Below are 57,671 nucleotides of genomic sequence, written 5' to 3' on the forward strand. Positions count from 1 at the left end.
TTCAACCAGACGATGCACTTCTAAGGAGCCGTCAATCGATTGATCTACCAGTCGGTTTAATGTGTCACTGCTAACGAATGGAGCAAGCCCGGTAATGGCCTCCCACAGAATTTCGCTTCCTTCTACTTGTCGAACCAGTTCATCTAATGTATCTGTTCCGAGGAACGGCGCCAGACTCAAGATCACGTCTAACTTAAGGACGCTGCTGTCTAATCGTTCAGTCACCTTATGCAAAGCGCTTGCTTTTACAAACGGCGCTACTTCTACAAGCTCTTCCAGTTCCAACTCACCGGCATTAACTCTCTCTGCAACATGTTCCGGCTTGTTCTCTGCGATCTCCTCCACGATCGTTCCTAGGTGACGATGCTCCCGAACTTCTGTGTGCTCTCCTGCATTTAAAATGTCGTCTACCGTTTTGCCGAATAATCTAGCCAACTGCGGAAGCGTTCCGATATCCGGTAACGAGTCGCCCCGTTCCCATTTCGATACCGCTTGATGGCTTACATTCAGTTGATCGGCAAGTTCCAATTGTGTCAGATCCCGGTCTTTGCGAAGCTTCGAAATATAAGCTCCAATTTTACGTAAGTCGAGCATCGTATACCTACCTCCGATTAAACAAAATGTACAGTGCGCACTGTCGAAAACAGCATAACATTTCCAAAAACGTCAACCTATCAAGCGTTGGTTGAATGGGCACATCCGCTTTATTCAACTGCCGGTAGAATGCTTTATAAAGTAAATCGTTTTACTCTAAAAGGCAATATCTTTTGGCGGAAAATCATTTGATTTGGCCAACATATAATTCAGCAATTTAAGGCAGCCGACCTCCTGCCGACTAAGGAAAACGCTCCTATTACTGATCAGTTAATTCTGAACCTCCGGCTTAGTTATGTGTTTATTGGCTGCCCTGCTCAGCTTCCTCCTCTACATCCGCGAACCAGAACGTATCGCTGGTTTCATTATCGCACCCGGTTAGCTTGTAATGAGACCCGTACTCTTTATTCTTCTCGAGTTCAATACCACGGCACACCGTGCTTGGACGACCTGCATCGCTGCCAAACCCGTCCCTCGAATTGTCATACGTATACACAATTGCCTCGGCCCCATCATAGACCAGTTCATAGAAGATTGGGTCGCCTTCATCCGTGTACTGCGTAATTCGCACCTGATTCGGCACACCCATGTCGAGATTCCCCAGAAACAGCTTCCACTTGTCGAGATTGTACATCTTCCCGTGAACATTCACGATATCACCATTCGCCGCTGCTTTGTCAGCATCATAAGGGTCAGACACAGCGGGGAACGCTTTCGGCTTCGGTGGCAGTGAAATCGTCTCTCCTTGTGCAGGAGCAGTGGAAGGATTGGTCGTATTGGTAATAGATCTGCCCGACTTCTCACTGCAGCCCGATAGCAAAACCAATCCAGCTGCTAATATTAACACCCATTTGATCATGAACCATCACCTCACATTTAACAACGCTATAGCGAGTATGAATGTTTCAATCGCAAACGCGAGTACTAGACTATTCTTCTATTTGTTGAATTAAAATGTTCCGTATACTATGACCTCCATGTATTTAGTAAGGATTCCCAACGCCTTGATGTTCTTACACATACACGCTATTACATAGCTTCATGTCTGGAGCCAGTTTTACTTTGTATCCCCGTCCGCGTTGATAAAACTCAATTTCCAAGTATAGCCAATTAGGGATTTTTCTATTAAAATTGTCCTGGGGTGATATTATGGAGAAATTAAACCGTACTGAAAGCAACTTCAAAAGCCAGATCTACAAAGAACAAAAGGATATTCGTAAGAAACACGGAAAGAAATTTAACATTTACATTGAGGATACAGAACTTGTGAGGGCTGAGTATGATTAAAAGAATAAAGCTCCGTGCGCTGCTCCTAGGAGGATTTATTACCCTTCTCTTTGTTGTTCTGTTGATTCGGGTATTTACGCTACAGGTTGTCAAAGGACAAGACTGGCACGAGCGGGCGGTATTCCAGTGGACGAAAAAGGTCCCGATTCCGGCAACCCGCGGCATGATCACGGACAGGAACGGCGACGTTCTCGCATCCGATGTGCCAGCTTATACGGTCATCGTCAATCCCGCTGTCATCCACGAGAACGGGCTGGAGGACGAGATTGTCGAGGGACTGCACAAGTTGTTGGGCAAGGATGAAAGCGAGCTTAAGGCACTTGTAACAGCCAAGGACGAAGAAGGCAAATACCATAAAAACCGTGAAGTCAGGAATGAAGGGTGGAAAATTAACGAAACGAAAAAGGCTCAGATCGCTGATTTCAACAAAAAGTTAATGGACCAGCTTGAGAAAGAAAAAAAAGGAATGGAGACCGGGCTGGGTTTGCTTAAGGAGCAGAAGCGGTATTATCCGAAGGGAACACTTGCGGCTCATATTTTGGGTTATACCGATCGGGACGGTGAGGCTGTCGCCGGTCTTGAGGCATCCATAGATGATTACCTCAAAAGTACCCCCGGAGAAATGAAATACGAGAGCGACCGGCATGGAGACCAGCTTCCCCAAGCAAATATGGTGTACAAGCCGGCTGTTAATGGTAAAAATGTAAAGCTGACGATCGACGATACGATCCAGTATTATATCGAAGACGCGATGAAAGAAACGTATGAGCAGTACAAGCCGATCAGCATGACGGTCATTGCGGCCGATCCGAAGACAATGGAAATTCTCGGGATGGCAAACCTGCCGACGTTCAACCCGAATACGTATTGGGATCCCGCGACGGATCAGAAGGACTTTTTCAACTATGCCGTGAAGGCTACGTACGAGCCGGGCTCCACGTTCAAGATTGTGACACTCGCCGGTGCGGTGCAGGAGAAACTGTTTAACCCGAACGCCTTCTACCAGTCAGGACAAATCTACGTCAAAGGGACTCATACGCCCCTCCATGACATTGTCCGCTCGGGATGGGGGCAGATCACATACCTGGAAGGCGTGAAACGCTCCAGTAACGTTGCGTTTGTCAAGCTGGGCTCGGAAATGCTCGGGAAAGACCGGCTGCTGAAATATATCAACGACTTCGGTTTCGGCCAGAAGACAGGCATTGAGCTTCCCGGCGAAATTTCCAAGACGATCAACCTCCCGGGTCCGGTTGAAGTGGCAACTGCTTCTTACGGCCACGGCGTGTCTGTGACGCCGATTCAACAGCTGGCGGCGATCAGCGCGGTGGCAAACGGTGGAAAGCTTTTAAAACCTCATATTTTAAAAGAAATCACAGATGCGGATAATGGTAAAGTTATCAAATCTACCAATACCGACGTCGTCCGGCAGGTTATTTCCCCCGAAGCCGCCAAGGAAACGAGCAGCTATCTGGAGCAGGTTGTGGCAGACCGGACGATCGGTACAGGAAAAAGCGCATATATCGAAGGTTACCGTGTGGCTGGTAAAACAGGTACCGCAGTTAAATACGGCCCGGACAAAAAACCAGATTATTCGAAATCCGTCGTTTCCTTTATCGGCTTCGCGCCGGTGAACGATCCGAAAATTGCCCTTATTGTCATTGTCGACCAGCCGAATGATCCGGATGTCGGTGGGGGCAAAGTGGCTGCACCTATCTTTAAGAAAATCGTGTCTCAAGCACTCCCGTATATGGGCGTGCCGAAGTCAAACACCAAAAAAACGTCCGATGGCAAAACGACGGTGGAACGTCCTGCGGCTCCGACGCTGACGAAGCTGGCGGTGAAGGACGCCAAACAAAAGCTGCTAAACGCCGGTGTCGATTTTGAGTCCATTGGCAAGGGTGCCTCAGTCATCCGGCAGTTCCCGGCAGCGGGGACGCCGATGAGTCCGGGGCAGCGCATCTATCTGCTCACGGAGGAGACTGATAAAATGACGGTGCCGGACCTAAAAGGCGAATCGCTGCGCGATGCGCTGGATATTTTGAGCTTGCTGAAATGCTCGGTTACCGTCCAAGGGGAAGGATACGTTAGCGAGCAGCTCGTCACGGACAAGAATGGGAAGCGTTCCGTCCAGCTGACGCTGAAGCCAGTCAAGGATGAAGAGGTATCGCAGGATGCTTCATCCTCCTCCGCGGAGGGTGGTTCCATTTCGGAGGATACGTCAGCGGACGAATTGGCCGCCGGCAAGTCCGGTAAAGAAGCTGGCGATAACTGAATTGCGGCACAGATTACTCGACATTTAAGCGCGATTGTATAGTGAAGTGAAAAATAAACTAACCCCGCTTCTTTACATAGAAACGGGGTTTTTCTAGCGTATAAGTAAGCTCTTTATACCTCTTGCTAATCTCCTTTACTTCTCGACAACCGGAATCCACATTTCCCCATATACAAATCCGTCTCGCTGCCCCATCTCAACCGTTGCATTGGGTCCGCCAACATAAGCGTAATGTTCGGCTGCTGGCAGGACTTGACCAAAGGCAATCCCAGTAAGCGTATTACTCAACTCATCAGCCGACTTCCCTTCGCCTTTAACGACAAGATATTGTCCCTTTGGGAATTGGATCACTCTGTGTTCTTCCGGGATCGACGAATCTGTTATAACGCCAGCATAATACATCATCTTGTGATTTACCGCTTCGTTTACCGCAAAAATATAGTCGTTCGCAGCAATAGCCTTTAACGTTTCAAGTCTTCCATCCTCCTCCACAGACCGCCAAAAGTTCTCCTTCTCCTTGTTCATGCCGGCATAATCCGTGTAATCGCTCTTCAGCTCCGTCCCAATACCAAGAACGCTAAAGCTGTCTTTTTCCTCAAAGGTATACGTTGCCATCATTCCAGCTCCTTTTTTTTGAATGGATCAATTCATTGGTTTAATTACTTGATAGGCTTATCATAACCATAAATCATATCAAAACATGATACTGTTTAGAGGAAAACAATTGTCCCCTCCCGCATCTCCCCTACCTAATATTAGGCAGGGGAAGTCTAACGGATCACGAATGAGGTGGCGTCATGTCACGCCTTAATTAGAGTCTGCGGCTTTTCGGACGCAGCGCCCAGGAGGCCATGCCAAGCGCGGCATAGAAAAGCGGAAGAATTACATTGAATCCACCAACCCCATAATCATGAGCGAACACATGAGACAAGGCCGCACCTGTCATTAGAAAAAAGATACCGCTATAAGCCCATTCCTTAAGACGGGGGAAGCCTGGCATGACGATCGCAAGGATTCCAAGCAATTTCCAAGTCCCGAGAATGTAAGTAATATATAACGGGAAACCAATATGAGTCACTAAATCGACATTGCCACCCAATCGCATCAATTGCCCGATCCCGCTTAATGCAATAGAGAATGCGAGAATGATGGTGACAGTCCAATAAGCGGCCGTCTTTCCGATCCGACGGGATTCAACCTTCGTTATTTTTTCATTACTGGTAATCGTATTCATTTCCATTCCTCCTAAGGTTTTATTTTTGTTTTATTTACTTCTTCACAACCGGGATCCACATTTCCCCATGTACAAGGTTGTCACGGTGCCCCATCTCGACCGTTGCGTTGGGCCCGCCGACATATGCGAAGTTTTCGGCTTCGGGTAAGATTTGACCAAAGGCAATGCCGGTAAGCGTACGACTTAAATCCTCTGTCGTCTTCCCTTCGCCTTTGATGACGAGGTATGGTCCTTTAGGGAATTGGATCTCTCTGTGTTCTTCCGATACCGATAATGATGCTTCCGTCATGACGCCGACATAATACATCCTCTTGCCGTTTACCAGTTCGTTTACGGCGAAGGTGTAGTCGTTCGCAGCGACAGCCTTTAATGCGTCAAGCCTTCCATCCTGCTCCACGGTTCGCCAGAAGTTTTCCTTCTCCTTGTTCATGCCCGCATAGTCCGTGTACTCGCTCTTCAGTTCCGTTCCAATCCCTACAACGATTAAGCTGTCTTTCTCCTCAAGGGTAAATGCTGCCATCATCCCAGCTCCTTTTTTTGATTTGATCAAATCATTTGTTTTTCTTGATGGGTTAATCATAACGATGAATCATGTCATAATATGATACTGTTTAGAGAGCCCGATACGATATCCACAATTCTGACCTGCATGACCCAACAAATCTGCCTTCATACAGCGCTCTCCATTGACTTTAAGAGCTACATCATCAGGTTCTTTTCTAAGTTCCCAGGCTATTGACGGGATATAGTCCGAAATCTATAGTGTATTTATGTACGAAGTACACAAACTTAACGGGAGAATCTTGAAATGTCCACTAAAAAGAGATGGGTTATCACGGTTGTTGTCGTGGCAGCCATTGCCGTCATTGTTGGAACTGGCCTTTTTGTCAAACACTTCATAGATGCTCTAGTGAGTGACCCGGATGATCGTAAACAAGCCGAGAATCTAACTCCTGCACCTTCTCCGAAACCCGGGCAAACCCGAACCGACCTTGGGAACCTTCGCACAGATGACAATGACAAAGTTGATCTACTGCTGAAAGACGCTTTAAAGCCCGAGATCGTTGTTGCAGAGCGTGACGTCGTCAACATCATGCACCATATGACCCACCAAAAGGTAAAGGCCAAGGAAAAGTGGGTCTCAATCGAAATGACGCCGGAACGGGTGCAGCTGCTGGAACAGATCATTCAAGTCAAGGGGACGAGTTGGATCAATTACGCAAGGATGCTCGATATCGCGAAGAAATGGGAGGCCGGTGACTTTTCAACCGTCGATGAGGATCACAACTTTTTTTGGATGATCGAAAATGGGTCGATCGGGAAAGCGAAAGGCGTTCTTACGGAGAAAGAGGAACAGGAATTCATCAAGAATACGTTTCATAAACAATAAGGAGCCCTCAGCGGCTTCTTTTTTTGCCCATAAAAAAGGCTGTCTCCTGCAAGGCAGTCCCTTCTCGCTATTGGTCTATCCAGCCATTAGTGGAACGAAAAATACACCCCACGGTTCTGCCATGCTTCCGGCATGCTGCTATGCCGCGACAGGGTATTCACGTTTGGGCGCTGGGCGCGTATCCTATCGGGAAAGGATTTTGATTTACGGAGGCATGGACAGTGGGATACTATGTGACAGTTGAGCCGGGGGTACAACTCTATGTGGAGGACATCAACCCCGCAGGAAGCAAAACAATCGTGTTTCTTCATGGCTGGCCGCTTAATCATGACCAGTTCGAATATCAGTTCAACGTGCTGCCGGGCATGGGTTACCGCTGCATCGGCATCGACTGGCGTGGCTTCGGCAAGTCGGACCGACCCTACGGTGGATATCATTTAGAACGGCTTGCGGACGATATTCGCGCCGTCGTTGATGCGCTGCAATTGAAAGACTTCGTGCTCGCCGGGCATTCGACCGGTGGGGCGATCGCGATCAAATACGTCGTGCGTTACAATGGTGGCGGCGTATCCAAACTCGTACTGATCGACGCGGCGGCGCCACGCGGCTTCACCAAAGAGACGGCAGCGCAGCTGCTGAAGCAGTCGTTGAACGACCGGGCAAACATGATGCTCGGCGTGACCAACATTTTTTTCTTCCGGTACATCAGCAAGCCATTCGCAGACTGGTTTATTCAGATGGGCATGCAGGCTGCCGGGTGGTCGACGGCCGCGATCATCGTCATGCTGCGGGACTTTGATTTAACTGCTGACCTGTCACACATCCAGGTTCCAACGCTGATCGTGCATGGCATTCACGACCAGGTCATTCCATTCAGCCAGGCGGAGGAGATGCAGCGGTTAATCCCTCATTCGCAGCTCGTGCCGTTCATGTACAGCGGCCACGGCTCATTCTACGACGAACGCGACAAGTTTAATGAGGTCTTGCAGGAGTTCGTCGGGAATGCACGGCTCGCCCCGCTGCGGGTACCGCAGTAGCAACACGAAAAGCAAATTGAAAAAACGACAGCCTTTATCCGGCTGTCGTTTTTTCGCTTCCCTGATGATGCACAAGTTGGTCAAAGAAGGTATCTCATCCCTCACAAAGAACTCTATAAAATCATTTGGATTGCATGCCGTTCACCAAATCTCGCAGCGGCCCCAGTTCGGCCGTCGCGTCGTACGGATAACGATTCAGCACCTGTAGCAGCAGTTTACGCAGCGTTCCGTCGTCCGTTTTCTTCAGAAGATCTTCCATCTGCGCAATCAGCTGCTTGTAATCCTGAATATGATCGGGTCCGTACACCTCGAACTCAAAGAAGGAGTTTCCGAATACGGTGGCGCGTTTCACTCCCTGGAATTTGACGTAACGCGCCTGCTGCGGATCGAACGTAATGATATCCAGAAGATTGCCCTTAGAGGTGATCATTCCGTCACCGCCGGACACATTCGTCCAATTCGTTTTGTCCACAGATACGAGCAGCTGGTATTTTTCGGCGTAGGCTCCTTGCCACTTGATGATGACCTTGCCGACGTCTTTTGGCTTGCCCAGATCGACGATAAACCACGCGTCATCCACGTAAGCGCTCGACCATCTGGACAGTGGAGACATATCCCCGTCAACCGCCTTGTCGGAAGAGTAATACGGGAATTCGAGTTCAGACGACTCCGTAGCCTGATGGAGCGCCAAATTATCGCCGCTCAGCAGCTCGATTGGTTTGTTGTAGATCATGACGTTATCCAGCACGCCCTTAAACGCATTCGTTTCACTTCCGATCCGGAGCGTCGGCAGCACAAGGGTATTTAATTTCGGATATTGTTCCTCCAGCCTTTCCACGTATTCGTCCAGATTAACGAACAGTGTCACGCCTTTTTTGTCGCCCTTCAGCGTGATATGCGTCCACTTGCCTTCCGGAACCGAGTAGTTAAACGTACTGTCGTAATGCTCCTTCGTGAAACCAAGCTTGCCGCTGCTGCCTTGCTTCAATTTTAGCGTTCCAGCCGGTGATTCCATCAATACAGCGTTATCGGGATTATTTTTGTCGGGTTTGATCCACATCGAAACCGTCCAGCCGAAACCTAAGGCATCGATCGGCGTTTGAATATAGCTCTTCCCGCCATTCAGTCGAACACCATTGCCGTATTTTCCTTCCATCATATTGACGTTCACGCCCTTGCCGTCAAAACGGTTGCCGGATTCATCCTTGAATTTGTCTTCAAAAAGATACGAAATGACTTTGTTTTCATTGTTGCTTACTGTGATTGTATGGGACATGTCGGCGTTTGGCGCATCGGCGATTGCCTTCGCCCGCTGCTCGAATTTCTCATAGGATCGGTCATCCCTCGTCCCGGTCCACATTTTTTCCGAAACTGCTTGAATTCCCGGAAGCAAACGTTCATGCGAATCGTCCATCGACAGGCCGTTGGCTTCGGACACGTCATTCCATAAGCAGAACATACCGCCTTTGACGCGCGGGTGGCCGTAAGGAAGTGTCGTTGTTTCCCACTTCACCGGCTCCCACTCATTGTAGATGAATTGGGAATTCAAATAGTCGCCGTATAGAGTAGGGACGATGTACAGGAATACGTTTTGGGTGTTGATGACGTCATAGCCGAGATCCACTGCCTGCTGCGGAGAACCATAAGGTTCATGCCAAATGTTCATGGTAGCTTCGGTGCTGACCGGCGTCGTGCCGTTATGTTGTGTAAGTTCGCCCCACAAATGCGGATGTTTGCCTTTGCTGTTGATGTGCTTGATCAGCGTATCCATATATCCGCGGAACACTTCGGTATTTCCACCGTATTCGTCTGCGCCGATGTTGACGTCCGGACCGATGAACGTCGGATCATTTCCTTCCACATATTCATCCCATAAAGATTTAACGAACTGAACGGTTTCCGGTTTGGTAATATCGAGCCCCCGGTCATTTCCAAGCGCCGGATTGTAGGAAGTGAACGCTCGGGAATGTCCCGGCGTATCGATTTCCGGAATGATGTTTATGCCGTATTCCATGCCCAGCAGCTGCAGATCCTTAAATTCCTGCTTCGTATAATGGCCGTTCGGACTTGCCAGCCCTGGATAGGTCGTGCTTTCTAGACGGAAGGCGGCCGTTGTGCCGTCCGCAAACGGTGTGCCGACGTCATCGTTCAAATGGATTTGGAATGTGTTCATTTTGTACCAGGACAACAATTTCACATAATTTCGGAGAAAATCGATCGTATAAAACTTGCGTGCGACGTCGATCATCAATCCGCGCTGGGCGTATTTCGGATAATCTAAGGCTTCGCCTCTCGGAATCGTCCGGTCCGGATGCTGCTTGATGATTTGCAGCGCGGTTCTCGTACCGTAAAACGCTCCTTTGGCGGACACGGAAGCGATCGAAACGTAATCGCCGACCTTGAACCGGTTGCCTTCTTCGCCGAGCCTTGTCAGGGATGGATCGATGGACAAGTACAAATCACCAGCTTTCGGTTTGCCGGCCACAATCTTGAGATCTTCCCCGGTCAAATCCAGCAAATCCCGGCGGGTCAGCTCGGCCGCATTCCGCAAAGCGGATTCGTCTTGCGGATTCACGACGATACGCGAAGAGTTTTTCAACCTAAACTCGCCGGTATCCCCGTACCATTCCTGCAGGGACGGAATGACGTCCGGTTCGGCGTTCCGGTCCGGAGTTTGCTTATGCAGTCCCGGCACCACAACGGGAATATTCCCCGAAACCAGCTTCCGGTTCGGGTCTTTCTCATCTTCCGCTTGTACGATGAGATTGACTTTGGCATCCACCAGCGGCGTACGGATTTGGCCGTCCTGGTCGATAACAGGCTGGCGGTCGCTTCCATACAGGCTGATTTGATAACCCTCGGGCACGTCCACATCCGACCAATCGAGTTTCGTTTGTCCAGGCTGGATCTTCAATGACGCAGAGACATTGTCGATAATCGTTTGCAAATCATGTAATTGGTACACTTCGAACTCATAAAAAGAGTATCCGTACAGCGTGCCTTCGACAGGCGCCCGTTTGACACCCTGGAATTTTACGTACCTTGCCTCGCGCACAGAGAAGTCGATCGTTTCGACACCACCTTTGCATTGTATTATGCCGTCATTATCCCTGACGTTCTCCCAGTTCTCACCGTCGGCCGACACAAGGATTTTGTAAGTGTCGGCAGGGGTTTGCCAGCGAATGACGACGCGGTCGATATCCTGCGGTTCGCCAAGATCAACGTAAAACCACTGTTCATCTTCTATTGCGGAAGACCATCTGGTGTTTCCTTTTCCGTCCACGGCAAGCTCCGGATTCAAATAGTCTACTTCGTTGCCGGAAGCGAAAACCGGTTTATTCAGAGCCAAATTGGTCCCGCTGAACGTGGAGGATGCAGCCATCAGGCTGGCGGCTTCATCCTCCTGAGGCCCGTTTGTGGGCGTACCGGAATCCTGGCCGTAAACGGCATCGGTGATGTTTGGAGGCTTTTCCCCATTTTCCTCTCCCACCTGTTGCAGCAGGTCATTTAGCCCAACAGCTGAAGCATGCATGATGTCCTGAGTTTCGGGCTTCGCGAGCGCGGCTGTCGGTTGAACGGCAGGCGTCAGCATAACAGCAGCGGCTAGCAGTACAGAACAGGCTTTCATTTTTGTTTTCTTCATTGGTCCCTCCATGCATGGTTTGGTTTGATGGAAAAGCCTTATATTATCTCGTCAAACGAATGGATCCCCCCTTTCACAGAATTCGGCACATGTCTTGTATTGTAATCGCTTTCAAAAAAAACAAAATTCTCGTTCCCACTTCCTTCATTACTCGCGAACTTACGCAGCATCCGGGGCACACACTTTCCAAGCCCGGACGCCGCGGATATCCGCCATGATTACTTCGCAGCGAGTGATTCTATTGAATATTAGGCTTTCCCACATCGTCTCACAGATTTCAACAATCAAACGCCCGCTTCTTCCTTCTGATACATCTCTGTCAGCTTGATGCTTCTGCCCTGCTGCAGACGAGAGCGTTCGGAAGCGAAGGCCATCAAATGGCTTTGCAAGGAAGCTGTAGCCGATGTAAGGCCTTGGGTCATGTTGTGATCAAACTTATGTACATTTTGGAGGAAGGAGCTCACCATGCGCTCATCCCCTCCGCCGTGACCGTCTCCCTGAACGCTGCATTTAATTTCAATCTCTTCTCCCGTCGTATAGCGGTACAGCGTAAATGAGCCCTTATCCATATCGCCAATGATCTCACCCTGCGTGCCCATAATCTGCACACGGCGAGTAGCGCTCTGGGTTAATCCCGACATAATAAAGCTAGCGTTGGCACCGCTGGCAAATTCCATATTGACGACCTGATGGTCGACAACATTGTTATCGCAGCGATAGACGCAGCGGCCGAACGGTCCTTCCCTAAGCGCCCGGATAATGCCTTCCTGTGATAAATCGTGCGTCATATAGCGCGCCCAATGATCGGCAGGCTGCTCCAAATACATTTTAATCGCTGAAAAGGCACATTCCCTCTCTGCTTCGCAACCATTGATGCAGCGGTCGGCTGCACCCTCCGGCGCGTTCTCGGCTTTAAAATGAAGCAATGAGCCAAAGGAGCTGACCGCTGTGCACGGCTCATCAATCAGCCAGGAAATGAGGTCCAGGTCATGGCAGGATTTGGCCAAAATCATCGGGCTTGTTTCCTCGGAGTTACGCCAATTGCCGCGTACGTAGCTATGAACCATATGGTGATAGCCTACGTTCTCTGTCAGCTGAATGGTGCCGATTGCCCCCAGCTCCCCATCCTCGATGCATTTCTTGATGCCCGACCAGAACGGGGAATAACGAAGCACATGCGTGACCGCCAGCAAACGCTTATTCGTAAGAGAAGCTTGCTCCAGTTCGATGCATTCCTGCACATTAGGTGACATCGGTTTCTCCAGCATGACATGGTAGCCAAGCTCCAGCGCTTTCAATGCGGGTATATAATGCATCCGATCAAGCGTGCAGATAATCATCACGTCGGCTATTTTTCCCTGCTCGAATGCTTGTTCCCATGAATGATAAACATGCTCTTCAGCGATTTGATGAATCTCGGCAAAATGTTGTCTGCGTTCATCATCCGGCTCGGCAACTGCAACAAACTTCAGCTCATTCGGAAATTTCTCCGCATACGGTCCATAAATGTATCTTCCTCTACTGCCTGCGCCTAATAGTACAGCCGTTAATGCTTCCAATGTTCTTCCCCCTTGCATATACAATGGCATCGATCATGATTTCATTGTAAGGGGTGACCCCGCGCACCAAAAGAGATCAATGATTACATTCCATATACATTTATTGACCTTGCTGCATCGTTTCGGCGCGGGCCGTACGAAAATCCTGAGGTGTCATATCATTTTGCTTCTTAAAGAAGCGGATAAAGGCAAGCGCTGAATTGTAGCCGAGCTTGGCGGCAATTTCATTGACCTTCATGGATGTATTGAGCAGCATGTCCTTGGCAATAACATTGCGGTAATCATTTACGTATTTAGACAGTCCAATGCCCGTGATCTGCTTGTAAAGCCTTGATAAATAGGATGGATTCAAACTGACATAATCTCCAAGCGCGGTTAGGGATATATCATCCGCAATATGCTCCTCTATATAGCGATGCACCTTATGGACGACCTCTGCGGGCAGCTCTGTTCCTCTAATCGCATTCCATTCAAAAAAGCAGTCTGTAATTTGCCAATAGTATGGAATGAGCTCCGTCCATGAAGAGGTTTTCTCCTGGCGGAACAGCAGATCCAAATTCATCTGGGTATTTATGTAATCTCGCATCTCTTTATTTTTGTGCAAATGCGCCAGAAAAACCGCAGATAGGGAATGGTACAGCTCAACCTTTCGCCCATCCGGAGTATCCGGATCTTTCCAGCTGTCTGTCAATTCAACAAACAGTTTATTGAACTGCTCCCGGTGATTATTTTCAAGACAGCTCATCAGCAGCTGTACACGAGCGTGGAACATGCCGTCATGATAGCTTTTTGCCCTCTCTTTTTCTTCGGACTTCTGAATATCCTGATCGGTCATGATGATTTCATGGAACAAGCCACGGCCTTGCATAAGACCGTATTTCATCGCATGAAAACGATCCGACAGCCGATTCCATGGAACGGCCTCGCTGCCAATTAAAAAAGATACGGAGAGACTCAGCAACTTTTTGCTGGTAGCCTGTATCGTCTCCAAATTGCCGCTCACATAGCGGTATGCCCGGGTCCATTCCATCGTACCGGTATCCGCCGTTAGCTCCGGGCTGGCTTTGGGCTGAAAGATCCATACCATTTTGTTCATGTCAAATACGACGGAGAAGCAGCGCAAATGGGCGGATACATATTCATCGGCGATATTTTGAAGAGCGTAAGCGAGCAAAGCCTTGTCCGGCGCCGTGAACATTTCTTTCCAGGCATCGATCCTGCCAAGCAGTAAATAGACCGGCAGCGATGCGTCGAGCGGAATGTCCATTTCCGCAAAAGCGTCCCGAAGCTGCTGCTCCGTCAACATCTTGCCTTGAACTAAACCCCAAATATATTCCTTCTGCAAGGAGGGCAGCGCTATTCTCATTTTGGACTGGGCCCGCAAGATCATTTGCGCCTGATCCTGTTCCTCTTCAATTTCCTCTATCGCCCGCTCAACGGTATGAATGATCTTCTCGTCGCTCTCCACTTTCAGCAAATAATCAAAAGCCCCAAACGTCAGGGCACTCTTCGCATAGTGAAAATCATTGTACCCTGTCAATAAAATTACTTTGCACTTCGGCCACTGAGATTTTATTTCCTGCAGCAGCTCAATTCCCTCTATGCCAGACATTTTAATATCCGAAATCACAATATCCACTCGGTGATGAGATAGTACCTCCAATGCCTCATCGCCGGAATAGGCCTTCATGACTTCAAGCTCCAAATGATTCGTCTTCTCGAACAACTCCAGAAGACCATCTACGATAATCGGCAGATCATCTACGATTAGAAGCCTGTACATGGCGATTCCTCCTTAGCTCATGCTCAGTTTAATAATAGCTTGAAGCCCGCCAAGCTCAGAGCGTGATACGGTAATCCCAAACTCTTCTCCATAACGAAGCTGAATTCTGCGATGAACATTAAACAGGCCGGTTGTCTCCTCAATCTGGTTCGTTGAATAACGCAGCCTCTTGTCAAGCGCTTCGATCTCCTCGTCCGTAATGAACTCGCCGTTATCTTCTACATAAATGTAAAAGGCATCATTTCGCAGTTTGCTGTGCACCCATAGCTCGCCTGTGCCCAGCATATTGCCGAGAGCGTATTTATAAGCATTCTCAATAATAGGCTGTAGAATCAATCGGGGCACTTCAATCGGCTGGGCTTCGACGTCAAACAGCACTTGTATTCGATCCCCGTAACAAATCGACTGCATCTCCACATAAGTTCGGGAATGCTCAAGCTCCATCTCCAGCGGAATGTTGTCATCATGATGGCGAGTAATGAACTGAAAATATTGCCCGATGTATAAACAAAACTGGTAGGCTTTTTCCTTCTGGCTATCGGATTTAATCAAACGGCAAAGCACGAAAAAACAATTATATAAAAAATGAGGATTAATTTGCGATTGCAATCTTTTCAGCTCCGAACGCTGCGTGCGAATTTGCTGCTCATAATTTTCCTCAATCAGTGTTTTCAAAGATTTCACCGTATCGTTAAAAGCCTGGTATAAATAGCCGAACTCATCCTTCCTGCGGTCGATCAGGATCGGCTCCAGCTCGTTTTGCTGCATGCGCCGGAAAGAACGCACCAGCTTGATCAATGGACGGTATATTAACCGGATTAAAAAGTAGGTAAAGAAAAATACAATAAAAACGGCAAGCAAGCAGGCCCACCAAAATAAAGCTTGATATACCTGCAATGAACCGAGAATCATCTCTTCCGGTATGCTCGTTACCATGTAACAATTCCAGAGGCTGGAATACTTGAATACGGTTAGAAATCGCTTGTTTTTATAATGGATCGTATCATAACCTTCATTCACGTTCGCTGCCTGCTTTTCAAAAGCCAGCCGCTTCATCAGATCATGCAATTCAATGTCGGAGCCGCTATTGATATCCCAGTCGCGCTCCAGATTAAACAATACGGTCTGTCCTCCCCTGCTATTGCCGATTTGCGCTAAGGTCTCTTTAATTTTGCCGGTTGAGAGCTCTACGCCTACCACATAGAGCGGGTCTTTTTTGCCTGCAGGGTACTGCATCGTAATAAACAGCCGGTCCTGCCAATAAATAAAAGGCCCCGTATAAAGCTTCTTGTCTGGCTGCATCGCTTCATATTCTTCCGCATTCAGCTTGGTTTCATAGCTGTTGCTCAGCACCGTGCGCTCGATCTGCGGAATGTACGCCTTCGACTCGCGAATAAACGGACTGGAATTTTTCATTAAATCCAAGCGGTGCTGAATATCCAATATTTTATAAGACCGCTCATAGAAGTTCATCTGCTCACCTGTCGCCGCTACTTCCATTAAATCCCTGTCCATGACGTAGTTAGGTAAATATCGGCTGATCCGGTCTGCTTCCTGATCCAAAGAGTCTAGATAAAACCGTGTCGTATTCAGAATCGAATCGGATATTTCACTGCGGATATGATTGGCCCCTTGCTCATTCATCATCCAGGTAATAGCCATAAGCGGCAGCAAGGCCGCCAAAAAGGCGGCCATTATTTTTTTGAATATAGAGGAATCCTGTAAAAAGAATATACTTTTCATCGTTTGTTCTCCTGTGCCCGAGATCTACGACCTTCCTGCCTATTCTTTTACACTTCCCATTACAATGCCTTTGATGAAAAACCGCTGCAAGAATGGATAGACAATAAGAATCGGGAAAGCCGCAACGAAGATTTGTGCCGCCCTGCTTGTACGGTCAGACAGCTGGAGCATGAGTTCCACATTTTCTGATTTAATAAATCGAAAATCCATCTTAATAATAACGGTTTGCAAAAAGGTTTGCAGCGGGTAATTTTCCGGATGATTCATATAGAGCATGCCATCAAACCAGCTATTCCAATGCCCTACCATCGTAAAAAGCCCAGTAGTCGCCAGTGCGGGCAACGATAGCGGAACATAGATTTTCCAAAGTGTTGCAAAATGCCCGGCTCCGTCAATCCGTGAAGCATCCTCAAGCTCCTTGGGCAAGTTACGGTAAAAGTTCAATAGCAGGATGACGTTGAACACATTGATCGCCGTAGGTAATACCAGCGCCCCGAGAGAATCAATAAGTCCCAAGCTTTTAATGGTCAAATAGGTAGGAATAAGCCCGCCGTTGAACAAAATCGTAAAAACGAAGATCCAGGCATAAACGGTTCTTAGACGAAACGCATTGCGGTCCTTGGATAAAGGATACGCTGTAACAATCGTTAACAGCATGCTTAATGCCGTCCCTGCTACAACCCGCTCTATAGAAACGCCAAAGGCTCTTAAATATTCAGGCTTACCGAACACATTATCATAAGCCGCCGTTGTAAATTCTACAGGCCACAGCGCAACCTTGCCGGCTGCTGCCGCCGAACCTGAGCTAAAGGAAATCGCCAAAATATGAATAATCGGCATTAAGCATAAAAGAGATATAAACACAAGAAAGAGTAGATTGCTAACTAGAAAAGCCCTTCTTCCGAATGACGGTTTCATGACCACGGTCTGTCTCCTTTCTGAATCACCGACTTTTCCACTCTCTTAGAAAATGCGGTAATTCGCTAGTCGGTATGCGAGTACGTAGGATACGGAAATGAAAATAAAAGATACGACTGATTTCAATAAGCCGACAGCTGTGGCAAATCCGAACTGGGCTTGCTGGATCCCCATGCGGTAGACAAAAGTATCAATGATATCGGCACTTTCATAAACCGGCGCGCTGTACAGGTTAAATATTTGATCAAATCCGGCGTTCAGCACATTCCCGATATTAAGCGTAAGCATTAGAACGATGATCGGCATCATGCCCGGCAGCGTCACGTGAAGGGTTTGTTTCCAGCGTCCTGCGCCATCCATTTCAGCGGCTTCATACAGCGTAGGGTTAATTCCGGTCAGCGCTGCCAAATATACAATGGTGCCAAATCCAAATTCCTTCCATACATCGGAGACGACCATGACATATGGAAACCAGTTATTGTCGCCAAGAAAGAAGATCGGCTTCATTCCGAACCATCCAAGCAATTGGTTCAATATGCCGGAGGAAGGAGACAAAATATCGACCAAAATCCCGCTCAGCAGCACCCAGGATAAAAAATGGGGCAGATAGACCAGGGTTTGGAACGTTCTTTTCATCCATTCTCTGCGCAATTCATTAAGCAAAATAGCAATGGTGATCGGCACGAACAAACCGGCAACGATTTTCATGACAGCAATATATACCGTGTTAAAGAAAATACGGCCGATATCCGGATAATCCATTAACAATTGGAAGTTCCTCCATCCGATAAACGGGGAGCCGAACAGCCCTTTATTCGGCACATATTTTTGAAAAGCCATCATGATTCCTGTCATCGGAATGTAACTAAAAATAATAATCAAAGCCAAACCCGGCAGCAGCATCAAATGAAGCGGCCATTCCTTCTTCCACATTCGCGTCAGACTATTCATATCTTCACCTCGCTGATTCACTTTTCGTGCTGTTCATGCTTTGCTAAAGAACCTGGTTGTTCTTGAAAAAGGGAGGGATTGCATCGATTCAATCCCTCCCTGCGTTGCAGATTCTATTTAAGCGATTTATACCACTCGTTAACTTCTTTCGTGATTTCATCGCCGCCAAGCTTCTTCCACTCTGCAACGAATTTATCGAATTCGTCTACGGATACTTGGTTCATCATAATTTTGATGAAAATTTCATCACGTTTCTTCGTTAAAATTTCTTGACGGTCTGCCATCGTCGGAGTAGGCGCCCCGTAGAATTTGTTTTGCAAGTATTGCTTGTTCTTTTGGATTTCTGGAACATAAGAAAAGGCTCCATGAGGACCGGATATTAAATATTCCCACCACATGTTTGTATCGCCTTTAACGTATTGCATGGCGCGTGCATAACGCGTTTTTTGGTCTGCTGTCTCAAGGATGCTTTCATCTTTATTCTCAATGGCTTTGGGTAGGATCTCGCCGTTGTTGTCAAACTGTTTGCCTACACGAAGCGGGTTAAGCAGCCAGTAGTTGTTGCCTTTTTCAACTCGGTCTTTACCATACCCATATACTTTCTGCTCTTCTGTCGGATGATTGTCAGCAACGATCCATTGGTTTAACAAACGGATCACGCCTTCCGGATGCTTGGCTTGTTTAGAGATCACATAGTATTCATCAACGCCAAGACCAATTTGATTTAATGTAGGTTTGTTATCAATTGAAGGGATCGGGAACACTCCCCATTCTTGAACAACCTTGCCGTCTTTCACAGCCCCTTTCGCAAGCTGCGCCGGTGTCCAGGAAGCGCCAAATACCATGCCGATGCTGCCGTCGTAGATGAGCTCAGCAGCTTTTTCCGTATCTTTAACCGAAAACTCGGGATCGATCAACCCTTTTTTGAACATGTCTTGCAGCGCTGCAAGAGCCTGCTTCATCTCGGGCTGAATATCACTGTTCATCAAACCGCCGTTTCCGTCTTCCATCCAAATGTTTTCATAAGCATGATAGCCGTTCAAGAACGCTCTCAGACCGGTAACGCCTGTCTCTATACTAAATGGGCTCTTGCTGACCGCAATACCGAAAGCTTCCTTGGTGCCCCCAGGATTCTTCGCTTTGAACGCTTCGGCAATTTTTAAGAAATCATCCATTGTTTTAGGCTCAGGCAAACCCAGCTCCTTCAGCCAGTCCGTACGAACGAACAAAAATTGATAGTTGAATGGGTTGTATGAGCTCGGAATACCCATCATTTTCCCGTCAATCATCGCTGTTTTCATTTGCATGCCGCCGTCCATGGTCAGAAATTTTTTCGTCTCTTCCGTAGCATGCTGATCATAAATTTCTGTCAAATCCATAATCATATCCGCTTCCGTAAGCTCTTTAAGCTGTGTAGCGTTTACAGGCAAGAAATCCGGAAGATCGTTGGATGCGATGGCTATTTTTACCCTCTCTTTAAATTGGCTTATATCTGTAACCCATTTGTTTGTAATTTTGACACCGACATCTTTTTCATAAGCATCATAAACTGAGTTTTTGTCGAAGCTTTCACCTTCGTCAAATTTCAAGTAAGGATCGCTTGGCGAAACCGTTGAAACCTCTATAATATCATTGCCGTTTCCTGTGCCTGTTGCTTCGATCGGTTCCTTGGCACTTCCAGATGAATGGTTTGGCTCAGGCGACGTTTTGCTGCTGCAGCCTGTCATCGCCAATGCAAGCGTCAAGGAGACTATGGCAAGTGCCTTTTTGCTCTTCACATTTTACCCCTCCGGTATATTTCGTTTTAGTTTTCGCTGCAAGCTGTGCTGCGGTCTTTCATAATTTTAGTATAGAAAGAAGCTCTCCGCTGTTCTATACACTAGTCTTTACATTCGTATACACCTCTTGACACCAGGCAAAAATCAATTAAAGAAGTGTATCAACAAAAAATCACCGGCATATGTGCCGGTGATTTATTTAAATGATTATGGAATTGGTTATCCTCCGCCAATTGATGAAGCCCCTTTTAGCTTTTAATGAGGCTGAATTCCTTTTCCGTGTACTGGGTCTAAGGAGATCCCGACGGCTACGGTGAACAAATGGTTAGATGTTTAGTCGAGATTTTTTAGTGTCTGTTTACTTAAGACGTCCAGCTTGGTCGCTTCCTCTTCGGTCAATTCTATGTCAATGGAATGCAGGTTCTCAAAGAAATGCTTCTCGTTCTGTGTGCCCACGATGGCCGAGGTCAAGCCCTTCCGGCCTAGCAGCCAGCTAATTGCGATTTGCGAGAGAGTGGCACCTTTGGCTGCGGCGATTTCCTCTAAGAGACGGATGAGGCCCTCCGTCTTCCGCAGGTTTTCTGATTGGAATAAAGGTCTCTCCTTTCGAAAATCGGTAACTTCTTTGCCTTTGTGGAAAATTCCGGTCAAAATCCCCTTAGCGAGGGAGTTGTAGCTCATGATGCTGATGTCGTTTTGTAAACAATAGTCGAGCAATTCGTCTTCAATGCTTCGCTGGAGCATATGATACTCCGGCTGTATCGCGTCAACCCGCCCATATTGCATGGCTTCTTTCAGTTGAGCCAGAGAGAAATTGGAGACACCGATTGCACGAATTACGCCTTCTTCTTTCAACTTGTTCAGCTCTCCCATAGATTCCTCGATCGGGATGTCGTTACTGGGCGTATGGATGTAATACAAGTCGATATAGTCCGTGTTCAGCCGGAACATGCTTTGCCACAGGGCCGTACGGATGTCTTTGGGCCGAAGATGATGAGCGCTTACCTTCGTTGCGACTACGCACTGTTTTCTTACATGGGCCAAGGCTTTTCCTACAATAAACTCTGAACGTCCGGCCCCATAGAGCTCAGCGGTATCGAATGAATTGACCCCGTGCTCAAAAGCTTGACGGAGAAGCCGGATGTTGTCCTCTTCGGGCTTCAGCTCCCAGCGAGTCAATCCGCCTGAGAAGGCATTGCCCCCTCCCAGTTCCATTGCGCCGTACGTAATGCGGGACACTTCCATGTCTGTTCTGCCGAGTTTTGCGTACTTCATTAGACATCTACTCCTCTCTCGAATCGATATGTACAGGAAAAAAGGGTATGTCATGAATCGAAAATAACTGCTTGATTTTCTTGCTTTCTCATCAGATCATAGGAGCTTTGAGTACAACTCTATATTTTCATATTCGTGAATCGATTAAGTTATCCTGCCCGTTAGCTTAATTAACCTGATAATGCAGCTATGTTTTAAGATATTGTTGACTCTGGAAACAAAATGCATTATGATTTTATTGTTTCCTAAGTCAACAATATTGAGGTGGAAGATGTCTACTGATGAAGAATTAAGCCGTATTTTTAATCGTGTTTCGGAAAGGCATAACCTGCTCAAAAAGATGGAAGAGAAAAACTACAAGTTCATGCACGAAAACACGTTCATGGAAGTTCACTGCATTGATTACATTGAGAAGATGCAGGATTCAAATGTTTCCAAATTGGCGAAGGCCTTTCAAGTCACCCGAGGCGCCATTAGTAAAGTGACCAAACGATTAATCGAGCTCGGGGCGATCGAGAGCTACCAAAAACCTGGAAATAAAAAGGAGATCTATTTCAAGCTTACGGATATCGGAAGGGAGATTTATCGGGAACATGAGAAGATGCATGAGACGAGAATCGAAAAAGACAGCGAGTTTTTCAGTCCGTTAAGCGAAGCTGAGAAGGATGATATGATCCGAATGCTGCACAAAATCTACGATCAAATCGCCGATGAGCTAAAAAGAATGGGCTTGGACAATTACATTTAATGAAAGGAGCTTGATCTGGGTGGCAGAAGGCAATCAAACAGAGCCTAAGCGGCTAATGGTCTGCAGAGTGGCTTTCTCCCTGCTCTCCTTGATATTGGTCATTTGTATCGTGGTACAAGTGTATCTGGCTGGGATGGCGGTGTTCGGCCATTCGGCAGCATGGGAGTGGCACCGAACATTCGTTCATATGTTTGAATACATTTCGGTAATCCTCTTTATCCTTGGTATTGTAGGAAAGCTTTCCTGGAGAATGACCTGGGGGAGTCTCGGTTTATTCCTCCTTTTCAATATTCAATACTATACGGCGCATGGATTCGGCGGCGCGCTTCATCCTGTCCTGGCACTTGTATTGTTTTGGGGAGCAATAGCATTGGCGAGAAGTTCATATCCATTTTTGAAACATAGATAACTCAAATACTGGAGGGGTTCTTTCATGGTAAAGTCGGGATACGTAAAAACCGAGGGTGACGAGCTCTATTACGAAATACGGGGAGATGGCGAACCGCTTCTCATGATTCCGGGAGGGAACGGGGATGCCGGATTTTACACCTATGTTGCTGATATTCTTTCCGACGAGTACCAGGTAATCACATATGATCGTCGCGGCAATTCACGTAGCACCCGGAACGAGCCGCAAAATTTTGAGGTCAGCCAACAGGCGCGAGATGCGGTTGCAGTGTTGGAAGCAGTCGGGCAACCATCGGCTTATGTTTTCGGAAATAGCGGTGGTGCCGTTTTCGCGCTGGACATGGCGGCAAGATATCCGCAGGTGGTCAAAGCAATGGTGGTTCACGAACCGCCTTCCGTAAAACTGCTACCAGATTCCGAGAAGTGGCAAAGGTTTTTTGCGAACGTCTATCGAACCTCATTCCGATTCGGTGTTAAAGCAGCCAGCTTCAGATTTAATTTATCCCTGTCCATTCCGTTCAGCGCTTTCAAGACCGTACCCAAAGATTATCAGCAACGGGTAACTGAAGCGAACAATGAACATTTCTTGATTCGGCAAGAGATGCTCCCTAGCATTAACTACACGCCCGATATCGAAAAGATTAGGCAAAACAGGGTGAAAATAGCTGTGGCCGCAGGCAAGATGACGTTGGATAAAAGGAAATATTACGGAAGATCCGTTCCCATCTTAGCCGAGAGGCTCGGCTGCGAAATGGTAACCTTTCCGGGGCATCACATTTCCTTTTTCGATATGCCTCAGGAATGGGCGACAGCTTTGCGGAATTCCCTTCGTAAGTTATAAGAGTAACCGTAAAACAAACGTCAATTCATCCGCTAACCGCGGATGATAATAAACATAACCTGATAAAGTCAGACCAGGGTTGGGCCAATTAATAATCTCTATAACTATCACGCAAAAACGTCCCGGCACCGAAGGGTCTCCGGTACAGGGACGTTCAATTTAGTTAGTTGCTGCTGCGGTATATTAATCGGTTACTTACTCAGATTTGCCCTCCACACCTCGATAAGTGCGTTAACGCTCCGATTGAGCGTTGTTTTTGCTTGATCAGAAACGTCATCCTGCTTCTGCTCTTTATTCAGCTGCTTCAGCAAATTCTCCAGATGCTTGATCCCCTGCTTCCAGTCCGGTTTCTTCTTGCTTACTGCATCGGCGGCATGCTCAAGCTCCTTATCCAGCTGCTTCCGGATCTTCTCGTCTAACTGTCCGGCTGAGCCAAACTCCTCCAGCAGCTTGCCGATGGCAGGAGCGTTAATGGGAGCGGGGAGAACCGTGAAATTGTCGTAACTCGTTTCATTCATGTACGTCCGCATGCCGACCTTGCCGTGTGTAAATGGTCTGCCGCTGCGGTCCGTATAATCGATAACCGGCTTGTTCATATCATCGACAAACACTTGAATGCGGGCACCCTGCGCAACGATTTTTACATGTTTCCATTCGCCTGATTTCACCTCGAGCGGCTCCCCTGTCAAATAGGTCCAGCCGTAATTCAGCTTGCCGAGATGAACGCCCTGTTTGTTCAGGTACGCGACATATCCTTGTACGAAATCCGCATTGTTCTGATTCAGCTCCTTGCCGTGAGCCGGGTTGCTCGCCCGGAACAGAATGCCTGCGTCGCCTGTATCGCTAATCAGCTTGATATCAGATTCCACGCTGTAATCCGACCAATTGGCGTCTCCGATCAAGGTTTTTCCGAAGCTGCCAACCGCTGCTTGATATTCACCAGTATGAGCAGTTTTCGTTTCGATCGGATTCTGATGAATTCGTATTCCCTGGAAGTCAAATTCACCTACCACAGTTTCGACCTTCAAGGTATGTGCGCCCGCCGGGAGATAAATGCCTTGCTTCGTTGTTGTCGCCCAGTTCTCCCAGGTGACGGAATTCGGGATATCGACTTCACCGGTCAGATCGGTTGTATCGTCGAGCCACAGCCGGACTTTCGCCCCATCCATCGATGTAGCGGTCACGAAATCGACGTTATACACGCCGGCCTTGGCAACGTCTACGTTGTAGGCCAGCCATTCGCCGGTAGCGTTCCACCCCACATTGTAGCTGCCGCCCGCATTTCGGCGGATGTCGACCGCATCATTCCGGTATTCCGTACCGATGTTAGCGGGAGTCAGATCATGGTAGCCCGTACCTTCGCCGCCTGCCTTATAATCAACAGCCTGGATAAATCCGGGCAGCACGTGCGGCTTATCGAACTGGGTGAGCGATAGTCTCGTCATGTCAAACTCGCCTTTGACGATTTCGACCTTCAGTTCATGATCACCGGCCGGCAGCTGGATACCGGATTTCGTCACCGACTTCCACTTATTCCAGTCGCCGGATGCAGGAACGTTCAGTATACCAGTCAAATCAGTCGTGTCATCCAGCCACAGCCGGACTTGTGCATCCTTAAACGTCGTAGCTGCCCACAAGTCGAGATCGTACAGTCCCTCTTCAGCTACGCGAATGTTGTACTTCAGCCATTCGCCGGTTTGATTCCAGCCTACGATCTGATCGCCGGTCGCAGCGGATCGAATGTCGACGCTATCGCTGCGGTATTTGCCCCCAATGTTCTCAGGCGTCAAGTCATGATAGCCTACGCCTTCACCGCCGGGCTTGTAATGCTCAGCCTCGACGACGCCGGGCGCGGGTATCGGCTGATCACTCCTCGTCAACGCTATGCTTGCAAAATCGAATTCTCCACGGACCGTCTCGGCTTTCAACGTATGCTTGCCTGCCGGCAGGGTAACACCGGATTTGCGCACCACATTCCAGATATTCCAGTCACCAGTCTTCGGAATGTCTACGATGCCTGTAAGATCCGTCGTGTCGTCCAGCCAGAGCCGGATTTGACCTCCATCCATCGTAGTTGCTACTTTGAACTCTGCGTTATAGGCTCCGGCTTCCGCTACGTCAATGTTAAACTTCAACCATTCACCCGTCTGGTTCCAGCCGACGTTGTAACCGCCGCTGGCCGAATTGGAGCGAATATCGACCGAATCTCCCCGGTACTCGCCGCCGATGTTTTGGAGTGTATTCTCATGATAACCTACACCCTCTCCACCAGAAATATAGTGGACTGTGCCAATCGTACCCGGGATCGGATGATAGGCGTCATAAGCCTGCTCCTCTTCGGCTATGTCGGACTTCACGCTCCAGAAGCCTTCATACCGCTGCCAGCCGTTGTCTTGTCCATCATCGAAATTATCATAGAGAACCGGAACGTCCGCGTGCCGGTGGAACGACAGCTTGTCCAGCGAGGTCGTGCCCGATACGGCAGTGACCTTCAAAATATGCTCACCTGCCGGCAAATCTACCTCATTCAGCTGTGCGGTTTGCCATCCTGCATCAGCAGTGTTGTTGTCAGCTGCCAGCTCAAACTCACCCAGCGGCCGTCCACTATCCAGAGTGAGCTGTACTTTGCTGCCCAGAGCTGCATCTGCATAAGAGAGATCAATATCGTATTTGCCTGCCTCCGCAATGTTCAGCCGGTATTGCAGCCATTCGCCTTTCTCGAAAGCAGTGACATGTGAGGTGCTGTCATCTGCTGTGGCCGTATCCACGCCATCTCCACGGTAATCGCCGATAGTATCCGGCGTCTGGTCGTGATAGCCGACTCCTTCGCCGCCTGGCAGGTAATGAACGGCTTCAACTTGACCCGGAACCGGTTTCGCGGCATCAAAATCGCTGCTTCCGTTCACGTCGTTGCTGAAAGCAACATAACCGAAATTAGCCTTCGCGTTCTCCGTGACGTAACCGATACTGCCGCCGCCAAGCTTTGCGCTGCGCGTCTGCTTCAGCATGCCGTCGACGTAGATCTTGAACGTGTCCCCTGCTTTCTCAACCCGGATATTATGCAGTTTTGTATAATCGTACCCTTCCGGAAGCGTGCTCTCCTCCCATCCCAGATCGGCGCCGTTCACCCGGAACTGTGTCTTTAGCGAATTACTCGTCGGATCTAACAGCGCTGTGCCGAAATCGTTATCCCCCTTGTAGGAGAACACGGCCCCGAGCCGCTGGCCTTCAGCTTTGCTGGACTCTGCCAGCTGCAGGTTAAATTCTGCCGTATAGCTGCTTCCGGCCTCAGCAGTGGTCAACAGCCTGCTTGTACCGGCAGCTTGCTGATGCAGAAGTCCCGAATCCATGCTCCAGTTAACACCGTCTGCATTCGTCCAAGCTGTGCTGAGTTCCGTACCTTTGAACCGATCCTCAAAATCCGGCATCTCCGGATCCGGCTGTTCGGTTGCCGTCGGTCCGAGCACGGACATTTTGTCACCGTTGAACACGATCCGATCCATCCCCATATGGCGAAGAGGTCCGACAATGCCTTTTCCTTCGAGATTGTGGTAAATAATATAGCGGGCATCCAGGTTCGGGCCAACGACGACCGTATTATGGCCGAGACCGACGGTCGGACCTTCCGTACTGATCAGAAGCGGGTTGTCCGTATCACGCACGAATCCCTTGAGCGGGTTTGTGCTAACTGCGTAGTCGACTCGATAGCCTTTGCTGAATACATGGTTGCCGGTATACGTCATATAGTATTTGCCGTTGCGTTTGAACAGCGTAGAACCTTCCGTCCAACCGTTCATGTTTGCACCCGTATTGACGCTGTTACCGATCGTCGTCGGCGTAGGCATTTCAGCTGCGAGAATTCCTTCTCCGTTCGCATGATAGAAATACCACTTGCCATCATCGTCAATGAAGACGTTGCCATCAATCGAATGGCCCAAATTGCCCGTCTGCACCGTGAACGGACCCGTCGGGCTTTCACTGCGCAGCACGTAATGACCATTGCCGGCAGGAGAGGTATACATATAAAAATATCCGTTCCAATAAACGACTTCAGGAGCGTAGGCTGCCTTCGTAACCGGATCGGTTGCGGCCAATCCTCCATAGCTCCAGTTGACAAGGTCAGGAGAGCTCCACACTTTGACCCCGACATCGGTATCTCTTGTGCTCACATACAAATAATATGTACCGTTAAACTTCAGCACGTAAGGGTCGCCAAGTCCATATTGCCCCCATTCGTCCGGCAGCGATGCCGGGTTCTTATAGGCGAATGCCGCCTGAGGGGCAAACAAGAGCAGCACACACATCACGACCGCAATACTTCGTTTTAATATCAAACTTATCACCTCACTGATTTTATTAAAACGCTTTCATAGTAAAATGATCGTATCGATCTTCACCTGCACCGATATCCCACCACCTCAATTCATCCAATATATTTGTAATACATCGTGAGTATATCGGCATTATCCAGGCAAAGTCAACGGTTTATTTCAATTATCTTGTAATATTCAAAGAAATATCTGTTTTTTTAGCTTATCATACAACATTAATGTAATAAATGAGATCACTATAGAGTAGCTAATTGGTAGATGAACTCCCGTGTAAATGTCAAAAGGAGCTGTCCACGACAGCTCCTTCAAAATCGTTAGTCAGTCAACATCATCAACAAAACTCCTGTACAGCAGACATTCATGACTCATAGCCCGCTGTCCCCATGAGCAGTAACTTTGTACTCGTAGTTTGATAAACCTCCGTCAGATATATTTGGTGTAGGAAACCAGATCCAGCATTGAAGCATCAATTCGTTGCTGGATTTCGTCAGCCAATTGGAAACGGGTGTTTTGTTCGCTATCCTCCATCCTTTCGATTTGACTGTCAATGGCAAATACATTTTCCGCAAAAGACTTCGTTCCCATCGAAGCTAAAAGGGGTTTTAACGCATAGTCGATTGAAAGTAAGTTCGAAATGGTGCCTCCTACGAAAAAAGCAGCTACGATTTTATCTTTAAAGCCGTTTTGCGGTAATAAATCAACGTAAGCTTTTAGGACGCCTGTATAAGTCGTTTTATAAACCGGACTTGCAATAATGATACCGGACGCTTCTTCCACTTTAGCGTGTGCACTTAATATCAGTCTGCTATTGAAATTGGCATGCATCAAATCAGCGGGAGGCAAGGAAGAAACATCAATGATCGCCACTTCGCAGCCTTGTTGCTCCAATTTCAGCTTGGCATAGTTGATCATGCCGTTTACTCGGGATTTATGGTTGAGACTTCCGGAAATGATCGCTATTTTACTCATGAGTTTGCTTCAGCTCCAGTAGTTGTTCTTAGAGAAGATACGTAAGCTAACGTCATACCATGCTGTGGCGGTAAGCCCAACAGTACTCTTCCGTATAACTCAAGTCCCGTGGATGCAGTAGTCAGCGCATGATTGGAGCCGCCTCGAATGTCGCGGAAGATTTGGGACAAGCGATTGGAATCGGCAATAACACTCCCTCCGCTCTCAGCCATTAGCATGTCTACAGCTTCCCAGCATAACATCGCTGCATAGGTCATATCCGTTTGAAGCTGAGCAAGCTCCTTTAGACTGAATATTTCCGCATTTTGTACATGCCGCTCCATATGATCAATCGCCCGACTGATATGAAGATGCGCGGATTCAACCTTCATGGCCGCGAGTCCTACTTTATACTGAATATGACCTACTGCCGCTTGAGAGGTATGGACAGTCATCGTAATACCTTTATGAGGCGCCTTTTCAACAAAATATTCAACGGCCCCCCTGGCAAGCCCGAGGATCGCGCTGATCCCCGTTGTAATGCTTGTGATAAGCTGAACATAAGGTCTATATCGGTCACGTCCTTTTAATTCGGCAGACAAAAAACTTATCTGTTCTGTGTCCTGGGTGACGACATATTGATCTGGAATAAAGACATTTTTTAATTCCAAACTGTTACTTGCAGATCCTTTTAAGCTCATCGTATACCAATCATCTACAATGGTAACTTCACTCATCGGTACTATGGCCAACGTCATCCCCAAATTTCCGCTTTCCTGCATGGACTTCGCGTCATTCAAATTTAACAAAGCATGGGTTGCATGCTTAGAACCTGAACCGAATCCCCACAAGCCCTCCTCTACCCAATAACCCCCGTCTACTTTTTTTACAACAGCTTTGCGTGCTGCTAAGACAGAACAAAAACGCACCTCCTCTTCCTGGCTGAAGAGCGAGTCTAATACTTGGGAAGGGAAAGATAATGAGGCGGTAAAATTGTTTCCGTTGATGATTTGAACGACCCAGCCAACAGAACCGTTCCCCTTGGCCACCTCGGAAATAATTTCAACCATGGCACGGATACTAACCTCATGACCTCCGTACTCTTTGGGTGTGCCAAGTTTAAACAAACCTGCATCCGAAACTTTTTGAATCACCTCTTCGGGAATATGTCTTTCCTCATCTATAAGCCTTCCGAATTTTTGAAGATAGGGAACTAACGCTGTTGCGTTGTTTAGTAATTGCTGTTCAAGTGCAGTGAGTTGATGATCTGTGCTTAAGTTGGCCATATTTATCACTCCTACAAAATTAAATTAGACAGATGTATATTTAAACTGCCTTTGTAGATTAAATGATATGATGTATAATGTACCTCATCAACCGATAAAATCGCGAATATGTCGAAAAACGATACACGGAAAGGAATCTGTCATGGTTAACAAAACAACGGACGACCTCAGAGTCCGAAGAACCCATAAACTTCTGTATAATGCTCTGTTTGATCTAATGGAAAAACACTCCTTCGAACAAATCACAGTGAAGCAAATTTGTGATTTAGCGATGGTGCACCGAACTACGTTCTATACGCATTTTCAGGATAAATTTGATTTACTTTCACATGCCGTGATGCAAATTGCTGAGGAGGAATTTCGGAACTTTGCCGAAGTATCCCTTTCTCCATCGGATAATTTCCGGGAACTGTTTTCTATAGCCGCGAAACATAAAACATTATTTTCACAGTTTCTATTTGAAGAAAGGGACTCCCTAAGGAATTTGTTGCGGAGGGATATGGGGAAAGGCATGAAGAAATACTTGGCCGAGCAGCACGCCATTGAAGTAAATTCCATCGAAATACAAATTAAAATAGAGGCCTATATCGGAGCCGTTTTAGGTGTCCTAAATTGGTGGATTGAGAACAACATGTCTATTGATGAAGAAGAAATATATACCAAAATGAATATCTTTACAGGATGGAATTTCGCCGAATGATCTCGAATGGTTCTATTTTCGTTCGGTCAATCTGACAAAAAAAGGACCCATCCACATGGGATCGGTCCTTACTTCATTCCTATTACGGATTGGCATTTTTGTTTATCTTCTCGAAGTATGGTGCCAGCTTAGAGGCTAGCTGCTCAAACCGCTGCTGTTCTTCTTGGGTCAGCTTCTCCTCATGTTTGACCCCTTTTTCATCGGTGATCTTCAGCTTTAATTGGATCAGCTGCTTTATCAGCACCTGATACTCCTTAAATTCATCTTCGTTGAGCTTGCCTTTTGCTGCTTGCAGCATTCCCTCAATCTCTTGATAATCTTCCTGTGTGCCGCCGTGCTGTTCAATAGTTGAAACAGAACCGAATAGATCATCGGCTAGATAGGAAGAAGCAAATACCGCGGACGGAATCAGGATGGCTATTGCGGCAATACCTGCGAGCACTCGTTTTTTCATGGGAGATCTACCTCTCTTATCGTTTGCATACTGATGATAGGACTGTCGGACACGACCATACAATTCGGGTGGGCACTGCATCGAATCCGCCACCTGGCGAAGCTCTTCACGCAATTCCTTCTCAATGGACATACGCGTCTCCTCCCGTCATTTCGATCCGTTTACGGAGTTCTTTCATTGCCAGGTGATGCCTGGATTTCACTGTGCCAACGGGGATCTGTAGAATGTCTGCAATTTCTTCCAGAGCGTAGTCGTGAAAATAGCGAAGGATAACGACCACACGTAATTTGTACAATAATTGGCGGACAAGGCTGAAAAGTTCATGCTGCATCTCGAACTGCTGCACAGCTTTGTCCGTCCAGTCGAAATGTTCACATGTCATCCGGCGGTTTCGTTCAAAGAGGCGAATTCGCCGCCATGTCTTTCTTTTCCAGTCTTGGACTAGACGGACAGTAATCCCATGCAACCAAAACCGGAAAGGCCGGTTCGGGTCGTAGGTATGAAACGTACGCCACATGCTCATGTAAACTTCATTCACGATATCTTCAATGTCTTGTTTGTTGTAGACGAGAAAAGCAACCGTCCGATAGACGTCTTGGTGAGTCGCCTGATAGACTAGCTGAAAGGCGGACTCGTCGCCCAACTTCGCTTTTTCAAGCCACGATAGTAACTCATTATCATTCATAGGGGCCCTCCTGAACGTGTTACAACCCTTAATTCGCTCTCATGGGAAAAAAGGTTCAGTACGAGAATAATTTTTTTTGGAGATACTCGCTATTTTAGGAATTTCTTCAGGGTGACCCTAAGTTTAGCGCCAACTTGTAATTGATAATCCATGTTCTTGTCGTAGGATTTTGACATATGTATTGTGAAAACAAAAATAACCGCTGCTACGCGGCTTTAAGCATGTATGTTATTTATTTATCGGAAGTTTTTGAATAATATCGGAATATGTCTTTATGGAATTTGAACTGGAAAAGCGTTTAGGATTACCTTCATCATCTGTATAGTACGTTGAAGTAGTACCGTTTAAATTCTTGCTGTAGTTCACATTATCTTCAAACAATGGTCTCAACACAGGGTCTGCAAGATCCGTAATGTTGCCTGCTGTATATGCAAAGTCTGATCTCGCCCCATATACAAATTGACCACGTACTACTGCCTTTCCATCCTTTATTTCCACAATAGAAGATGTGTAACTGTCATTAAAAAGGTACATATCCGCCCTACCGGCTGGGAATGTGTAATTGTGCAGGGCTTTCGTGCTAAAACCAAGCATTTTAAAGCTTGCCTCTAAAGGCAATGAGATAGCAGCTTTGCGTGCAGCTTGCAAATCCTTCTGGCTTAACACGCTGACATCAAATTTATAAGCATTCGCAGTTAAAAAAACGATATTACGGATGGTTTCATAGTTCACGTGATAGCCTAAGTTCTCGGATACAAATCGGATAGGAACTAGTACACGACCATTCTTGATTTGTGCAGGCGCGTCCATTTGTTTATCTATACCATTAATAAAAGCCACTTTACTGCCTACTTCAACTTCCATTTTCACCCGTTCCTTCTCCATACTTTGGATAGTTGTAGTTTGAGATGAAGGGTTCCAGCTATAAGTTAGTCCTAAAGATTCAAGCGTTCGAATGGGAATGAAAAGATGATTCTTGTCCCGAACCGGATGAACATCCATCTGAATGAAATGACCATTCACGTTTACTTCGGCCTCAGCTTCATACGCATCGTAGTCCATTGCAGCAATAGTTACTACAGGATGACTAAAAAAGCCCAATCCTATAGTCAAGATTAATGCTGTCAAAATTCTCCTCATAACTCTCTTCTCCTTCACTGTTAGTTTGCTTGAAGACCTTTATTATAAGATTCAGAGAAGGGAGATCCGCTAGATGGATTCTCCCTTCTTTGTAATTATTTAAGAAGTTTTTGGCTTTTGTAGTTAACTCTAACTTTTCCATTACTCTCCTCCAACATGAAACACACCAATTACGGATTCACCATTAACGTCATACAGCGGAATATCACGACCATCTGGTGATCTACTGTTCTGTATTGCAATGGCTTCCTCGGGTGATTTAGGTAGCTCACCGTCTAAGTCTTTTTTCAGCACATATCCTGCAGTGCCATCCACACCAATAGCCCTGATTAATTCAGGTTCCATACCAGGAGAAGCAGCATCTGCGCTAGAACCGTACGTCTGTCCGTGTTTATTTTTAGGAAAGTTCATATTCTTGGCGCCAACATGAAAAGTACCAATTACCGTTTTCCCATCAACATCATACAGTGGAACATCGCCAGGTTCACCGAGGTAATCTTTTTTCAGCAAATACCCTTGAATACCATTCACACTTCCTGCATGGATTAAATCAGGCAGCATATCAGCGGAATTGTCCTCTTGAGCAGAACCGTACGTTTGCCCATGTTCATTTTCAAAATAGTTCAGAGAATTTGTGTGGCTTTGATTCATTGTACTTTTAGCAGCCGTGCTTTGGAATGCCATGACACTACCCACTACAAAAACGATAAAACCAACAACAATCAATATTCTAATGCTTGTAAAATACATCCTCACATTTGTTCACTCCTAAACATTTCCTCGCTCTTCACTTTATAGCAGTTATAATTATCAAACGCATCCAAATAATAGAAAGTTACACTTATCTACCTTTTAGCTTATTGATCAAATTGATTCTTTCGTAGCTTACAAACTCAAAAACCTCCAACCTTATTGAAAGAGGTGGAGGTCAATTACATTTTCTAGATAAGTCATTAATACTTTACATTAATTCATAATGTAATGATCCAGGAACGAATTCCGAAACTTCCCGGTTGGATCGTATCGAAGCAGCAACTGACGGAAATCCGCCAACCGCTCATACCGGGCTTGTAATCTTTCCGGCTCCATCGTAAACAGCTTCGCCCAATGCGGGCGTACTCCAAACGGTTCCAGTTCATGTTCGATAAGCGGAAGTAACTCGCGCACCCGCTCCCATTCCGGCTTCCATGTAAAATGCAAACCAACGCTGTCTTGATGGTAGCACGGGCTCATCCAGAATGTGTCCGAAGCAATTGTTCGTATCTCGGAAATGAAGAGCAGAGGCGCAATTCGATCACCCAATTTGCCTAGCGCATGTATCGCTTCAAGTGCATGCCGCCTTGGAATGAAATATTCACTTTGCAGTTCGTTGCCCGCGCTGGGGGTAAAATCCATGCGGAAATGAGGCAACCGTTCGTACCATGGTCCCGGAGCGCCTAACTGCTCGCTACAGTTTACGACAGATTGACCAGAAACCATATGCCTTTTTTCCGGAGCTGGTAAAGCCCCGAAAAAATGGGATGGTGCCTCATCCTCCCCGTTTGTTCCCAGCTTTTGTTTTACCCACACTTGATTGAATATGGGCTCTGCCCAATTCGTAAACAAGCTGACACTGTATGCGGCAGATAAAATTTCTTCGATGTCACTATCCAGTGCAGAAAAAGGAAGACGTTCATATACGGTCTGACTTACCTGAAACGAAGGTACTAAATCCAGTGTAAGCTTAGTGACGACTCCCAGTCCGCCAAGTCCGACGACCGCCCCATCAAACTCGGGGTCAACCCCGCGCGTAAGTACCGCAACTTCTCCATCCGATTTCATTAGCTCAATAGCACGTACAGAAGACGCCAGGCTTGCATTATGGACGCCCGAGCCGTGGGTAGCTGTCGCCACGGCGCCAGCCACGCTAATGTGCGGAAGCGATGCTAAATTATACAACGCGCAGCCATGATCATTTAAATAGCGGCACAGATCGCCATACCGAATGCCACCCTCGACAGTTACGATGTTCTGTTCTCGGTCGAGATCGATGACCCGATTCATCTTTCGAAGCGAGAGGTGGCTGCCACCGGTGTCGGCAATTCCGTTAAAAGAGTGACGCGAGCCAAGCACGCGTATGCTTCTGCGGTTAACTACCAGATCCTTAACCTCTTCAATATTTTTAGGCTCAAGCAGCTCCAACGAGCTGTAGCGATAGTTCCCGGCCCAGTTCAACTGATCTCCCATAAGACTCTCCTATTTAACATGCTAATTTTTGTCTGAATCAACTTGATTATTGAGGTATTCGGCATAGCGATCCACAATCCTGCCCATTGGCTTAATTAACCTTTGAAAGTAGTAGTCATGCTTAAACTCGAACCTTGTACTTGGTTAGTGGCGCGATTTATACGATAGGCAATTCCAGCGTCCTGCTTCTTGGTTTGAATCCTTTGGCTTCATAAAATCCGATCGCATCTTCATTGAATTCCGCTACATGCAATTCGATACTGCTAAACTGATAGCGTAGCTTACGCTCTGGCCAAACTCGGAATATGCCGCATGGATCCTATCATCTAAACACGTTAAAACCCTCACCTACCATAACCTGATAAGTGAGGGTTTTATCTTGGCAGACCTTGATACTTCTGTGAATGACTAAACACCAAATTGATTTAAGTGATGGTCTAGGTGCTTGTATAATCCTTTTCCCCATTGCTCAGGAGTCAGTTTTCCAAAAAAGGGATGTGGGTGAGACGTACATTTTTCCGGACCATTTCTTTGGAATGTTACAATTTTTTGTTTTAATTTTACTTTTTCTGTTTCAAATTCTTTTTCTTCTACAATCATAATTGTAGGAATCGTGGACATGTTGCGGGCAGGTGGCTTGTCATTATAAAACATTGGCTTCACAAACGTTCCAATGAATATGCCTAACCAACCTCTTGGGGGAAAGGTATTGCCCATTGCAATGTCATGGAACGATGAGCAATGAGCTAGCATTTGGGCAACATCCATCTTACCCCATTGAGCGCGTGAATTTGGACTCAATTTGTCTATCCGGCTCAAGATCTCCGCAGTGTCCGTTTGATTAAAGATGTTTTTCATCACAGACTCCTTCAATTTATTGACTGACAAATGAACAGCTAGACAGTTACAAAGCTTATTATACCTTTATTCGCATACTCGATTTCTTCGGGATTGCTGTTCCTGTTCAAAAATGCTTTCTTAACTTTTGCCCATATGTTACCAATCGATTCGTTTTCCATCTCTGAAGAATTCCCCATTAGGTCCGTCTGGACCCATCGTCGCTAACCATAGGATAGATTGAGCAGCTTGCTTAGGAGTTCTTGGTGCAGATGGTCCACCCATATCTGTGCTTACCCATCCCGGAATCAACGGCATTGATTTTGATATTACCATTGATTTCTGCAGCTATTAATCGCGTCAATCCATTAAGGGCAAGTTTAGACAGCTTATAAGCGCCTACTCCTTGATGTGACATTTCACTCATCGCTCCATATTCTGAGGAAATATTAATAATCCGTCCATATCCTTGTTTCTCCATGAGGGGAATAAAGGAACGAATCACATGGTAGGCACCGAAGAAATTAGTTGCCATCGTTAGATTTGACATGTAAATCCTTCCTCCTACTCTCGCAACTAAGTTTGGACTGGGCCCCATTCCTCTCCACGTCAAGAGGCACACCAGTCACTCATGTAGATTTTCACGCTTACGGTATTCACGATAGGGTCGATTGGAGCTAATTGCTTATCTAGAAAGTTGTTTTGTCGGACTAAACATATCATTTCTTAGAAAAATCGTTACCAAACTTAGTATCAGTGATAAGATCCCCACCCAAATCACATACTGAATCCCCATTCCTGAAATAATGATCCCCCCTACAGCAGAACCCAATGTTGTTCCTACGTTGCATGCTGATATAAATAATCCATTGGCAAAATCAGGTGCTTCAGGAGCTGAGGAAGCGATCAAATATTGGTTAATGTTCGCCATGATGCCTCCAGCAAGCACTCCCCAAATGATAGTTATTATTGCTGTAGGTACGGTGAAATTACCTATAAAGAATAAAATGATATAGACAGCACCCAATAATACAGGAAAAGATACGACAGATTTGATGGGATTATGAGTGAGTAACTTCCCAGTAATTATGTTTCCAACCATATTTGCTCCTCCGAAGATAAACAACGTTAAACTTATGGTATTCGGAGACATATTCGTTACGGATTTCAGGTATTCGGTAAGATAACTGTAAACCCCAAATACCGATGCATTTAATAGTATGACAGTCACTATAGAAATCCACATTATGGGCTTCTTTAATACCGAAAACTGTGAGCCATAAGAAAGTCTTTGTTCCACAGGAATCGAAGGCACAAATAGTATAGTAGCTATCAAAACAATGGCATTTACAATAGCAAAGAACGCCATCGCCATTTCATACGAAATGACACTGTCGATAAAGCTGGCGATCGGCACACCGGCTACCATACCGGCAGATACCCCTATAAACACTTTAGAAACAGCTTTTGGAGCTTCTTCTTTTCTTACCGAAGACCCCGCGACGGTAAATGCCAACGAACAATAAATGGGATGAAAAAAGGCTGGAATGATACGAGCAATTAATAGAATGGTAAAGTTCGTTGTAAACAGGGACACCACATTACCCAGAACGAAAACTCCTAAAACAAGGAGCATGACCCTTTTACGGTCGATTCCCGAAAATAATAAGGGCAAGATTGGACCAGATATGGCAATGCCAAGGGCAAAAAGGCTCACCAGTAACCCTGCTTTAGATATACTGACATGATAGTGGTCAGCAAGGGATGGTAAAATCCCAATAACTCCCATTTCAGTATTTAAGATGCCGAACACTCCTATGGTTAATATAAAGATCAATAAATGATTTCGTTTGGACAAAAAAAACAACTCCTATCTCAATAAACTGCTCCCGGGGGTAGGACTGTCGCGCCAGTGGTTAACATCCTTTCATACTGTTGTTTTCACTCTTCGTTATTTATTCTAGCTACACCTTATACATATAACAAATACTTATATCTTATATCTAGATATGCTTGTTAAGCATTTTTGAAATGTGTATACTACAACATAAGAATGGAGGAGTGTGAGATGGAACTTAGAGTTTTGCGATATTTTCTTGCTGTTGCAAGAGAAGGAAGCATTACGGGGGCTGCCGATTTTTTGCACCTTACACAGCCGACCTTGTCAAGACAAATCAAAGACCTCGAACAAGAGTTAGGGAAAAAGCTATTTATTCGCAGTAGTCACAGTATCATCCTTACAGAAGAAGGAATGCTCCTGCGAAAGAGAGCAGAAGAAATCGTCGATATGGTCAACAAATTAGAGGAAGAATTCAATTGCATGGAAGAAACCATAAGTGGTGATGTTTACATAGGCTGTGGAGAAACAGATGCCATGAAACAGATTGCACACATAGCAAAAAATTTACAGTTAAGATATCCAAATATACGGTATCATCTCTACAGCGGAAACGAAGACGATGTGACGGAAAGGCTTGACAAAGGATTGCTTGATTTTGGCATATTAATTCAACCCGCTGACTTATCAAAATACAATTATATCAATATGCCCGCCAAAGATGTTTGGGGCGTTGTTATGAGGAAAGACAGTCCGCTGGCTGTCAAAGATACCATTCAAGCCGTGGATTTATTGAACGTTCCACTAATTTGTTCACGACAGGCCATGAAGCAGACGTTTTCTAAAAATGAATTTTCAGATTGGTTTGGTGAATATTTTGATAAACTAAACATCGTAACTACATTCAATCTTGCCTATAATGCCGCTATGATGGTTGAAGAAGGCCTTGGTTATGCCGTAACTATTGATAAAATAGTGAATACATCTGGCGATAGTAACCTTTGTTTTAGACCGTTAGAGCCGAGACTTGAATCTGGCCTAAATATCGTTTGGAAAAAATATCAGGTATTTTCCGCCGCTGCTGATCAGTTTTTAAATGAAATTCAGGCAAAGTATTTAAATTCTTAACCAGATATATAGGACATCTCGGAGACGACGGTCTGCAAAAACGGAGCGATGATCATCGAATCAACATCATGGTAAAACAAAAAAAGCCGTTCGTCAGGGATATCAAACCATTCAGGCGAGCCCGCGAATACAGCATATAGATAATCCTGTTGAGGTGAATTTTTCATATTCAGGGACATGGATTCCGGTAACTCTTCGATATGAACTCAGAACAGCGGGCGTCAGTCAACACATATATCGTTAAAACACAAAGAAGCCGCGGCTGCGCGGCTATTAAGCTTGTATGTTCTGGTTGTCGGACAATCCCCTTGATGGCTTGGGGCATCATACATCTGCGCCGCCACGTCGGCGATTGTCATGGTCCAATCCACCTTGGGAAGAGTTGGTGCATCCACCGACCTTCATATACCTTAGTACTTCCCCTTATCGATGGTCATGTTCTTCGTCTGCTCTATTTACTGCGGCTATCATATGCTTTCTGATAAATTTCGAGATACCGCTTCAGATTCATGGCATCCAATTGGCTGACATAGCTGTCCCAGTCCTGATCCAAACTTGCATCGCCAATCACGAAGCGGGCGATCATTTCATCAACATAATCGTTGATCGTCTTGGCCAAATCCGCAGCCTCGGTTGCCTGTTCATTGGTCAGGAAAAGCGGAGGGAGCGTACTCACATCCGTCGGCTTATAGGGTTCATATTTATTTTTCGTTTCCTGATATAAAATAACCTCTAGATCGTCGTCCCCTTTTGCAACCGCAGACAATCGGAAGTCATTGGTACGGAGTGCCGGGCCCGTCTGTGCCCAGTTCACATTTTGCACGGTGCCGAACGATTTAAGCTCAGACCATACCGCCGGCTTGCCGTTAATGCCTACCTCCCCTTTCTCCGCATCACGCCACTCCTGCCCTGGACGGCCGTAAACGCTGCGGAGGGTCTGCTCTTTTTCATACAACCCGTCCGCCCAGCGCATCGCCAGCTCGGGATTCTTCGCTTTTTTCGTAATCACAAACGCGCCTGGAGTCAATGCCGTTGTATCCACGGCTGCAAACCGCTTGCCTTCCGGCCCTTTTAAAGGTGGGACGGCTTTATATTCAAGCCATCGGCCGCTGTCGCCAAGCAGTTGAGTAAACACCCCTTGGTGTCCGCCCGTGGATGCTCCCATGATGACGGCATCCTGATTTTCGCCCAGCTGAATCAGCTGGTTTTCGTCCTGGGTAAAAGATTCTTGAGCAATCAGCCCCTCTTGGTACAGCTTTTGAATATACCGAAGACCTTCACGCCACTCCGGCTTGTTATAGGCGACGTCGACCTTGCCCTCCTTGACGAACATATGCTTATAGCCTGATCCATAGATCGGGTTATAGATAAACGAGTTCATGAGGAAAGCGTCGATCGAGGATCTCCACGACTTTTGGGTGATAGCCAATGGAATTTCATCTTTTTTGCCGTTCCCGTTCGGGTCCTGTTCTTTGAACGCCTTCAGCACTTGGTAAAGGTCCTCCGTCGTTTCAGGCATCTTCAGATTCAATTTTTTGAGCCAAGGCTCGTAGATCCACATCTTTTGGCTCATGGAACAATGATAGCAGTCATTGACTTCCGGCAGTGCATAGATGTTTCCGTCTATAGCCGTGATCATGGATTTAATTTCGGGATTATCTTGAAACATTTTTTTCGTCTGCAGCCCCTGCTTCTCAATCAGATCATTTAATGGTAGAAAAGCGCCCTGCGAGCCATAAATCATTTGCTGTGACGGAGAAATGTTCAGGCCCATAATCACGTCGGGATAATCTTCACTCGCCAGTACAAGGTTCAGTTTTTCCTGCATGCTTTGCTCCGGGACGACTTCCCATTCTATATGCACATTCGTTTTTTCCTCATACCATTTCGTGAATTCGTTCGTTTCGAAATTTTCGACCAGCGGGTTGCCGCGCACCATGACCTTAAGTGTTGTCTTCTCTTGGACCAGCGGGTAGGTGCCTGGCGATGTCAGTTGAATGTCCGTTCCGGATGCATTGCGATCCGGTTCAGCTGGCTTGGATCCAGATTCCGTAGAGCATCCTGCCAGCAGCAAGCTCAGAACTGCAGCCAAACCAATCGTTTTTTTCACGAAGTTCCTCATAACAGCCCTCCATCATATTGGGGTATTAGCCTTTCAACGATCCGATCATGACCCCTTTGACAAAAAATTTCTGCACAAACGGGTATACGACAAGCAGCGGAAAGGATGTGACCACAATGAGCGAATATTTTAGCAGCTCCCGCAATCCCTGCCGTGCAGCAGCGGTTTTGGCATCTCCGAGCATGTCAATATTGACCTCGTTTTGAACCAGGATGTCGCGAAGAACCAATTGAAGCGGATACAATTCCGCCCGTTTCAAATAAATCATCGCGTTAAAATATTGATTCCAGTGGCCTACTGCATAAAACAAGGCAATAACCGCTAATATGGGTCCGGACAAAGGGAGAACGATGCGGAGCAGGAATCGTAAATCGCTGCACCCGTCAAGTTGAGATGCTTCGAGGAGTTCATCCGGAATCGTCGTCTGAAAGTAAGTTCGCATAATGATCACATTCCAAACCGAAAGAGCAGCTGGAAGCAGCATCGCCCATACAGTGTCGATCATGCCTAGATCTTTGACAAGCAAATACGAAGGAATGAGTCCCCCGCTAAACATCATCGTGAATACGAAGAGCAGCATAAAACCATTTCTTCCTCGAAAATCCTTGCGGGACAGCGGATAGGCTGCCATCACACTGAATACCAAATTGATCCCGGTCCCCGCAACGGTATAAAACATCGTGTTCAAAAAGCCTTTAACGACCATGGCATTTTTGAAGACAGCCCGATAGCCTTCTAAAGTAGGCTCAACCGGCCATAGCCACACCCTGCCGGATAAAACAGCCGTGCTGGAACTAAATGACGCACTGACGACAAATATGAGCGGGTACAGGACAACGATCAAAATAATGGATAACACGGCATAATTCAGTAGGGTGAACCATCGGTCGGCCCCAGCTTCCTTCATTATAGATGGTTTCATAACTTGCATCCCCTTCTACCATAAGCTTTCTTGCTTCAGTTTCTTCGCGGTCTGATTCACGACTAGCAGCAGAATAAAGCCGATGACAGACTTGAAAAGTCCGATCGCCGTTGCATAGGAGAAGTTCATGGCCTGCGAGACCAGGCCGACTTTATACACATAAGTGTCAATGACTTCCGAGGAACGGAGGTTCAGTGAATTTTGCATAAGCAAAATTTTCTCAAAGCCTGTCTCCATCATCTGACCTGTATTCAGAATCAACAGGATGACCGCAATGGGCATAATCCCCGGGAGATCGATATGCCGCATGCGCTGCACCTTGGTAGCCCCGTCCATCACGGCTGCTTCATGCAGCGCTGGATCAATCCCCGATAGCGCAGCCAGGTAAATAATGCAGGAAAAACCCGTATTTTGCCATACGTTAGACCATACGTAGATCGATTGAAACCAGGAAGCCTTGGCCATAAAATGGTAGGGTCCAAGCCCTGTCCATCCAAGCACCGTGTTAATCATTCCTGTCCGCGGATCGAGGAACTGCAGCAGCAGTCCTACCAGTACAACAAGTGAAATGAAATAAGGAGCATAGGTCACCATCTGAACCGTATTTTTGAAACGGCGGTTCCTGACGTAATTCAGACCGAGTGCAAGCGCAATCGGAAACGGGAAGCTCGCCAGTAAGGTGTAGAAACTGATGGAAAGCGTATTTTTCAGCAGCCTCCAGAACTCATGGGACCGGAAGAATCGTTCAAACTGGCCAAACCCGACCCAAGGGCTCCCCGTAATCCCTTTGGTCACATTAAATTCCTTGAATGCGATTTGGGCACCATACATCGGCACGTATTTAAAAATGATGATATACAGCAGCGGCAGCAAAAAAAGTGCGTACAACTGCCAGCCTTTCCTCAACTCCTTCAACGTCTTCAGCTTCATCCCCCCCTTACTTTGCCATGTGGTACCGGCCGGTTATCGAAGTATAGAACGGGGAGGAATTCCGGGTAAATCTGCACGTTTTTTGCACTATGCGAAATTTTAGAAAAGGCATTATTCCCATTTCATGGACTATACAAATCTCAAGTTATGAAAGGATTAGGCTTGATTTAAACGCCTGTATTCGGTCGCGCTTACTCCATTGGCCCGTTTAAACGCACGGCTGAAAGAATTAAGAGAAAGGTAGCCGACGGAGAGGGCGATTTCACTAATAGGCCTGTTTTCTACCGCAAGTAAGGCTTTGGCCCTGTTCATACGGATATCTTCCAAGTAGTCGGAAAAGTTAAGCCCTATGTGCTCTTTAAAAAAGTAGGATACGTATGCCTCGGAAGTACGTGCCTCCCTCGCCAGCATAGCCAGACTGAGGTCCGGATCATGAAAATGTTCGTGGATAAAGGAGGCGAGTTGGACGGCGAGCTTATCGTTATGGCTTTTTTTACGCTGCTCGTTCTGTCTGCACAGCTCAAGCAGCGCCCGTTGAACCATTTCTATCAAAGAAGCCGGATCCATGCGGGGGTCGGCTGCCTTCAGAATGGTGTCCATCTCCGGCATCATACCGTCCGGTCCCTGCTGTCCCCGTTCGCGGCATTTCAAAAGCGTTCCACAGAGTTCCTGTGACAGAATGCGTTCTACGGCAAGGGATGGCTGCAACTCTACACTGTTTTTATCCCGAATCAACTGGATTAGCTGTTGAGTTTCCTGGTAATTCCCGGATTTCACCATCTGAATCAGCCTCTGCTCCACGTCGGAAGGGAAGTAGTATGCAGGAACCGTCAACTTCATGTCATCATGAAATATAATCTGTTCTCTTCCGCCCCAATAGGCATGATTTTGGACGAATATGGCCTCCCCAAAAGAACGGTAAATTTCCGTCAACCGGCTCTGCTGTCCGCCGACCGCAATGGTGATTCCGGCTTGGTGCAAGCCAAGGATTTGATCAAAAATACGGGTCACCCGGCGTTTGACTTCTTCGCGGCAACGCTCTTCCGTGTCTGTATGGCTGCTTAGCAACAAGGCAAGCTGGTTTTCCCCAAGATCATGAATTTTCAACGAGTCAGGTTCCATCCCAGAAATCCGGTCAGAGACCGCCATCTTTACAATATCGAGCTCAGTGAGCATCGCCTCGTTATACGGCGCCTGATATCCCCCCAGCCGGATGACTGCCAACGTATGGCGGCTGCCGCTTATGTAAATCTTGGCATGGTCCATAGCATTCTCCACGTCCTCCATAGAGGTAAAGCCGCCCTTTAGAAGCCTGTCAAAAAACACGTTTTGCATGAGCGGGAGCTGCTCATCCAGCCTGCGTCTTAACTCTTCACGGCTGTCAATCAGCTCGGATACCGAATGGTGGATATCCTCCATCGCGTTTAGCCGAAGCAAGCGGTTCCGATTCGTCCCCCTTCTATCGGCCGAAGGAAGCATCCGCTGGAGCTTGATGACGGGAGTGCTGCTGCGGTAAGCCAGAACAAAGGCCGCGACAAGCCCCAAAGCCAGCGATGCCGTGAACACACTTAGCGTCAGCTCTTTGATGTAATGTGCCTTCCTGAGTACGACTGCCTCGGGCTGTGCCGCCACATAGGTCCATCCATTGTATCCGGAGGTTGTTTGAGTGATCAGCATATCTTCGCCCTTCCACTGGCCTCTGGAAAACCCTTCTCTGCCTGCAAGCGCTTTCAAATTTGAATCCGGATACACATCTCCAATTTGACTGATCACCCTCCCGTTCTGATCCGCAATGTAAGCAAAGCCCCCTTGCTCTATATCGATGTGGCCCAGCATCTCCTGAATCTGCTTATTATCGATTAACACCGTAATCATTCCCTGGCTGTCCCTGCTCCCGAAAGACTGCATGTAACTCACTACCGAATAGGCTTTGCCTTCATACTTTACCTCAGTTCCAGGCATGTAGGTCTTATAATGAAATTCATTGAACAATTGCTTATACCATTCCTCATAAGATAAGCCTTCATAATGAAGCTGCAGATCATAAAGCTGCCTGCTCGTGTATACCTTTCCCGGCGAAACGACCATACCGCTGTTTTTGTAAGCGATATAATAGTCAACGATAAAATGATTGAAGACCTGGTAATCGAACAGGCTTTTTTCGAGTTCCCAGAGCCTGTAGGGATGCGTATCGGAAAACGGTGATTTGACAAACTGAAACGAGAGTACTTTGGACTCGCTGGACATTTGCCGAGCGATCGTCTCAATTTCGGCAAACCGTCGATCAAGCGATTCCCTGACCTGGCCCAGTACCGCTGAATTTCTTTCCCGCGATTCACTCTCAACCAGCTCGGATGTCTTGTGATAAGCAAACCAACCAACCAGTAGCGAGGCCAATAAAATGACGGCGTACGGCACAAATAAGCGGAATAACAGCACTGCATGGCTACCTGATGCTTCTTTCAAATGGGTTCCATCCTTTCTAGAGTTATCGGTAACTCCAATATAGCAAGAACCTGGTAAGCCGTCACCAAAAATGAAAATTATAAATATTTCTAACCATATCGGTCAATTGGTGATCACTGCGCATGGACATAGCCGGTGCGGACCGGATATCCCACGCGCTTCACCGTACGCCGGAAAACACCTCACCCACCAGCTTCCGCCATTGGGACGAAACGGTTCTAAAGCCGGCTTTTTGCACTACTTGAAAGGAACTTGAGTACTCCAATTCGTAACAGCTGCGGACGATAATATCTGCCCGCGCTTGCTGCTGGTTCTTCTAAGATCCTTAGGAATGGAAATTTCGGTAAATATGTACTTCATGTTAAACTTAGATTCTATAATCAAAAGAACCACCCGCAACTGCAATGGTCCCAGTACGTACCCATTTCATTGCCTGCAATACCAAAGGCGATGAATTGTTACCATTGACTTCATCAAAGTCCAGCCAAATAGCTCCTTCTGAATCTTGTCCTTCAAACGATTCAATGGCATTAGTGATCTCTTCTGAATCAACATCAACTTCATATAGAATGGCAATATGATGTAAATTTTCTATTGTATGATCTTGTATGGTCCACAACACAGAAAAATCACAAACCCCAATATTTTTAAGCTTTCGAACTGTGTATCCTGTTTCTTCTCGGAGTTCTCTTATGATCCCTTGCTCTAAAGACTCCATCTTCTCTAATCGACCACCAGGTAAATCATATTTCCCTGTGTAAGGACCTAAAACTTTTCGAATAACTAATATACAGTTATCAGCTGTACAAATTCCATATACCCCCATATGCCGATGAAAATTGTCATTGATATCAGTCATCCTACCATTCCCCCAAGCTAACTGTATTTATGCTTACCATTTTATTTTCGTCCTAACATTGTTCATTGTCGAGGATTAATGTTTGTCTGAACCGCAGGATACAAGTTAGGATAGATTATCCGAACGGCACGATCCTGTTCAATCAAAAAGAAGAGCGCCGTCCATAACAATGGGACTGCGCTCTTGTTGATATAAGCCCGCTGAGGATGTCCTCAGCGGGTACTTGCATTAGGTCACTTAAGGGTTGCTCAGCAATTTTTTGCCTGCCGCAATGGTGTTTGCTGTATTGGCCACACGTTTTCCTAGGGCTTCTCCCAGCCCGAGACCCTTCGTAAATAACGATTGGATCAGGTCATCGCGGGTATCTTCCACAGGGGATGTCACTCCGACCCCATAATAACTGCCGTACAGTGCATTCTCCGGAATATTAGCCGGCAAGCCGACAACCATCATGCCTTGATGCAGCATCGGTGTAACCAAGTTTAGCAAGGTCGCCTCGATCCCGCCATGAATGGTTGCTGTCGTACAAAATACTGCGCCGATTTTATCAACTAACGTCCCGTTTGCCCACAAATACCCGAGCTTATCGATCCACTCCTTTAAGCCGGAGCTAATCGTGCCGAAGTGTCCGGGGCATCCCCAAATAATCGCATCCATATCGGCAAGATCTTTGACGTTTGCCTTACTCACGTGATTGATGAACACCTCCGTGCCTTCCACACTTTGAGCGCCTTTGGCAATGGAACGGGCCAGCTGTTCTGTATGCCCCGCTTCACTATCATACACAATATAGATTTTCATCGATTGATCTCCTCTCTTGATCGCTGTTCAAACGCGCTTCTTTATTTGTTTTCCTTTAGGAGCCCGTTCAATTTCTTGAGCGTTTCCCGGTAAGCTTGGTCGGGGGACATTTCTTCATCCGGTTCTGCTTCCTGGTTAGTGGTATCCTTCAGTTTCAGTAGCGCTTTCCGGTATTCTTTATCGGTGAATTGCCCTTCGTCTTTCTCAGGCTGAGACGGGGTTAAAAACCCTCGAATGGCATTTCGGAATTCGCTATCCTTATTTTGCATGTCCGCGTGAGCCGCTACCTCCGCGAGTGCCGGTTGGTCTACCGGTTGGGCTACAGCTGCAGCTGGCGCTGGTTGAGCCGCCGACTCACTCGCCTCGGGCGCTTTAACCGGTACCTGCAACGTATCCTCTTGCGGCTTCACCTTGCGGATGAAGAACGCCAGAACAAGCGCAGCGACAGTCAGCCAGGTGGCCACGACGAAGGACTGGTTGATGCCGTAAATGGTCGCCTGCTGCGTAACCTCGGCCATCTTGGCCGCGTCTTTCGGGTTGATATGGCCTGCGATGACGAGGTCTTTCCCGTGCGAGGCCGCTCTGTTCGTCATGACCGTGACGAGCAAGGCGGTTCCGAGCGCGCCTGATACGTTCCGGAGCGTCTGGGACATCGCCGAGCCGTGCGCGTTAAGGCGACGCGGCAGCTGGTTGAGGCCTGCTGTCTGGATCGGCATCATCAGCATGGACATCCCGAACATCCGCGCCGTATAAATGAGCATCATATGGTTGTATGATGAATCGGCTTCCAGATGGCTGAACTCGTACGTCGTGATGGTTGTGATGATAAGACCGGCGACAGCCAGCCAGCGCGCGCCGATTTTGTCGAACACCATGCCCGTGATCGGGGACATGATACCCATCAGAATGGCCCCCGGCAGCAGCAGGAGACCGGAATCAAGCGGCGAAAAGTGGCGGATGTTCTGTAAGAAGATTGGCAGCAGGATCATGCCGGAAAACATCGCCATGGTAATGATGGCGTTAATCAGGGACGTGAGCGAGAACATGGAATATTTGAACACGCGCATTTCGAGCAGCGGATTCTTCACCATGATCGAGCGCACAATGAACAGGATGAGCGCGACCGCGCCGACGGCCAGGCAGATGATGACTTCCTCCGAGTCCCAGCCTTTCGTACCGGCTTCACTGAAGCCGTACAGCAGTCCGCCGAAGCCGAGTGTCGACAGGATCACACTCAGGACATCGAGCTTCGGACGGGACGTTTTGATGACGTCCTTCATCGAGAAGGCGCCGAAAATCACGGCGATGATCGCAAGCGGCAGTACGATGTAGAACAGCACGTGCCAGTCATAATTCTCGACGATCCAGCCGGAGAGCGTTGGTCCGATGGCCGGCGCGAAAATCATTGCGACCCCCATCAGGCCCATTGCTTTACCGCGTTCCTCGACCGGGAAGATGGTCAGCGTAACGACCGTCATAAGCGGCATTAGAATGCCGGCACCGCAAGCCTGCACGAGACGGCCGGCCAGCAGCCAGCTGAAATCGCCGGATAACGCACAGACAACCGTGCCCAGTGCAAACATGGATGAGGCCACCAGAAACAATTTCCGGGTTGTAAACCGGTTAATCAGGAAGGCACTGACGGGCACGAGTACGCCGTTCACCAGCATATAACCGTTAGACAGCCACTGGATCGTGCTTTCCGTTACATTGAGATCCGCCATCATTTTCGGTAGCGCGACGTTAAGCACCGTTTGGCTTAACAGCGCCACAAACGCGGCGATGAGCAAGGAGGCCATGATCGGCCCCTTGCGCAAGTGATTGGATACCATAGTGGTCATGGCTTAAGCTTCTTCCTCTCTATAATTTCTTAAAAGATGCAGTACTTTTTGCTGGATGCGGTCAAGCTCCCGCTGGTCTTCCTCAGGCAGCTCGAGCAGGGACCGCATCATGTGCAAGCGGGTGGCTTCCGTCTCGCGCCAGAGCGCCATCCCTTTCTCGGAAAGGGTCAGCGTCATCGCTCGCCTGTCGGTTTCAGTCCTCTCCCGGTCCACGAGACCGGCCTTGACCATCCGATCGACGATGCCGCTGGTCGTGCTGTTGCCGAGTTTCACCTTTTCGGCAAGGTCCGAAAGGCGGATCTCGGGGTGCTCCCGCAGCACCCTCAGCACGATCAGCTGCAGCGCAGTGAGTTTATGCTTGCTCGCCGCTTTGGTCATCAGCTGGAAGAACGCCTGATGGACCTCACGGTAGCTTTGGAATATTTCCAGGATCCGTTGTTCTTGCAACGTTAAGCTCCCTTCGCAAATATTTCGCATGCGAACTATTATCTAACCATTCAATCGATATGTCAATAAGTTCATAGTAGTAAAAGTAGTCACGAACGTTCTGTTCAACAAGGAGCGCCATTGTACAGGTTACACCTTCGGGATAGGACAAATCAGACTTTAATGTGGTATCAATCGATACGATAAGGGCTTAATCACCGGAGCAATGAACCCTTAGGATGACACGTTCAAGTAAGGCTCTACATGGTTTTATGGTTATAAAAAAAACCGCTGCTACGCGGCTACCCAGCGTGTATGTTCTTGTCATCTAACATTATTATACAGGCACTTCCACCTCTCCATTCATCCTAATATTTCCCTTAACGGAATTAATATCTCTAATCTGCCAAAAAATAAAACACCAATGATCATTGTAATGTGAACATTTTCAGCAGGAAAATCCATGCAAAAAGGTTACTGCAGACTCTTGAGAAATTTCAAAATGATCCCATGTAACCTGACACTGTAATGTGCCTGGGGATCGCTCCATCGCCATGGATAAAAAGGACTATATCAGCATTCTTGGGCAGCACCAAATCACCCGTTAGTTTGACTGCTGTTCAATCAGCATGTCAACTCCCATTCACCAGCAATCAGAACCATCCTGCCCTTTTATTAACAAAAAAAGCAGCCTAAGATTTGCCGGCTGCAGTTGTGCTGTATGGTCTATTGTCCTCCGTTAGCTTATAGCTTATTTATTAATTTCGGAATGGCCAAGTGCTGCGTTAATTAAAGAAGTATCAAAATAATAAGGAAATGCTTCTACGACTAAATCGTCCTTAATTTTTAAGATTTGAGCGAAAGGTAATTGAACTTCTTTCTCAGATTGTCTAGCCTTTGCCACTAAAGTCCCCCCCATAAAAAGGGTGTCACCATCTAATGTAGCAACCATGTTCTCAACGTTCATGGAACTCCATTTATTATGCATCGTATTAAAGAGTTTTCCAAGTTCTTCATAACCACACCAATCGCCCGGATAAGGCAGGGATGCAGGCTCATGTACAACGATATCGGGGTGAAAGGCAGATCTTATACCGCTAAAGTCATTTCCATCCGAGCGCATAAATTCCATTTCGGCTGAAAACATTCGATCCAATATTTCCATTGCCTTCGTGCTGTTATCACTCCATGTACTATTCATTCATATTATCCTCCGTTCATATTAACCTCCGCTTCATCTCGATTATAGAACAAAGGATCTTTCGATTTGTTGCTGTGATATCCCCGCCTAATTGAAAAAGGTGCAGCAAATAGAAGCTAACCTTTCACAACAATGACAAATGTTACGATCGCCGCCATATCCGTCTTCGGCAGTGAATTTGGCGGGTTATAGAGCGTTATGTCCACTTTATGTATCATATAGACGGTCATTCTCCCGCTTTGTTGCGAGACTATTGATCATTTTTGATCTCAAAGATTTTTTGCAGGGTACGGATGTGCAGGGCTCTTTCATTATCCGTTTCCTGGAGTTGGTCTCCCGATCCTGCATCCATATAACCTTCTACAAGCCTGTACCCGAACTTTAGTAGAATCATCTCATAAACGCAGTTATCCGTTATGTGCGAAATATCCGCTTGTTCCGAAAAGCCCTTGTAATACGCCGGGATACATCTATGGTAGTATTCAACCATCTGTTCAATATCGGCTTCATCCGCGATAAGGCTTGCCATATCTTCACCTAAATAGCCCCACCCCGTGGTATCCCAGTCGATGAGTATAATGTTACCGTCTGAATCAATGATGTTTGTCACCCAAAAATCCCTATGGCACAGCACGATGGGCAGCTTTTCAATACGGTTGAATATTTCGTCCGCGCTTTCATCTATGTCGATGAGCATTTTACAAAGATGTTTCGGGATACCGCAATCCTCGGAACGGATATAATCATACACTCGATTCCATGACCGGTAATAAAGATAGATATCCTTCATATAATCCGCTCTGTTCAGATTGGACATATTTTGTAAAAAAGCTGGCTGTTCGGCATATAACTTGCCCTGGAACCGTCCTAATTCCTCGGCTGCGCGTTCATACATATCGCCGGTGAGGTCCAAACCCGATATGCCGTCGGTATATTCCATCCATATCTGTGTTTCGTCCTCTTCTTCGTTCATTTCAACGTGATAACATTCGGGCCAACGGAATGATTCAGAAAACAAGGCGCCAAAATTGGACTTATAAAAATCATATTCTCTGCGCCATGAATCGGGATCCCTGTAGCGTTCCCATTTCCTCTGCGTTTTTACAACGATGTCATAGGTGATTTCCCTGCCATCTTTGGTTTTGGCCATGCCCGTTACAAGTTGTACATTACCTACTGTACCACCATGTAATGGTTTGGTCTGGATATCGGCACAGATGATTTCAGTACCGAGCATTTGGCTTAGAACCTGTGTCAGCGTTTCGGCTTTGATCCCGCTCATCATGAAGTCCTCCAATCGTTTTAACAAAGTAACCCTTTGTCGTACTTCAAGTTTAGGCTGCCATCCTGTTCAAATGAAGGGAAAAAGTAATTTTAAAAAAACTTCCCCTTATATTTGATCCGATGTACTTGACTATGACGTAAGGTCATAGTGCATAATTCTCACTATAAATTAATTGGGGTGAGAGAAATGAATATAAAAACGCTGCGCTCAGATCGTATTTATCAAAAAGTTGCCCAAGCATTGCCCGAGGACAAACTTGAATTATTCAGAAACGAAATGATGGCTCCCTTTATGAAACAATGGCAAATTCAACAGATCCCTTTTAGAGCGGAAGAGGCGAATGGTTTTGACGTTATTGCGTTTAACAGCATGATGCATCGATCCCCGGATCAGATTACCCCTCAGATATCGGCAGAGATCGAGCAGATTTCGTCCGAATCTTTTTGGTTAGAATGTGAGCATGCTGTGAAGAAAAGCCTGGATCTATTTGCAGAGCATGGAATTGACCTCCCCGTATCCGAATATTTGTTTACCGTGCAGCTAGGGAATCCGGAAAGCCGTGCTCTAACCATAAACGAAGGATATAGCGGCTTTGGGGGCATTCCCGGGTTTATCTGGGGTACGCTCTTGCCAAATGATTACACCATACCTCGCATGAAGGTTGCGCTGGCGCACGAATGCAACCATAATGTGCGATATCAATTTATTCAGTGGGATCACACCGTTCATTTAGGCGAGCTCATTGTCAGTGAAGGATTAGCTGAAAACTATGCTGCGTTCATGTTTGGCGAAGAATGGCTCGGCCCTTGGGTAACGAAAACAAACGCAGACACCCTTAACAGGCACATTAAGCCTGTGATTAGAGAAAAATTGCACGTAACCGGGTTTGATCAAATCGCTCCGTATCTTTACGGCGACGAGATCGCCAAACTCCAAAACTTTAAACCGGTCAATATGCCTTATAGCGCCGGTTACGCTTGCGGATATTATTTAATCCAATATTATTTAAGGAAAACAGGAAAAACGATCTTTGAGGCAACGATAACGCCCGCTGCTCAAATACTAGATGAAGTCGAAGGATTTTGGGATGAAGAAACCATTATTAACGGTTAATGATATTGTTCAGATTACAGGCATTACAGCACGGACCCTGCATTATTACGATAGAATTCATATATTTAAACCGACACATCTTACGGAAAAAGGGTATCGACTATACGATCGAAGCAGTTTGGAAAAACTACAAACGATTTTGTTCTTAAAGGAATTGGATTTTTCCTTGAAAGAAATTGCCGATATTTTAAAGTTGACTAAGGAAGAACAGAAACAAATATTAAAGAAGCAAGGACAAACCTTATTATCTAAGAAGCAAAGACTGGAAACCATCATGGCGGCTCTCGAAGAATATGTGTCGGGAAATGATATTAGCCATTTGGAAATCTTCAACAGTACTTCCGCTCTGCCATTGAGAGAACAATATGCAAATGAGGCAAGATTCATGTATGGTGAGACAGAGGCGTATCAAGCGTATAATGAAACGTTGGAAGCATGTTCACCCGAAGAAAAAGAGGAACGTTTTTCAGCCATGGAGGAAATATTCAAACAAATGGCGACTTGTATCCATCAGGATCCTTCCTCCGAAGAAGTGCAGCGATTAATCGAAGAGTGGAAAAAAATTTTAATGCAATTCATGCCTTGTGATGCAGAGTTACTGGCTTGCATTGCCAATACTTATAAATTCGATACACGATTCACAACCTACTTTAATCAATATAGTACTGAAGATTTAGCAGATTTTCTTTACCGTGCAATCATGTACCATATCAATCGGTTGAGCGATGCTGAAACAGACAAGTAAATAAGTCCACTACGGAAACCGCAGGATGCATGACATCAATGTCATATCTTGCGGTTTCTTTTATAAAATTCGCCTCTGCTGCTGATATAGAGTTAGCCATCAGGGCTCTGGAGCGGATTTCTACTACTTATAATAAAGCAAGCGGGTAGCGTAAGCATTGCGGTATTCCGATGGGGTCAGACCTGTTTTTTTCTTGAATGCTTTCATGAACGAATGGCTGTTTGAAAATCCCAATTGGTTGGCGATTTCGGCAATCTTCCGATTCGTATCCGTTAGCAGAAACTTGGCCGCCTCCATCTTTTCCTGCATGATGTACTGCTTCAAGGAAATGCCCGCTATGGAAGAAAACAAGCCCGTCAAGTATTTGGCGTTATACCCGAAATGCTTGGCGAGATGTTCAACCTTCAAATTTTCTTCCTTGTACCATCTGATGTAATCCACAATGTCATTGTACAGCTGCTGCTTCTCCGGTTTGGCGGGTTGATTCTGAGCGAAAAACATCTGATTGTAAATCTCACACAAGACACCTGTTGTCAAATAATTGTTCAAATTGGGTTCTCGGTAGCTCCTGACGGAATCCTGCAATTGCTTGAGCATGACGGTCAGTTTGTTGGGGCTGCGCAAGGTGCCGTACTCTGGAATCGCGATGACCTCAGGATCACTGGCTTGCTCAAGTTCATCGGCAGGGATGCATTCCGTTTCCCCGCGCGCCGAGAAATGCAGCCAGTAAAAACTGCAGTCCGACGCCTGATAGCCGTATTGATGCGATCGAGGCGGCATCAGCAGGAATTCCCCTTCTCTCAAGGCAAATTTCTTCGTATTGCATGAAATGTACAACGTTCCGCGAGTCTGGATAAACAACTCATACTCCATTAAGATCCGGTTCATATGCTGCCACTCCGGAGACGGAGACATAAATTTCCCGGTCATCACCATTTTCACCGGGCCATCCACCCGGAAGCGAAAACAATTCATCGTCGGTCTCTCCCTTGCGATCAAACCTTTATACACTAAACGTATGAATAAGATACCAAACTTGGTGAGGTTTATCCATGATATTTTCAAGTAAATCTAAAATCATGCTGAAGCAGATGTGTGCTTAAACTGCTGACCTTTTGACACAAAAACCGACCTTCAATTATTTAATGAAAAGTAAGGAAAAGGTACACTTGATGTACTCTCCACTGAAGGAGAAACTTGGTACAGAAAGGACCGATCGGGGAAATGAGATTACACGATTTTGGTTTGAATCAGGTCGAGCTGACTGGTGATTATCTTGTGAATGCCTTTACAAAAGAGGTCGCTTATTTAATAAGCTACGATCCAAATCGCCTGCTGGCCGGATTCCGGGAAGTTGCGGGACTGCCGTCCACAGCCGAGACTTACCCTGGCTGGGAAAAAACAGAGATTCGCGGCCATACCATGGGCCACTATCTGTCAGCATGCGCGCAAGCCTATGCCCAGAGCCGGAACGACAGGATCCTCGCTAATTTAGAGTATCTTGTATCCGAATTGGCCAGTTGCCAGTTGAATAACGGGTATTTGTCGGCATTTCCCGAAACGCTGTTCGATAACGCGGAAAATCGGATACCGGCTTGGGTGCCGTGGTATACCATGCACAAGATCATCGCCGGACTCATCGACGTTTATCAATCAACCCGAATACAAGCCGCTTATGACCTCGTCAATAAACTGGGTGATTGGGTAGCGGATCGGACTTCCCGGTGGTCTAAAGAATTGCAATCAACCGTGCTGGCTGTGGAATACGGTGGGATGAACGATTGCCTGTACAACTTGTATCAATTGACCGGAAATCCCCGCCATGCGGAAGCCGCCCATCAATTTGACGAAATCAGCCTGTTCGAGGCCATTTGGGAAGGCAAAGATATATTGAAGGGCAAGCATGCCAATACAATGATCCCCAAATTTATAGGAGCGCTGAACCGATATTTAACACTGGGAGAAAGCGAAGTTTTTTATCGAGAGGCTGCCGAGAGATTCTGGGACATGGTCGTATACCACCACAGCTACATAACCGGAGGCAACAGCGAATCCGAGCATTTCGGAGAGCCTGATCTGCTCGATGCTAGACGGTCCGATATCACTTGCGAAACCTGCAATAGCTACAATATGTTGAAGCTGACGCGGGAATTATTCAAGCTCACCCAGGATGTGAAATACGCTGATTTTTACGAGACAACATATATCAACGCTATCCTTTCCTCCCAAAACCCGGACACAGGCATGACGATGTACTTTCAGCCGATGGCGACTGGTTATTTCAAGGTGTACAGCTCCCCGTTCGAGCATTTCTGGTGCTGCACCGGCACCGGCATGGAGAGCTTCACCAAATTGAACGACAGCCTTTATTTTCACTCGGGTGAGCGGTTGTATGTCAATCAATTTATAAGTAGTACACTGGATTGGGCCGAGCAGCAGGTGAAGATAACTCAAAACTCTGACCTTCCATTTAGCGATACGGTTCAGCTATCTTTTGAACTGACCGATACCTGCAAGAAGGAGCGACGCTTGTCCGTTCGTATTCGCATCCCTTATTGGACCGCAGGCGAACAAACCATATCCCTGAACGGAGCAAACATTCAACCGGAAGTCAGGGATGGTTATGCAATCCTTGATCGGTTATGGAAAGATGGCGACTCATTACATATCCGCATCCCGATGAAAACCGATTACTCCAGTTTGCCTGATGCACCAAATGTGGTGGGATTTCGTTACGGTCCGGTCGTTCTCAGTGCCGGATTGGGCCAAGATGATTGGGTTGAATCGAAAACAGGGGTTAACGTCAGTATCCCTACCCGGCGAATGCTCATGAAAGATTTCGTCATCCCGCAAGGCATGAGCGTTCAGGAATGGTTTGCAGGCTTCGACCGGCATTTCATCCAAAAAGACGGCGAGCTTTCCTTTGTGCTCCGAAATACGGATGAAGACAATCGATTAGTCTTTACCCCACACTTCAAGCAGCATAGCGAGAGATACGGCATCTATTGGAGGTTCGTTGAAGCCGATTCGAACAGCTTGCACGAACACTTGGAGAAATCTCAGCAAGAACAGCTGATCAGGGAAGCCACGATCGACAGTATCCAGATTGGAAACGACCAATATGAGCTGCAGCATCAAGTCAAGGGTGAACGGACCCATGCCGGAACTTGGGAAGGCCTGAATGGGAGAAGAGCGGAACCAGGCGGTTGGTTCAGCTATGAATTAAAGGTAGACCCGGAAGTAAAAAACGGTCTCTCTGTTACTTTCAGCCACGGGTCCAGAGCCGGGGGCGTCGAGATTTGGGTGGACGGAAAACAGCTTACTACAGAATCGGTTCCGTTGGAAAGAAAACGGGCTTTTTATGACAAAATGATTGAAATCCCTGCCGAAATGACCGCAGGCAAAGCAGCGGTTGAAGTAAAGTTCGCGCCGATCCAGAATTTAAACGGCATCTATGGCATGTTACGGTCTGTGAAGCTGTGACATGCTAAATTTACCTGCTAACGCTTAACATCGAATGACCTGAAAAGCCTTCCTGTCGGGAGGCTTTTCATTCATATCAGCAGCATAATGAAGTAGATAATCTCATTTAACAACTTCCTCCAGCGAATAAAAAAAACCATGAAATTCAAGGCGCTTGAATTTCATGGCAGCTTAGAAATCATTTTATCTTCTAGCGTTGAATCCGATAAAAGCTTTTGTGTTGAAATCGAACACGGCGGTCAGCGGCCCAAGCAGCTCGTCTTGGTCCGTGTTGTAAGTCACCGTCACCACGCTTCCGTTCGCAGCCTGGACGTCTTCAAGCAATTTCTTCTGCTCGGCCGTAGTAGCTAATACGCCAACCTCTTTAGAGGAGACAATTTGAACAGGTGCCTCGTCTTGCTTTGTCGTAATATGGGAAACTTGCGCACTCACCTGCGCCCATGC

Annotated in this window: 46 protein-coding genes and 1 pseudogene (2 of these 47 cut by a window edge); 11 read left to right on the forward strand and 36 right to left on the reverse strand. The window is 46.8% G+C overall.

Annotated features, from left to right (window positions below; genetic code table 11):
* Positions 1-594: the 5' portion of a helix-turn-helix transcriptional regulator gene (locus GCU45_RS01445; protein ID WP_152397785.1), read on the reverse strand. 504 nt of this gene lie to the left of the window's left edge; the window shows 594 of its 1,098 coding nt (coding positions 1-594); its start codon is at positions 592-594; its stop codon lies off the left edge, out of view.
* Positions 595-895: 301 nt separating this feature from the next.
* The gene (locus GCU45_RS01450; protein ID WP_105442742.1) at positions 896-1,453 is read right to left on the reverse strand and encodes a DUF4362 domain-containing protein; all 558 of its coding nucleotides are present in this window, start codon (positions 1,451-1,453) and stop codon (positions 896-898) included.
* 420 nt (positions 1,454-1,873) lie between these two features.
* Between GCU45_RS01450 and GCU45_RS01455 the strand changes: the two genes are divergently transcribed.
* Positions 1,874-4,153 carry a penicillin-binding transpeptidase domain-containing protein gene (locus GCU45_RS01455; RefSeq protein ID WP_152397786.1) on the forward strand — a complete coding sequence of 760 codons (2,280 nt, stop codon included), beginning with the start codon at positions 1,874-1,876 and terminating at the stop codon, positions 4,151-4,153.
* A 135-nt stretch (positions 4,154-4,288) separates the two neighbouring features.
* Here GCU45_RS01455 and GCU45_RS01460 read toward each other — a convergent pair whose 3' ends face one another.
* The 3 genes from GCU45_RS01460 to GCU45_RS01470 all read right to left on the reverse strand — a co-directional run bounded on the left by GCU45_RS01460 (position 4,289) and on the right by GCU45_RS01470 (position 5,907).
* Positions 4,289-4,768, reverse strand: coding sequence for a GyrI-like domain-containing protein (locus GCU45_RS01460; protein ID WP_152402691.1), 480 nt, complete (start codon positions 4,766-4,768; stop codon positions 4,289-4,291).
* Between the two features lie 196 nt (positions 4,769-4,964).
* Positions 4,965-5,387 (reverse strand): DoxX family protein, encoded by a 423-nt coding sequence (locus GCU45_RS01465; protein ID WP_145133027.1) that lies wholly within the window; start codon positions 5,385-5,387, stop codon positions 4,965-4,967.
* Positions 5,388-5,421: 34 nt separating this feature from the next.
* Positions 5,422-5,907, reverse strand: coding sequence for a GyrI-like domain-containing protein (locus tag GCU45_RS01470; RefSeq protein WP_152402693.1), 486 nt, complete (start codon positions 5,905-5,907; stop codon positions 5,422-5,424).
* A gap of 288 nt (positions 5,908-6,195) precedes the next feature.
* On the opposite strand from GCU45_RS01470, the gene GCU45_RS01475 reads away from it, so the two are divergent.
* Entirely contained in the window at positions 6,196-6,777 is a 582-nt protein-coding gene (locus GCU45_RS01475) for a DUF6241 domain-containing protein (RefSeq protein ID WP_152397787.1), read from the forward strand.
* A 221-nt stretch (positions 6,778-6,998) separates the two neighbouring features.
* Entirely contained in the window at positions 6,999-7,814 is an 816-nt protein-coding gene (locus tag GCU45_RS01480) for an alpha/beta fold hydrolase (RefSeq protein ID WP_152397788.1), read from the forward strand.
* A gap of 121 nt (positions 7,815-7,935) precedes the next feature.
* Here the strand turns inward: GCU45_RS01480 and GCU45_RS01485 are convergent, their stop codons facing one another.
* The 8 genes from GCU45_RS01485 to GCU45_RS01520 all read right to left on the reverse strand — a co-directional run bounded on the left by GCU45_RS01485 (position 7,936) and on the right by GCU45_RS01520 (position 21,464).
* On the reverse strand, positions 7,936-11,457 hold the full coding sequence (locus GCU45_RS01485; protein ID WP_152397789.1) for a discoidin domain-containing protein: 3,522 nt from the start codon (positions 11,455-11,457) through the stop codon (positions 7,936-7,938).
* Positions 11,458-11,741: 284 nt separating this feature from the next.
* A complete protein-coding gene (locus tag GCU45_RS01490; RefSeq protein WP_152397790.1) occupies positions 11,742-13,016 on the reverse strand; it encodes a Gfo/Idh/MocA family protein in 1,275 nt (424 codons plus the stop codon).
* Between the two features lie 100 nt (positions 13,017-13,116).
* Positions 13,117-14,799 carry a response regulator gene (locus GCU45_RS01495; protein WP_152397791.1) on the reverse strand — a complete coding sequence of 561 codons (1,683 nt, stop codon included), beginning with the start codon at positions 14,797-14,799 and terminating at the stop codon, positions 13,117-13,119.
* Positions 14,800-14,811: 12 nt separating this feature from the next.
* Complete coding sequence (locus GCU45_RS01500; protein ID WP_152397792.1) at positions 14,812-16,542, reverse strand: sensor histidine kinase; 1,731 nt, start codon at positions 16,540-16,542, stop codon at positions 14,812-14,814.
* A gap of 39 nt (positions 16,543-16,581) precedes the next feature.
* Positions 16,582-17,460 (reverse strand): carbohydrate ABC transporter permease, encoded by an 879-nt coding sequence (locus GCU45_RS01505; RefSeq protein ID WP_152397793.1) that lies wholly within the window; start codon positions 17,458-17,460, stop codon positions 16,582-16,584.
* Between the two features lie 45 nt (positions 17,461-17,505).
* Complete coding sequence (locus GCU45_RS01510) at positions 17,506-18,411, reverse strand: ABC transporter permease (RefSeq protein WP_167527059.1); 906 nt, start codon at positions 18,409-18,411, stop codon at positions 17,506-17,508.
* Positions 18,412-18,524: 113 nt separating this feature from the next.
* A complete protein-coding gene (locus tag GCU45_RS01515) occupies positions 18,525-20,189 on the reverse strand; it encodes an extracellular solute-binding protein (RefSeq protein ID WP_244364381.1) in 1,665 nt (554 codons plus the stop codon).
* Positions 20,190-20,522: 333 nt separating this feature from the next.
* On the reverse strand, positions 20,523-21,464 hold the full coding sequence (locus tag GCU45_RS01520; protein ID WP_152397794.1) for an aldo/keto reductase: 942 nt from the start codon (positions 21,462-21,464) through the stop codon (positions 20,523-20,525).
* A 271-nt stretch (positions 21,465-21,735) separates the two neighbouring features.
* On the opposite strand from GCU45_RS01520, the gene GCU45_RS01525 reads away from it, so the two are divergent.
* From GCU45_RS01525 to GCU45_RS01535, 3 genes are read left to right on the forward strand one after another with little or no spacing between them, the layout of a single operon-like run.
* Positions 21,736-22,212: a MarR family winged helix-turn-helix transcriptional regulator gene (locus GCU45_RS01525; protein WP_152397795.1), complete on the forward strand. Its 477-nt coding sequence runs from the start codon at positions 21,736-21,738 to the stop codon at positions 22,210-22,212.
* A gap of 19 nt (positions 22,213-22,231) precedes the next feature.
* Complete coding sequence (locus GCU45_RS01530; protein ID WP_152397796.1) at positions 22,232-22,621, forward strand: DUF6220 domain-containing protein; 390 nt, start codon at positions 22,232-22,234, stop codon at positions 22,619-22,621.
* 24 nt (positions 22,622-22,645) lie between these two features.
* Positions 22,646-23,461 carry an alpha/beta fold hydrolase gene (locus GCU45_RS01535; RefSeq protein WP_152397797.1) on the forward strand — a complete coding sequence of 272 codons (816 nt, stop codon included), beginning with the start codon at positions 22,646-22,648 and terminating at the stop codon, positions 23,459-23,461.
* A 191-nt stretch (positions 23,462-23,652) separates the two neighbouring features.
* On the opposite strand, the gene GCU45_RS01540 is transcribed toward GCU45_RS01535, so the two are convergent.
* The 3 genes from GCU45_RS01540 to GCU45_RS01550 all read right to left on the reverse strand — a co-directional run bounded on the left by GCU45_RS01540 (position 23,653) and on the right by GCU45_RS01550 (position 30,026).
* Positions 23,653-27,804 carry a carbohydrate-binding protein gene (locus GCU45_RS01540; protein WP_244364383.1) on the reverse strand — a complete coding sequence of 1,384 codons (4,152 nt, stop codon included), beginning with the start codon at positions 27,802-27,804 and terminating at the stop codon, positions 23,653-23,655.
* Between the two features lie 411 nt (positions 27,805-28,215).
* Positions 28,216-28,761: an NADPH-dependent FMN reductase gene (ssuE, locus tag GCU45_RS01545; protein ID WP_152397798.1), complete on the reverse strand. Its 546-nt coding sequence runs from the start codon at positions 28,759-28,761 to the stop codon at positions 28,216-28,218.
* The gene (locus tag GCU45_RS01550) at positions 28,758-30,026 is read right to left on the reverse strand and encodes an acyl-CoA dehydrogenase family protein (RefSeq protein WP_152397799.1); all 1,269 of its coding nucleotides are present in this window, start codon (positions 30,024-30,026) and stop codon (positions 28,758-28,760) included. The genes ssuE and GCU45_RS01550 overlap by 4 nt, the downstream gene beginning before the upstream one ends.
* 142 nt (positions 30,027-30,168) lie before the next feature.
* Between GCU45_RS01550 and GCU45_RS01555 the strand changes: the two genes are divergently transcribed.
* Positions 30,169-30,726 carry a TetR/AcrR family transcriptional regulator gene (locus GCU45_RS01555; protein WP_152397800.1) on the forward strand — a complete coding sequence of 186 codons (558 nt, stop codon included), beginning with the start codon at positions 30,169-30,171 and terminating at the stop codon, positions 30,724-30,726.
* 82 nt (positions 30,727-30,808) lie between these two features.
* Here GCU45_RS01555 and GCU45_RS01560 read toward each other — a convergent pair whose 3' ends face one another.
* The 8 genes and pseudogenes from GCU45_RS01560 to GCU45_RS01595 all read right to left on the reverse strand — a co-directional run bounded on the left by GCU45_RS01560 (position 30,809) and on the right by GCU45_RS01595 (position 37,926).
* The gene (locus GCU45_RS01560; protein WP_152397801.1) at positions 30,809-31,312 is read right to left on the reverse strand and encodes a DUF3600 domain-containing protein; all 504 of its coding nucleotides are present in this window, start codon (positions 31,310-31,312) and stop codon (positions 30,809-30,811) included.
* A complete protein-coding gene (locus tag GCU45_RS01565) occupies positions 31,302-31,865 on the reverse strand; it encodes a sigma-70 family RNA polymerase sigma factor (RefSeq protein ID WP_152397802.1) in 564 nt (187 codons plus the stop codon). Before GCU45_RS01565 ends, GCU45_RS01560 begins: the two co-directional genes overlap by 11 nt.
* A 228-nt stretch (positions 31,866-32,093) precedes the next feature.
* The gene (locus GCU45_RS01570; RefSeq protein WP_152397803.1) at positions 32,094-33,005 is read right to left on the reverse strand and encodes a copper amine oxidase N-terminal domain-containing protein; all 912 of its coding nucleotides are present in this window, start codon (positions 33,003-33,005) and stop codon (positions 32,094-32,096) included.
* Positions 33,006-33,146: 141 nt separating this feature from the next.
* Positions 33,147-33,755: a hypothetical protein gene (locus GCU45_RS01575; RefSeq protein ID WP_152397804.1), complete on the reverse strand. Its 609-nt coding sequence runs from the start codon at positions 33,753-33,755 to the stop codon at positions 33,147-33,149.
* A 216-nt stretch (positions 33,756-33,971) separates the two neighbouring features.
* The gene (locus GCU45_RS01580; protein ID WP_152397805.1) at positions 33,972-35,231 is read right to left on the reverse strand and encodes an FAD-binding protein; all 1,260 of its coding nucleotides are present in this window, start codon (positions 35,229-35,231) and stop codon (positions 33,972-33,974) included.
* A gap of 408 nt (positions 35,232-35,639) precedes the next feature.
* Positions 35,640-36,089 carry a DUF1569 domain-containing protein gene (locus tag GCU45_RS01585; protein ID WP_152397806.1) on the reverse strand — a complete coding sequence of 150 codons (450 nt, stop codon included), beginning with the start codon at positions 36,087-36,089 and terminating at the stop codon, positions 35,640-35,642.
* A 138-nt stretch (positions 36,090-36,227) separates the two neighbouring features.
* Positions 36,228-36,606 (reverse strand): annotated as a pseudogene (locus tag GCU45_RS01590) (SDR family NAD(P)-dependent oxidoreductase); the annotation flags it as partial.
* A 147-nt stretch (positions 36,607-36,753) separates the two neighbouring features.
* Positions 36,754-37,926 carry an MFS transporter gene (locus GCU45_RS01595; RefSeq protein ID WP_152397807.1) on the reverse strand — a complete coding sequence of 391 codons (1,173 nt, stop codon included), beginning with the start codon at positions 37,924-37,926 and terminating at the stop codon, positions 36,754-36,756.
* A gap of 210 nt (positions 37,927-38,136) precedes the next feature.
* Between GCU45_RS01595 and GCU45_RS01600 the strand changes: the two genes are divergently transcribed.
* Entirely contained in the window at positions 38,137-39,033 is an 897-nt protein-coding gene (locus tag GCU45_RS01600; protein ID WP_152397808.1) for a LysR family transcriptional regulator, read from the forward strand.
* Between the two features lie 451 nt (positions 39,034-39,484).
* Here the strand turns inward: GCU45_RS01600 and GCU45_RS01610 are convergent, their stop codons facing one another.
* From GCU45_RS01610 to GCU45_RS01655, 10 genes are all read right to left on the reverse strand, one after another.
* Positions 39,485-41,155 carry an ABC transporter substrate-binding protein gene (locus tag GCU45_RS01610; RefSeq protein WP_152397809.1) on the reverse strand — a complete coding sequence of 557 codons (1,671 nt, stop codon included), beginning with the start codon at positions 41,153-41,155 and terminating at the stop codon, positions 39,485-39,487.
* A 25-nt stretch (positions 41,156-41,180) separates the two neighbouring features.
* Positions 41,181-42,077 carry a carbohydrate ABC transporter permease gene (locus GCU45_RS01615; RefSeq protein WP_076164886.1) on the reverse strand — a complete coding sequence of 299 codons (897 nt, stop codon included), beginning with the start codon at positions 42,075-42,077 and terminating at the stop codon, positions 41,181-41,183.
* 15 nt (positions 42,078-42,092) lie between these two features.
* Positions 42,093-43,007, reverse strand: coding sequence for an ABC transporter permease (locus tag GCU45_RS01620; protein WP_167527060.1), 915 nt, complete (start codon positions 43,005-43,007; stop codon positions 42,093-42,095).
* A gap of 156 nt (positions 43,008-43,163) precedes the next feature.
* The gene (locus GCU45_RS01625; RefSeq protein WP_152397810.1) at positions 43,164-45,473 is read right to left on the reverse strand and encodes a helix-turn-helix domain-containing protein; all 2,310 of its coding nucleotides are present in this window, start codon (positions 45,471-45,473) and stop codon (positions 43,164-43,166) included.
* Between the two features lie 367 nt (positions 45,474-45,840).
* Complete coding sequence (locus GCU45_RS01630; protein ID WP_244364385.1) at positions 45,841-46,332, reverse strand: NUDIX hydrolase; 492 nt, start codon at positions 46,330-46,332, stop codon at positions 45,841-45,843.
* 237 nt (positions 46,333-46,569) lie between these two features.
* On the reverse strand, positions 46,570-47,133 hold the full coding sequence (locus tag GCU45_RS01635; RefSeq protein WP_105442686.1) for an NAD(P)H-dependent oxidoreductase: 564 nt from the start codon (positions 47,131-47,133) through the stop codon (positions 46,570-46,572).
* A 41-nt stretch (positions 47,134-47,174) separates the two neighbouring features.
* Positions 47,175-48,974 (reverse strand): DHA2 family efflux MFS transporter permease subunit, encoded by a 1,800-nt coding sequence (locus tag GCU45_RS01640; RefSeq protein WP_152397811.1) that lies wholly within the window; start codon positions 48,972-48,974, stop codon positions 47,175-47,177.
* A gap of 3 nt (positions 48,975-48,977) precedes the next feature.
* Positions 48,978-49,421 carry a MarR family winged helix-turn-helix transcriptional regulator gene (locus GCU45_RS01645; protein WP_116230231.1) on the reverse strand — a complete coding sequence of 148 codons (444 nt, stop codon included), beginning with the start codon at positions 49,419-49,421 and terminating at the stop codon, positions 48,978-48,980.
* 730 nt (positions 49,422-50,151) lie between these two features.
* On the reverse strand, positions 50,152-50,601 hold the full coding sequence (locus tag GCU45_RS01650) for a nuclear transport factor 2 family protein (RefSeq protein ID WP_152397812.1): 450 nt from the start codon (positions 50,599-50,601) through the stop codon (positions 50,152-50,154).
* 250 nt (positions 50,602-50,851) lie between these two features.
* Entirely contained in the window at positions 50,852-51,886 is a 1,035-nt protein-coding gene (locus GCU45_RS01655) for an aminoglycoside phosphotransferase family protein (RefSeq protein ID WP_244364386.1), read from the reverse strand.
* A gap of 186 nt (positions 51,887-52,072) precedes the next feature.
* Between GCU45_RS01655 and GCU45_RS01660 the strand changes: the two genes are divergently transcribed.
* Together GCU45_RS01660 and GCU45_RS01665 are read left to right on the forward strand one after the other, a co-directional pair.
* Entirely contained in the window at positions 52,073-52,999 is a 927-nt protein-coding gene (locus tag GCU45_RS01660; RefSeq protein WP_145132968.1) for a DUF2268 domain-containing putative Zn-dependent protease, read from the forward strand.
* Positions 52,974-53,744, forward strand: coding sequence for a MerR family transcriptional regulator (locus GCU45_RS01665; protein ID WP_152397813.1), 771 nt, complete (start codon positions 52,974-52,976; stop codon positions 53,742-53,744). The genes GCU45_RS01660 and GCU45_RS01665 overlap by 26 nt, the downstream gene beginning before the upstream one ends.
* 123 nt (positions 53,745-53,867) lie before the next feature.
* On the opposite strand, the gene GCU45_RS01670 is transcribed toward GCU45_RS01665, so the two are convergent.
* Positions 53,868-54,719 carry an AraC family transcriptional regulator gene (locus GCU45_RS01670; protein WP_152397814.1) on the reverse strand — a complete coding sequence of 284 codons (852 nt, stop codon included), beginning with the start codon at positions 54,717-54,719 and terminating at the stop codon, positions 53,868-53,870.
* Positions 54,720-54,941: 222 nt separating this feature from the next.
* Between GCU45_RS01670 and GCU45_RS01675 the strand changes: the two genes are divergently transcribed.
* Positions 54,942-57,227 (forward strand): glycoside hydrolase family 127 protein, encoded by a 2,286-nt coding sequence (locus GCU45_RS01675; protein ID WP_244364388.1) that lies wholly within the window; start codon positions 54,942-54,944, stop codon positions 57,225-57,227.
* A 183-nt stretch (positions 57,228-57,410) separates the two neighbouring features.
* Here GCU45_RS01675 and GCU45_RS01680 read toward each other — a convergent pair whose 3' ends face one another.
* On the reverse strand, positions 57,411-57,671 hold the 3' portion of the coding sequence (locus GCU45_RS01680; protein ID WP_152397815.1) for a stalk domain-containing protein. It continues 831 nt past the right edge of the window; only the last 261 of its 1,092 coding nucleotides appear in the window; the start codon falls outside the window, past its right edge; the stop codon is at positions 57,411-57,413.

Source organism: Paenibacillus cellulositrophicus (assembly GCF_009363095.1).
Lineage (GTDB): Bacteria > Bacillota > Bacilli > Paenibacillales > Paenibacillaceae > Paenibacillus_AQ > Paenibacillus_AQ favisporus.

Excerpts from the sequence above, each read along its gene's own strand:
- GCU45_RS01450 (WP_105442742.1), bottom strand. The coding sequence starts at position 1,453 with ATGATCAAATGGGTGTTAATATTAGCAGCTGGATTGGTTTTGCTATCG.
- GCU45_RS01455 (WP_152397786.1), top strand. The coding sequence starts at position 1,874 with ATGATTAAAAGAATAAAGCTCCGTGCGCTGCTCCTAGGAGGATTTATT.
- GCU45_RS01460 (WP_152402691.1), bottom strand. The coding sequence starts at position 4,768 with ATGGCAACGTATACCTTTGAGGAAAAAGACAGCTTTAGCGTTCTTGGT.
- GCU45_RS01465 (WP_145133027.1), bottom strand. The coding sequence starts at position 5,387 with ATGAATACGATTACCAGTAATGAAAAAATAACGAAGGTTGAATCCCGT.
- GCU45_RS01470 (WP_152402693.1), bottom strand. The coding sequence starts at position 5,907 with ATGGCAGCATTTACCCTTGAGGAGAAAGACAGCTTAATCGTTGTAGGG.
- GCU45_RS01475 (WP_152397787.1), top strand. The coding sequence starts at position 6,196 with ATGTCCACTAAAAAGAGATGGGTTATCACGGTTGTTGTCGTGGCAGCC.
- GCU45_RS01485 (WP_152397789.1), bottom strand. The coding sequence starts at position 11,457 with ATGAAGAAAACAAAAATGAAAGCCTGTTCTGTACTGCTAGCCGCTGCT.
- GCU45_RS01495 (WP_152397791.1), bottom strand. The coding sequence starts at position 14,799 with ATGTACAGGCTTCTAATCGTAGATGATCTGCCGATTATCGTAGATGGT.
- GCU45_RS01500 (WP_152397792.1), bottom strand. The coding sequence starts at position 16,542 with ATGAAAAGTATATTCTTTTTACAGGATTCCTCTATATTCAAAAAAATA.
- GCU45_RS01505 (WP_152397793.1), bottom strand. The coding sequence starts at position 17,460 with ATGAAACCGTCATTCGGAAGAAGGGCTTTTCTAGTTAGCAATCTACTC.
- GCU45_RS01510 (WP_167527059.1), bottom strand. The coding sequence starts at position 18,411 with ATGAATAGTCTGACGCGAATGTGGAAGAAGGAATGGCCGCTTCATTTG.
- GCU45_RS01520 (WP_152397794.1), bottom strand. The coding sequence starts at position 21,464 with ATGAAGTACGCAAAACTCGGCAGAACAGACATGGAAGTGTCCCGCATT.
- GCU45_RS01525 (WP_152397795.1), top strand. The coding sequence starts at position 21,736 with ATGTCTACTGATGAAGAATTAAGCCGTATTTTTAATCGTGTTTCGGAA.
- GCU45_RS01535 (WP_152397797.1), top strand. The coding sequence starts at position 22,646 with ATGGTAAAGTCGGGATACGTAAAAACCGAGGGTGACGAGCTCTATTAC.
- ssuE (WP_152397798.1), bottom strand. The coding sequence starts at position 28,761 with ATGAGTAAAATAGCGATCATTTCCGGAAGTCTCAACCATAAATCCCGA.
- GCU45_RS01550 (WP_152397799.1), bottom strand. The coding sequence starts at position 30,026 with ATGGCCAACTTAAGCACAGATCATCAACTCACTGCACTTGAACAGCAA.
- GCU45_RS01555 (WP_152397800.1), top strand. The coding sequence starts at position 30,169 with ATGGTTAACAAAACAACGGACGACCTCAGAGTCCGAAGAACCCATAAA.
- GCU45_RS01560 (WP_152397801.1), bottom strand. The coding sequence starts at position 31,312 with ATGTCCATTGAGAAGGAATTGCGTGAAGAGCTTCGCCAGGTGGCGGAT.
- GCU45_RS01565 (WP_152397802.1), bottom strand. The coding sequence starts at position 31,865 with ATGAATGATAATGAGTTACTATCGTGGCTTGAAAAAGCGAAGTTGGGC.
- GCU45_RS01570 (WP_152397803.1), bottom strand. The coding sequence starts at position 33,005 with ATGAGGAGAATTTTGACAGCATTAATCTTGACTATAGGATTGGGCTTT.
- GCU45_RS01575 (WP_152397804.1), bottom strand. The coding sequence starts at position 33,755 with ATGTATTTTACAAGCATTAGAATATTGATTGTTGTTGGTTTTATCGTT.
- GCU45_RS01580 (WP_152397805.1), bottom strand. The coding sequence starts at position 35,231 with ATGGGAGATCAGTTGAACTGGGCCGGGAACTATCGCTACAGCTCGTTG.
- GCU45_RS01585 (WP_152397806.1), bottom strand. The coding sequence starts at position 36,089 with ATGAAAAACATCTTTAATCAAACGGACACTGCGGAGATCTTGAGCCGG.
- GCU45_RS01600 (WP_152397808.1), top strand. The coding sequence starts at position 38,137 with ATGGAACTTAGAGTTTTGCGATATTTTCTTGCTGTTGCAAGAGAAGGA.
- GCU45_RS01610 (WP_152397809.1), bottom strand. The coding sequence starts at position 41,155 with ATGAGGAACTTCGTGAAAAAAACGATTGGTTTGGCTGCAGTTCTGAGC.
- GCU45_RS01615 (WP_076164886.1), bottom strand. The coding sequence starts at position 42,077 with ATGAAACCATCTATAATGAAGGAAGCTGGGGCCGACCGATGGTTCACC.
- GCU45_RS01620 (WP_167527060.1), bottom strand. The coding sequence starts at position 43,007 with ATGAAGCTGAAGACGTTGAAGGAGTTGAGGAAAGGCTGGCAGTTGTAC.
- GCU45_RS01630 (WP_244364385.1), bottom strand. The coding sequence starts at position 46,332 with ATGACTGATATCAATGACAATTTTCATCGGCATATGGGGGTATATGGA.
- GCU45_RS01635 (WP_105442686.1), bottom strand. The coding sequence starts at position 47,133 with ATGAAAATCTATATTGTGTATGATAGTGAAGCGGGGCATACAGAACAG.
- GCU45_RS01640 (WP_152397811.1), bottom strand. The coding sequence starts at position 48,974 with ATGACCACTATGGTATCCAATCACTTGCGCAAGGGGCCGATCATGGCC.
- GCU45_RS01650 (WP_152397812.1), bottom strand. The coding sequence starts at position 50,601 with ATGAATAGTACATGGAGTGATAACAGCACGAAGGCAATGGAAATATTG.
- GCU45_RS01655 (WP_244364386.1), bottom strand. The coding sequence starts at position 51,886 with ATGATGAGCGGGATCAAAGCCGAAACGCTGACACAGGTTCTAAGCCAA.
- GCU45_RS01660 (WP_145132968.1), top strand. The coding sequence starts at position 52,073 with ATGAATATAAAAACGCTGCGCTCAGATCGTATTTATCAAAAAGTTGCC.
- GCU45_RS01665 (WP_152397813.1), top strand. The coding sequence starts at position 52,974 with ATGAAGAAACCATTATTAACGGTTAATGATATTGTTCAGATTACAGGC.
- GCU45_RS01670 (WP_152397814.1), bottom strand. The coding sequence starts at position 54,719 with ATGAATTGTTTTCGCTTCCGGGTGGATGGCCCGGTGAAAATGGTGATG.